This window comes from Exiguobacterium sp. CH10 (assembly GCF_018617635.1).
Taxonomy (GTDB): Bacteria; Bacillota; Bacilli; order Exiguobacteriales; family Exiguobacteriaceae; genus Exiguobacterium; species Exiguobacterium aestuarii_A.
On record NZ_JACSKO010000008.1, the window covers coordinates 1 to 43,917 of the forward strand.

Below are 43,917 nucleotides of genomic sequence, written 5' to 3' on the forward strand. Positions count from 1 at the left end.
TCGTCCTGAGCCAGGATCAAACTCTCCAAAGAATTTGATATAGCTCTTAAATTGACGAAGCTTGCGCTTCATTCAAAAATTGTAAAACTTATTTTTGCCTCATCGTTCAGTTTTCAAAGTTCGTCTGTCGCTCTTTGCGACTCTTAAAATAATACAAGTCATCGACACAGTTGTCAACCACTTTTTTTATTTCTTTCCGCTGCCATCAGCGGCAACGTTTATTACTTTACCGCACACCTTTAATTAACGCAAGGGTTTTTTATAAAGTTTTTTCAAAAAAGTTTTTCCGTTAGAGTTTACCCTTTATTCAACGGCTTGTTTCCAAGCGTTCATCCGGAAAAATAAAAAAAGAGAAGCTGGATTGCACCTACGTACAAACCGGCTTCTCTACTATTATTTACTGTTGATGACGCATTGTAGGGAAAAGAAGAACGTCGCGGATTGATGGTGCGTTCGTCAATAACATGACAAGACGGTCAATCCCGATTCCAAGTCCACCTGTTGGTGGCATACCGTACTCAAGCGCCTCAAGGAAATCGTTATCGAGTTCATGCGCCTCGTCGTTACCTGCTTCTTTTTCAAGCAATTGTGCTTCGAAACGCTCACGTTGATCGATTGGATCGTTCAACTCCGTGAAGGCATTCGCGTGTTCACGACGAACGATGAACAATTCAAAACGATCTGTGAAGCGTGGATCCGTTTCGTTTTTCTTCGCTAACGGCGACACTTCAACTGGGTGTCCTGTCACGAATGTTGGTTGAAGCAATGTCTCTTCGACCTTTTGCTCAAAGAACTCGTTGACGATATGACCGAACGTCATATGGTCCTGAACTTCCACACCATGCTCTTTCGCAAGGGCACGTGCTTCTTCGTCGGACATTTGTTGCCAGAAGTCTACACCTGTCTCTTCTTTAACAAGGTCGACCATGTGTGCACGTTTCCAACCGATGCCGAGGTGAATTGTATCTTCACCATATTGTACATCTGTTGTACCGAGTACTTCTTTCGCTACGTGCGCAACCAATTCTTCCGTCAAATCCATGATGTCGTTGTAATCGGCATACGCCTCATACAATTCGATCATTGTGAATTCAGGGTTGTGGCGTGTCGAGATTCCTTCGTTACGGAACACACGTCCGATTTCATAAACGCGCTCGAGTCCGCCAACGATCAAACGTTTCAAGTGAAGTTCGATGGCAATACGCATATAAAGTTCCATATCCAACGCATTATGATGCGTTAAGAACGGACGCGCCGCTGCTCCACCCGCAATCGTGTGTAACATCGGTGTTTCCACTTCTAAATATCCTTTTTGATTTAAGAAGTTGCGAATCTCAGAAATGATGCGGCTACGCAAAATGAATGTCTGGCGTGAATCTTGGTTTGTGATCAAATCAAGATAACGTTGGCGATAGCGCTGTTCCACATCTTTCAATCCATGATATTTGTCTGGAAGCGGGCGAAGCGCCTTCGTCAAGAGCTCAAACTCTTCCACATGAATCGAGAGTTCACCTACATTTGTTTTAAAGAGCTTTCCTTTGACACCAACGATATCACCGAGGTCTGATGATTTGAACAAATCAAACGGCTCATCCCCGACATCGTTTTTACGAACGTAAATTTGAATCTGGCCTGTCACATCTTGAATGTGGGCAAAAAACACTTTCCCTTTCCCGCGTTTCGTCATGATGCGACCCGCTAGCGTGACTTCTACGTCCTGCTCTGCTAAAGCTTCTTTTTCAACTGATTCATACTGCTCATGTAATTCACCTGCGTGCGCAGAACGATCAAAGCGTTGACCGAACGGGTCGAGACCGCGCTCGCGCATATCGGTCATCTTCTCAAAACGAACCTGCATTTGATCATTCATTTCTAACTCGTGGCTCACTATTCCATTCACTCCTCTATCCATATTGGGTTTATCCCTAACAAAAAACTGTCGACCCGATGGCCAACAGCACAGCCGAAGCCGTTCATTCGTTGTGGTGCACTTTTTCGCCAAACAAGCTTACCATAAATTAGTTCTTTTCTCTAGTTCACACTTCTGACAGTTGTCGTTCGAGTTGATCAACAAATCCATACAGGACCGCTGCGAAAGCCTCACGCGATTCCGTTTCATTGATTTGTTTGCGAATTGGACCACTGCCTTTCAATCCTTTCAAATACCAAGCCGCATGTTGACGCATTTCACGAACGGCCGTCAGCTCACCTTTAATTGCGCTCAATCGGTCGAGGTGCAACATGCAAATATCAATTTTTTCACGAGCTGCTGGTTCCGGTGGAAGTTCTCCCGTTTCGAGGTACTGAACCGTCTGATAGAGCATCCACGGGTTCCCAAGTGCAGCACGCCCAATCATGACGGCATCCACACCGTATTGATCAATGACACGCTTCGCGTCTTGTGGTGTGGCAATGTCCCCGTTCCCGATAATCGGCACGGTCGCGACTTTCTTCGCTTCACCGATCCAATCCCAGTTCGCAGTTCCTTCATATTGTTGGGCTCGCGTACGTCCATGAATGGCAATGGCTGCCGCCCCACCTGTCTGAGCCGCTTTGACGTTGTCCAAAATAAAGATGTGATCATCGTCCCAACCAAGGCGCATTTTCACCGTGACCGGTTTTTCGACCACATTCGTGACGGCATTGACCATCTCATACACTTTATCCGGATCAAGTAACCACTTTGCACCTGCGTCACATTTCGTTACTTTCGGCACAGGACAACCCATGTTGATATCAATGATGTCGGCATTCGTATTTTGATCGACGTACTGCGCCGCTTTGACGAGTGTATCTTTAGAACCACCAAAAATTTGCAAGCTGAGCGGTTTTTCTCGTTCATCGACATATAGCATGCGCATCGTCCGCGCGTTCTCCAGCAAAATCCCTTTATCACTGACCATTTCAGCACAGACGAGTCCTGCCCCAAATTCTTTTGCAATCAATCGGAATGCCGGGTTGGTCACGCCAGCCATCGGCGCAAGGACTGCACGGTTTTTAATATCTATATTTCCAATCTTAAAGCCTGTCAAGACAACACATCCTTCATTTCACCAAATTCGTTAGCAACTGTAACCGAACGACATCTTGGCGGTCTGCCATCGGTAAATCTGCTAGCCATGATGCGACCGTTCGTCCTCGGACGATGAGTTCTGGCGCAATCTCAGCTAATGGAGCGAGCACAAACGCACGTTCCTGCATCCGCGGATGTGGTACCGTCAAGTGTTCTGATTGTATATCTTCCCCATTATAATAGAGGATGTCAAGGTCGATGGTGCGCGGACCGTTCTTAAAGAGACGCTCTCGACCTAACTGCCGTTCAATTTGTTGAAGGGTGTCTAATAAGTCCGTTACAGATTGATGAGTCTCCACTTCGACCACCATATTATAAAATGATGGTTGATCGGTATAACCGACAGGAGCGGTCTCATAAACCGATGATTGTTTCGTGACCGTAACACCCATTTTTCCCATTTCATTAATCGCGTCAGACAATTGTGCGGCCCGCTCCCCGATGTTTGCTCCTAATGCGATAAAAATCATGACGTGCGTCTCCTTGTCATCTCAATCGCCACCGAGTCGTAATGTCCTGGGATTGGTGGGTCCGGCTTGATTACTTTTACTGTCACGCTTTGAATCAAATCATGATGTGCCAAAATGGCCGTCGTGATTCGTTCTCCGAGTGTTTCGAGTAAATTGACCGGTTCTCCCGTCACAATGTCTTCTGTGACTTGATATAATCCCGCGTAGCTGACTCCATCCTGTAAATCATCTGACTTCCCAGCAGGTGCAAGGTCTAACTCACACATTAAATCCACGTGAAACCGTTGACCGAGACGGTTCTCCTCTTCAAACACACCATGATATCCATAAAAGCGCATGCCGTTCACAAAAATCTTATCCATGTCCGTTCCCCCTCATCATCGCATCCATCATCTTCGCTGCACGCATATTCTCTTTCACGTCATGGACGCGTACCCAATCGCACCCTTTCATGATGCCTAAACACGTCGTCGCAATCGTCCCTTCCACGCGTTCTTCGGTTGGTAAATCGAGCGTTTGGCCGATAAACGATTTACGGGACGTACCTAGTAACACCGGATAGCCAAGACGCGTGATCACATCGAGGTGATTCATGAGCTCTAGATTTTGCTCCACGTCTTTTGCGAACCCGATTCCTGGGTCTAGCCAAATATGCTCATCTTTCACACCCGCTGCATGAGCAATCTCAATCGACTCCTGCAAATCACTCACCACATCTTCAATAAAATGATGGTAGTCTCGATTTTCTCGGTTATGCATCAAAATGATAGGGACGCCATATTCAAAGGCGACACGCACCATCGACCGATCTCCCCACTTCGAGCCCCACACGTCATTGATGATTGTCGCACCCGCTTCTAATGCCGCCCTCGCAACAGCAGGCTTATACGTATCAATCGAGATCGGAACATCTATTTCTTGTACCAATCGTTCGATGATCGGGACGACACGTTCAATTTCTTCTTCTGCAGAAACAAGCGCCGCACCGGGTCGCGTCGATTCACCACCGACATCAATCGCATCCGCACCTTCTCGTACGAGTTGCTTTGCGTGACGTACGGCTTCTTCGACCGCTGTATATCGTCCTCCGTCTGAAAACGAGTCCGGGGTCACGTTTAAAATACCCATGATTTTCGTCATGTTTCAGCCTCCTATCCAAGTGAACGAACGAGCTCCGCCCACACTTCGTTAAATCGTTCCCCGTCTTTACCGGGGTATTGCAGATTTCCATAATGCGTCACCGGAGCGACTTGCTGAATCGAGTTCGTCATCCAAATCTCTTTTGCTGCGGTTAATCCATCAAATGTCACCGATTTCTCCACCACAGGAAAGCAATCGATCACCCATTGTCGCGTCACGCCCGCGAGTGCTCCGCTCGAAAGTGGTGTCGTATACAACACATCATCAGACCCGATCCAAAAGATGTTCGACACGAGCCCTTCCACCACGTAGCCCCGTTCATCCGCAAACAATCCTTCAGCATTCTGGTCTTGCAAGGTGCGTTTTCCGAGGATATTGTTCATGTAATGATGCGACTTTAATCGAAAAGCCGCTTCAGGACGACTTCTCGGGAAAGGGATTGGTTCGACTCGTTTCTCCTGTGGCACAACTTCCGAGGAGAGCGGTTTGGCAATCAACGTGACGTTCGGATTTTCATATCGTCCGGCATACAGACCGAGCGGCGCGACTCCTGCCGATACATTCAATCGGATGTACAAGTCAGGAGCTTCATTTTGACGACACAGCTGCTGAATCGCCGTCTCGATTTCTTTCTTCGTGTACGGAAAATCGATCCACAGCTCATCTACACTCTTCATCAATCGTTCCCAATGCGCATCGAACAAGAACGGAATGAAATCATATGTTCGAAACGTCTCGAATAAACCCATCCCATATAAGAATCCATGATCCTCGACGGGAATCCATGCATCCTCTCGCTCAACAAGGTCTCCGTTATGCCAATACCACATGGCGGTACTCCTCGATAAAGTTTCGAATCATCTCTTTTCCATGCTCGGTCAAAATCGCTTCAGGGTGATACTGAACCCCTTCAATCGGAAGTGTCCGATGCCGGAGTGCCATGATTTCCTTCGTTTCTGTTTCCGCTGTGACCATCAAACATTCCGGCAAGGTAGAACGCTCCACAGATAACGAGTGATAACGGGTCACGACCGTCTGTTGAGGAATATCTTTGAAAATCGATTTCCCGTCATGTTGAATCTTCGACGTTTTCCCATGCATCAGCCGCTCCGCATGAACGACGTCTCCTCCAAACGCTTGCGCAATCGCTTGATGACCGAGACAAACACCTAAAATCGGAATACGCCCTGCGAACGCTTGAATCGCTTCGACGCTAATCCCGGCTTCGTTCGGTGTACAAGGTCCAGGGGAAATGACTAGGTAGCTCGGAGCGAGTTTCTCAATGTCTTGAATCGTCACTTCGTCGTTTCGATAAACGACCAGTTCTTCACCGAGCTCTCCAAAATACTGCACTAAGTTGTATGTGAATGAGTCATAGTTGTCGATTAGTACAATCATGTTGTCTCCTCCGTCATTTGCTTCGCCGCCCATAGCGCCTTCGCTTTGGACAGAGATTCTTCATATTCTGAGACCGGATCTGAATCGATGACGATGCCCGCTCCGGCTTGAACGTATGCAATCCCATCTTTCACGACCATCGTTCGAATGGTGATGTTAAAGACGAGATCATCGTCCCAACTTAACCATCCATATGACCCGGTGTATAATCCCCGGCGAACTGGTTCAAGTTCCTCGATAATTTCCATCGTCCGAATTTTCGGTGCACCGGTAATCGTACCACCAGGGAACATCGCTGCTAGCGCCTCCGCTCCTGATACTTCATCACGAATCGTACCCCGTACGTTCGAGACGATATGCTGAACATGTGAATACTTTTCAATCACCATCAATTCGTCCACATGAACACTACCGTATGCCGCGACTTTCCCGAGGTCGTTCCGTTCCAAATCGACGAGCATGACGTGTTCCGCTCGCTCCTTCTCATTTTCAAGTAGCGTGTTCGCCAATTCCAAGTCCTCAACATCGTCCTTCCCACGTGGACGCGTACCCGCGATCGGTCGCGTTGAAATGTCAGACCCGTGTTTTTCAAGCAATAGTTCCGGTGAAGCGGATACCATTGTCAGTGCGTCATCCACAAAGTATCCCATGTACGGAGATGGATTCATTTGACGAAGCGTATCGTAAACACGACGCGGGTCGGCGCGTAACGGTTCGGATTGACGAACGCTCAAATTCACTTGGAACACGTCACCTTCCACGATATAAGACTGAATTCGTTTGACCGCCTCCACAAATTCGTCCTGAGACATGGAGCGCGAACGCTCGACAGGCAATTGTTCAGTCGGCTTGAATGCGTAGTGTGATTCGACGTTCCACATGGCTGCTAAACGATCCGCTTTACGTTCGGCATTGCCCTCTGCTGTGACCATCAAATAGAGAGTAGAACTCTCTTCGTCGAACACAGCCACTTCATCAAACAACAGAAACGAGACATCCGGCGTCGCTAAATCATCTTCTGCCTGATGAGGGAGTCGCTCAATCGTTCGAGAAACGTCATAGCTGACATAACCAATCATGCCACCGAAGAAGGGAGGTGCCCCTACCGGACGCTCAGCTTCAAATCGTTTCCGCACTTCACTGACCATCTCGAGCGGTTTCCCATACATCGTTTCAGTCGTTTCCCCTATTTGCAAGAGACCGACACCGTCTTTTACATGGAAGCGACCGAACGGTTCGATTCCCGCAATCGTATACCGTCCCGCCCTTCCACTTTCTAGCCATGCATGGTACGGCTGGTCTGCTGTCAACGTCATGTATGCCTCATACATCTTTTCTTTCGTCATCCGCTTCGTTCTGAACGCTGTCGATCTCACTTGTCATTCCTCCGTCTATTCATTCATGCCTTTTATTGTACACAAGAAAAGGCAGCAACCGAAAGAGAATGTCTCTCGATTACTGCCTGAAATGTTATACGCGACTCTCGTTTGATTCTTCATCAAATTGATAAAGCGGTGTGCTCAAGTAACGTTCTCCGTTTGACGGGATAATCGCCAATACGTTTTTCCCTTTACCGAGGCGTTTCGCTGTATCAAGTGCCGCTGCAATGGCAGCCCCTGAAGAAATCCCACCGAGGACACCGTTCGTGCGTGCCGCTTGGCGCGCGTATTCAAACGCCTGGTCTGTCGTGATTTGAAGGACACCCTCATAAATCTCAGTATCCAGAATGGATGGGACAAAGCCGGCACCAATTCCTTGAATCTTATGAGGTCCTGGCTTCCCACCCGACAAGACTGGGGAATCAACCGGTTCAACCGCCAAAATTTTCACGTCTGGATATTTCGCTTTCACGACTTTTCCTGCACCGGTGATCGTACCACCTGTACCGACTCCCGCGATGAGAGCATCCACCGAAAGTCCTGACTCTTCGAACGCCTCGACAATTTCAGGCCCCGTCGTCATTTCATGCACGTTCGGGTTCGCTGCGTTGTTGAATTGTTGCGGAAGGAAGTAGCCGTTTTTCTCAGCTTCTTCAGTAGCACGACGAATCGCTCCACCCATTCCTTCTGGCCCTGGCGTCAAGATGAGCTCGGCCCCGTATCCACGAAGAAGGTTACGACGCTCCATGCTCATCGTCTCAGGCATGACGAGAATGGCTTTATATCCTTTCGCGGCACTGACCATCGCTAAACCGATTCCTGTGTTCCCGCTCGTTGGCTCGATGATTGTATCGCCCGGCTTCAAGATTCCGTCTTTTTCTGCCGCTTCGATCATGGCGAGAGCAATCCGGTCTTTAACACTTGACCCTGGGTTCATATATTCAAGCTTGAGATACACATCGGCATCTTCTGGTCCAGTCATTCCGTTCAATTTCACAATCGGAGTCTTACCAATCAAGTCTGTCACTGAGTTTACGATTCGCATTACATTTCCTCCTTCATAATTCCGACTATTCCGATATTGTTATCATACCCTATCGAATTGAAAATATGCAATTTGGAACGTTGCTTACGATTGTGCCTGTTCTTTCATCGTCTCCAACTGTTCAGCCGAGAAATGATACTTTTCACCACAGAAATGGCAAACTGCTTCGGCTCCACCGTCTTCTTCGATCATTTGGCGAATCTCTTCTTTTCCAAGACCGATAATGGCGCTTTCCATTCGTTCACGACTACATGTGCAATTGAACTGAATCGGGTTCGTATCGAGGACATCAAGGCTATCGCCGAGAAGTAATTGCAGCATTTCTTCTGGTGTTTTTTCTTCACCGATTAAAACAGATACCGGCGGGAACGTCTGCAGTGCTTTTTCAAGCGCTTGTACCGTCTCTTCGGAAGCGTTCGGCAGCAACTGAACGATGATACCACCTGCAGCAAGAATTGATTCATCTTCTGGTAAGACGAGAACACCTGCTCCGACGACTGATGGTACTTGTTCAGATGTCGCGAAGTAGTATGTGAAGTCTTCACTGATTTCACCTGTTTGAATCTCTGAAGAACCACCGACATAATCTTTCAAGCCTAAGTCTTTAATGACCGAGACCGTTCCTTTCCCGACCGCTTCGCCGACTTTCAACTTCGTCAATCCTTGGTCGTTGACGAACGTCCCACCATCGACACGAGGGTAAGATACGTATCCACGGACATCTCCTGCTGTATCTGCGTCTACGATGATTTTCCCGATTGGACCATCACCTTCAACTTTAAGTGTGACGCGTGCCGCACCTTTTTGCATGGCTCCAATCATCGAACCGATTGTCATCGTCCGTCCGAGGGCGGCTGAGGCAACCGGTGTCGTTTGATGACGAAGTTGTGTTTCGTATACTGTTTTTGTCGTACGGGCTGCAAATGCACGCACCTCTCCATTAAAGCCGAGGGCCCGAACGAGATAATCGTCTTTCATTTGATCGAGTAATACTTGTTGTTCTGAATGAATCATATGAGTTAACTCCTTTAGTTTACTTTTGATTACGCTCGTAAATGAGACGGAGGCCTTCGAGTGTCAGGAACGAATCCACATAGTCAATCGTTTCTGCATGTTCACTGATCAATCGTGCCAATCCTCCAGTCGCAATGACGGTCGCTTCACCAACTTCACGCTTCATCCGATTCACGATGCCATCTACTTGGGCGACATACCCATAATACGTCCCCGATTGCATCGCTTGAATCGTATTTTTCCCGATAACCGTTGGTGGTGTTGCCAGTTCAATCCGTGGTAATTTCGCAGCACGTTGATAAAGTGCTTCCACTGAAATCATGATCCCTGGTGAGATGATGCCGCCATGGTAGCGACGTTTCTCATCGATGTAACAATACGTGGTTGCCGTTCCAAAATCAACAATTATGAGCGGACCGTCATACTTGGCGATTCCTGCCACCGCGTTGACAATTCGGTCGGCCCCGACTTCGCGGGGATTCTCGACGTGAATATCTAATCCTGTCTTCACACCTGGGCCCACAACGATTGGACGTACATTGAAGTATCGTTGTGACATTTGTTCAAGTGGAAAAATAACAGGAGGTACGACAGAGGACAAAATGACACCATCGACTTGATCGAACGAGACGTTCGAATGGTCAAAGAGCGATTTCACTAGCATGCCATACTCATCCGTCGTTTTCGTCCGGTCCGTTGAAATTCGCCAATGGTGTACGAGATCGTCTCCATCGTACATCCCTAGAACAATATTTGTATTTCCAACATCAATCACTAAAATCATGATATAGTTCCTCACTTTGTTGTCAATTGCAGTTCGCTCGAATTATAACACGAAAAAAGACGAATGCCTCGTCAAGGGCATTCGTCTCATTCATTAACGTGATTCGTTATTCGGACGTTCCGTTGGAGTCGCCTCTGGCTTATCGCCTTCAGGTACGACATCCGGTTGGCTGTCTTGAACAACTTCAGGTTGATCGACGATTTGTCCGTGTTGTACGGCTGCATCATCTTTCTTCGCTGCGTCGTCCGAGTCCGTTGATGCATCCACGTCTTCTTCCGGCTCATGCGGGAGATATTCGCGTGTCTTGATCAAGTGACGAATCTGTTTCGAGTCGAGCGTTTCCACATCAAGCAATGTTTTCGCTACGAGCTCGAGGTCTTCGCGACGCTCTGTCAAAATCTGTTTCGCTTTCGCGTAACAACGGTTGATGATGTCACGAATCTCTAAATCGATCTCTTGAGCGATCGCATCCGAATAGTTCTGCTCTGTCTGGAAGTCACGGCCAAGGAAGACTTGTCCGCCATGGTTTGAACCGAGCTGGAGCGGCCCGAGCTTATCGCTCATCCCGTAATCCATGACCATCTTCCGCGCAATCCCAGTTGCACGTTGGAAGTCGTTGCTCGCTCCTGTTGACACTTCACCAAAGATGACATCTTCGGCGACGCGTCCACCAAGAAGTCCGACAATCTTATCTTCGAGTTCAGGTTTTGTCATGAAGTAACGATCTTCTTTTGGAAGCATGACGACGTATCCTCCAGCGTTACCGCGTGGGACAATCGTCACTTTGTGTACTTCATCCGCATTCTCAAGTTCGAGACCGATGATTGTGTGACCCGCTTCGTGATAAGCGACAATGTTACGTTCTTTTTCAGAAATAATTCGGCTCTTCTTCGAAGGTCCTGCAATGACACGGTCAATTGCTTCTTCGACATCGACAACCGATACTGCCGTACGGTTAGAACGTGCCGCAACGAGTGCTGCTTCGTTCAAGAGGTTTTCCAAGTCAGCCCCAGAGAAACCAGGTGTACGTTGTGCGATTGACTTCAAGTCTACAGTTGAGTCAAGTGGCTTGTTGCGTGCATGGACTTTCAACACTTCTTCGCGCCCTTTTACATCTGGACGATCGACCGTGATTTGACGGTCAAAACGACCTGGACGAAGGAGGGCTGGGTCAAGGATATCCGGACGGTTTGTCGCCGCAACCATGATAATCCCTTCATTGTCACTGAACCCATCCATTTCAACGAGCAATTGGTTCAATGTTTGTTCACGCTCATCGTGACCACCGCCGAGACCGGCACCACGTTGGCGTCCGACCGCATCGATTTCATCGATGAAGATGATACATGGAGCATTCTTTTTCGCATTTTCGAACAAGTCACGGACACGTGACGCACCGACCCCGACGAACATCTCAACGAAGTCAGAACCTGAGATCGAGAAGAATGGTACTCCGGCTTCTCCGGCTACTGCACGGGCCAAAAGTGTTTTACCTGTCCCTGGAGGACCAACGAGTAAGACCCCTTTCGGAATACGCGCACCGAGTTTCGAGAACTTACGAGGGTCTTTCAAGAATTCAACAACTTCGATGAGTTCTTGTTTCTCTTCGTCTGCTCCGGCCACGTCTTTGAATGTGACGCGACGTTTTTCTTGGTCGTATAGTTTCGCCTTCGATTTCCCGAAGTTCATCACACGACCACCACCGCCACCACCTTGCGCCTGGTTCAACAAGAAGAAGAACAAGATGAAGATGATAATGAACGGTAAAATCGCGAAGACGATGCTGAACCAGCTACTGTTCGATTCAGCCTCCTCGATTTGAATATCCGTATTCGCTCGAAGCTGCGTTAATACATCTGCATATTCAGCTTCGTTCGCTGGAATGTTTGTTTCGTAACGCTGGTCGTCATCTCCTGTAAGGTCGCCTGTAATCGAGATAGCCCCCGGGATTTCTTGTACGGTTGCCGTCTCAATCCGATCATCTTCCACATATTCTAGGAATTTCGAATACGAGAGCGTTTCACTCTGACTATTCGGATTCTGCAAATATTGAAGGAACAAGATCAAGGCTAGGAAAATCACACCAAAAACCAATGTGTTTTTCACTGCACGATTCATTCTCTGCCTCCTATTCCGAGAAACGATGTTCTCGCCCATTCAGTATATGCCTATACTTTGGGGATTTCTTTTATCTTACCACGTCACATTTTCAAAAGAAAAACGTTAGCCCCCGTAAACGCTCGGTTTGAGCACACCGACATAAGGAAGGTTACGATATTTCTCTTCATAATCGAGACCGTAACCGACAACGAATTCGTGTGGAATCACGAAACCGCTATAGTCTGCTGATAAACCATTTTTGCGTCCTGTCGGTTTGTCGAGAAGCGTGACAATCTTCACAGACTTCGCTTTACGGTATTTAAGAAGATCGACGAGATAGCCAAGCGTCAATCCACTATCAATAATATCTTCTACAATCAAGATGTCGCGTCCTTCTACAGATGTATTTAAATCTTTCTCGATTTTTACTTCACCTGTTGAAGAAGTACCTCCGTGATACGTCGACACGTCCATGAAATCCATTTCTAAATGGATATCCATTTCTTTGACGAGATCAGACATGAATGGCATCGCGCCTTTCAATACACACACGAGAAGCGGAAACTCTTCTTTATAGTCTTCGCTAAGTGTTCCAGCGAGTTCTTTCACCTTTTCTTGAATCTCTTCACGTGAGATTAAAATTTTCTCCATATCGTTCATTAATGACATCTTGAAATCCTCCTCTTTCTGTTTCGACACAATCATCATTTTACCATTAATCGTAGGCAAATCGCATCCGACTTGTCTAGAAATTCTGAAACTCGTACCCCAACAATCGCGAGAATTCGTCCTGAGGCATCTTCAAGTAGGGGTAGCGTCGGACGAATCGTCCGCTCAATCTTTTCATCGATCAGGATACGGGAGACTTTTTTTGTTCCCACGGCCAATCGCATCCGATCACCTGGTGCACTTGTCCGAATCGTAAGCGGACAAGTGATTTCATGTAACGGAATGCCCTCTCTCCCCTCCTCGACGGATAAAGAGATAGTTCGGTCTCCGAATTCAACAACGGTCGGCAACGAATCAATTTGAATGGGGTGAAGTGAATCTGGCGCAGAACGCTGTACAAGATTCAGTACCCTATTCTGCTTCGTCATGAACCACTCGCCTGTCAGATGATAGGTTCCTGTATCCTTTTGACTCTGGAGTAGCTTCTCCACCGCCTCGTTCACGTTCACCTCGTAACGAGAGGAAAGCAATCGACCGACCGTATACCGTTCAAGGAATGATAAGCGCTCGAAATTCTCGAGTTTCACATGAAACGCTTTCATTTCAAGTTCGACATATGCCTCCACCCATTGTTCGCACGATCGATACCTGCTATCCCAATCAGCACGGGCCACCTTTGCCGCTTCGCTGACTTCTCTCACAATCGATGGCCGCATCTGTTTCAGTCGCGGCACGATCTCATGGCGAATTTGATTCCTTAAGTAAGTACGTTCTTGGTTTGTTGCGTCTTCGCGCCACTCTAATTGATTCTGTCGTGCATACTCGATCAGTTGAGCTTTCGACTCATGTAACAACGGACGGATGAGCCTCCCTTTACCAAATTTCCGGCTTTCGGGAATCCCTTTTACTTCGATCACGTTTCGATGTAGTTGAATGAGCACTGTTTCTAACTCGTCATCCGCATGGTGCGCCGTGGCCAATGTGTCATATCCATATTTGTTCATGACGTCTTCAAAAAATCGATAGCGGGCTTCACGATAGCGGGCTTGTGATCCTCCATCTTGAAAGCAGAGATGCGTTCCATGAAACGGAATATGGTAGGTTGCCGCGACACGGGCGACGAACATATACTCTTCGTCTGAAGCTTCTCGTACGCCGTGATGGACATGCGCCACCGCAACATTCCAGCCCTTTTTGACGAGACGATCCAACAAGACAATGGAATCCACCCCACCAGACACTGCGACGAGCACTTTTTTCATGAATTCCCTCCTTGACATAACAAAAGAAGCCATCTCGATTGAGATGGCTTCTTTTCGCTTAGGCTAAGTGACCCGTACGGGATTCGAACCCGTGTTACCGCCGTGAAAGGGCGGTGTCTTAACCGCTTGACCAACGGGCCTAAATAAAATGGTAGCGGCGGAGGGAGTCGAACCCACGACCTCACGGGTATGAACCGTACGCTCTAGCCAGCTGAGCTACACCGCCATGTTATTGTTGTGTCCTAAGCACATTTTCTATAATAACCAGTCACCATTCGAGTGTCAATTCTTTTTTGAAATTTTTTTAATAAAAAAATCGTGCATAGTGTCATCTTCATCACTATACACGATTTCATTACGTTTTTACATCATGCTTCTGATACAACTTGACGATATTTTTTCTTCCACGCAATTCGGAAGTACGCCCACAGTAATGCAAAACATCCAACAGCCACAAATGCTAAATATGTTGTCGCCGTCTGCAAATACTGCGCACCGTCAGCTGACAAGATTTCTTTATATCCGGCAACCGTATACGTCATTGGAAGGAGCGCATTGAACGGTTGCAGCGCTCGTGGAATCAACTCGAGCGGGAACGTTCCAGCAGAAGTCGTCAATTGCAAGATTAACAAGACGATTGCTACAAAACGTCCTGGGTTCCCAAGTGTGGTTACGAGTAACTGCACAATAAAGAGGAATGTGATGCTCGTCAACCAACTGAATCCGAAGAACTTCAATGGTTCGCTCACTTCAAGTCCTAATAGTTGTACCATCGCCACGTCTAAAATGAGCGCTTGAAGGAACCCGACGACCATGAGAACACCAGACTTCGACAATACCCATGATAGACTACGTTTCGGACGTCCAGCCGGATCATACAATGGATAGACGATCGATAAGAGGAGCGCCCCTACAAAGAGTCCGAGTGACATGAAGTATGGAGCGAACCCTGTACCATAGTTCGGTACCTCGTGAATCGAGTTGTCGACGAGCGACACTGGTCCTGCCATCATCTCGACATTTTCATCGTTCAAGCCGATGTCTGCATCTTTCGCACCTTTTACTAAAGCGTCACGAAGTTCATCGCTACCTGATGCGAGATCTGTCATTCCATCTGCGAGTTCTCCGCTACCATCTGAAAGTTCTTGTCCGCCGTCCGCGAGCTGATTCGCGCCGTCCGTCAACTTGCTTGTTCCTGCCCCGGCAGTCTTCGCGCCATCTGCAAGTTCACGACTACCTTCTTGAAGTTTTTGTCCGCCGTCCGCTAATTGAGTAGCACCATTCGCCAACTCACTCGTTCCCGAACTTGCGCTTTTCGCACCATCGGCAAGCTTCACACTACCTTCAGACAACTGTTCAGTCGCGGCTACGAGTTTGTCACTGCCTGCCGTAAGTTCAGTTGTCCCGTCTTGAAGTTGTGTTGCACCTTGATTGAGTTTTGAACTCGCTGACACGAGTTCTTGTGAACGGTCGGCTGCAGTTTGTGTCCCTTGCTCGATTTGACTCGAACCACTTGCTAACGCCTGAGCACCTTCCGCTAACTTCGCTTGACCCGTGTTCAATTCAGAAAGTCCTGACGAAAGTTGTCCTGCACCTGTTTCCGCTTGTGCAAGACCTGCCGCCAATGAGGTCTGTCCCTCTTTCACTTGCGTCGCCCCTGCAGCTAATTGATCAAACCCAGCCGATGTCGCTTGTTTTCCTTCACTGAGTTGTGCTGCGATGGCTTGAAGCATTTCAGGTGACGCAGATTGACCGGACTCAGCAAGTGCCGTTAATTGTCCAATCAACTCATCCTGTTTCGCCGTCAATTCAGATTTCATTTGTCCGATTCCATTGACCACTTCAGTTTGACCCGCGATGAGAGCAGTGTTTCCTTCTTTCGCTTTCGTCAATGCACCTGCTAGTTGGTTTGCGCCGTCATTCAGTGCAGACGCCCCTTCTTTTGAACGCTCGATGCCAGCAGCAAGGTCTTGAACGCCTTGATTCAACGTTTTCGCACCCGTGTGAAGCTCATCTAATTTGGACGCGAATGCCCCTGTTCCTTCGACGAGCTGGCTCGTTCCGTCTTGTAAGGCGGATGCGCCATCATTCACGCGGTGCACCCCGTCTGACAAAGCAGTTGACCCGTCGTACACTTGCTGACTTCCATCCGCGAGTACCGATGAACCTTCTGCCAACTGAGTCACACCATCGTTTAACTGGCTTGCACCGTTAGCGAGCTCACGCTGTTTCGAGGCGAGTAGTTTCGTCCCGTCCGCGAGTTCAGATGAACCATCGGACAACTGAGCGATTCCGTCATTTAACTCACTTGCACCATCTGCAAGTTCGCGTTGTTTTGTGGCGAGAAGTTCTGTTCCATCCGCCAATTTGACGGCACCATCTTTCGCTGACGTAGAACCGTCGGCAAGTTTTGTCGCGCCATCCGCGGCTTCACCAAGTCCGTCCGCCACGTCATTTAATCCATCTTTCAATGCACTCACGTACTGTTTCGATACCTCGGTCGAAAGCTCTGCTTTCACTTGCTCCATTGCGGATCCCCCGATTTGTGCGGCTAAGAAGTTATACGATTCATTCGCAATATACTTCAATTCAAGCTGCTCGGGATGTTCATCTAGAGCGGTCGTCGCCTTCTCCGAAAAGTCTTCTGGAATCTCGATTGCCATGTAATAATCATGGTCTTTCAATCCAGATTCTGCTTCCTTCTTTGTCGTCTCGACAAACTCAAAGGCTTCCGAATCTAACAACTTATCAATCAGATCGTTCCCGATTTCAAGTGACTCCCCTTCAAATGATGCCCCTTTGTCTTCGTTGACGATGGCGACCGGTAAATCTTTCATCTGTCCATACGGATCCCAGAAAGCCCACAAAAACATACCGGCATACATTAACGGTACGAGTGCGACTGCGAGAATCGGAACCAACACACGTGGGTTCTTAAAGATACTCCGCCACTCCGCCGTCCATAGTTTCCATCCATTCATTTTTTCTCTCCACCTTCACTTATAAAACATAACTATTTTTTCATGTTCCCTATTTTGCTCTCTTCCTCGAAAAAAATCAACTATATTTAGTTATTTTTTATAAATTTTTTAAAACAAAAAAAGTCGTGAACAAAAATGTTCACGACTTGTCTTGTTACAAGACCTATATGGTTACGAGTAGAAGCTAATTGGTATCAAAGGATTACCCGCGTTTGGCTCCACGTCCACCGCGTTTCGAATCTGTTTGACGTTTCAACGTCGAAAGACGCTCGTCGCTGTCTTTCAAGAATTTGCTCATCAACGTATCGAATGTTTCTGGTTCACGACGTTGTTCACCACGACGACCGCCGCCACGTGGGCCGCCGCCACCGCGTGGACCGCCACCGCGCGGACCACCTTGACCTGGGCCACCTGGGCGTGGGCCACGAGAGAAACGCTCACCGGCTGGGCGCTCTGGACGTTCAGGGCGTTCACTTACAGGACGATCGACTGCTTTCTTGATGGATAACCCGATTTTCCCATCATTTTCGACGTTCAACACTTTTACCGTGACTTCTTGACCGACTGTCAACACTTCGTTAATGTCTTTGACGTAAGAGTCCGCCACTTCACTGATGTGTACTAATCCTGTCTTGCCGTTTGGGAGCTCGACGAACGCTCCGAAATGCGTAATCCCTGTAACCTTACCTTGTACCTTGCTTCCTACTTCAATTGACATAAAATAATGTACTCCTTTTTTGATTGATTCTTTTCAATTATACGAGTCGTTTCCTCAACGGTCAACGAACCGACTTATTCCTCTGGGGAGAAGTAGAAAATAATCTCTCCATCTTTGGAGAAGAGGAGCTCGTTTCGCGCTAAGTTCGCGATATAATCCTCATCCTGCAAACGTTCCACTTGTTCCTTCAACTCATCTTGCTCGGCTTTCTGCTCTTGCAACTCCACTTTCGCTTGTGCGTAAGCTTGTTGTTGGTCCGATACATAGCCTACCTTTGAAAAGTAACTCTGTCCAATCAATACCATGACGAATAAAAATAGGAGTGAGGCTGCCGCCAAACGACGTCGAAGATGAACTCTTCGGCGATGTGTGTCTTTTTCCAGCTGTTCTCTACGCTCATCTAGCGCTCGAATGCGCCGTTGTCGATCCATCGGATTACGTCCGTTCATCGCCTCATCCCCCTCCTCTTAATACATTAAGTATACTTTTTTTTACGAGTCGATACTACCGTCCATCTTCTCTTCTTTAAGTAAACGATACATTTCTTTCGCATCTTCTTTGCGCGCATGTTCCGCAATCGAGTCAATGACGACCGTAACGAGCTTGTTTCCGAATCGAATTTGCAGCTCGTCTCCGACTTTAACATCGGTACTCGCCTTCGCCACTTGCCCATTTAGCTGAATCCGCCCTTGATCTGCCACTTCTTTCGCGAGCGTGCGTCGCTTGATCAAGCGGGATACTTTCAAAAATTTATCTAATCTCATAACCCTTTCTCCTTTGCCTCGTTCCAAAGAGCATCCATCTGTTCGAGCGTCATCTGCTGAAGATCACCATTCGCTTCTATATACTCGAATCGACGTTTGAACTTTCGGTTCGTCTGTTCTAACGCTTGCTCGGCATTTAGCCCAACGTATCGCGCGATGTTGACGATGGAGAATAATACATCGCCAAGTTCTGATTCGTCACTCAATTCTTCACGCCACTCGTGCAGTTCTTCTTCCAATTTTCCGAAAGCACCCGACACGTCATCCCATTCGAATCCGATTTGGCCAGCTTTCTTTTGAAGTTGTTCAGCACGCATCAATGAAGGTTGGTCGACGAGTACACCATCGAGTTGCGATTGTTTCTTTTCCCCTTTTTCCGCTTGTTTAATCGTATTCCAATTTTTTACCACGTCGGAGGCATCTTCGACGGTGACATCCCCGAAGACGTGCGGATGACGGCGGACCATCTTTTCACTGATTGCCCCGATGACATCACGAATATCGAAATACCCTTCGTCTGCACCGATTTGGGCATGTAACATGACTTGAAGCAACACGTCACCGAGTTCCTCGATGATGGCATCGTCATCTTCTGCATTGATGGCTTCAATGAGTTCATACGCTTCTTCTAATAAATACTTCCGAAGCGACTCATGCGTTTGTTTGCGATCCCACGGGCAACCGTCCGGTCCACGAAGTGTGGCGATGATTTGTTTGAGCGTTGCAAAGTCTTTTGCCAAATAAGCTTCATCCGCGAGTGGCGGAACATAGAGCGTCGTCAAGTTGTTCACTTCCGCCATGCGGTCCATCTCGAACAACGGAATGTGTTCGATTCGTTCTTGTGTGGTACCCGCAGCTGTCACAAGTGTAACAGGGTGCTCATCCGGATAACGTTCCATCAGTTGCACTTTTACGTCTCCCGCTACAAATCCATCGTACACTTGACCAATCAACACATGTTGCGTCACTTGCAGGCGTTCAAGGTCGAGCGCCGTCGCATCCAACAACTGAAAGCCGTTGATTGGATCGATTTGCAAAGCTTGGAACATCGCATCTAAGAAGCTTTGCCCGCCGAGTACGTGAAGGTCCGCTCCACGTTCCACCAAAAGCTCGACAGTTCGCTCGGCGACGAACGGGTGACCGGGTACAGCATACGTGATAGCCATCTCTTCACTTTTGTTCATCAACGTCTCGACAATTTGATCGTACACCTCTTCAAACGTATCACTCGATTCATAAATTGAATCAAACGACTCGAATGCGAGCCCTTCTGACTCTAACTCACGTACGACAGGGTGTTCTTTCGTCCGTAGCCAAACGAGCGGTTGTTGCTTCAAATGACGGTACACTCCGAGTGGCAATTGATTCAGCTCACCAGATCCAAGACCGACCACCGTGATTGTATAACCCATACTAGTTCTCCTTTTTTTCGAGCACATCGAGTAAACGACCTCCGAACGGGATGAATTCCCATTCCTCAAGTGATAGCATTCGCGTGCTCCATAATCTCCATATATAAAGGACGGCTCCGCTACATACCATCCCGATTAACCATCCGAAGGCTGCGATTCGCGAATCGACCCACATCTGACCAACCCAGTTTAACACGGCAACGAGTAATAACATGGGCACCAGCGCTTTCGATAGCGATTTGTAATGCTTCGACCGAAACGACCCGAGTGGAATCGAACGGTCGAGCGCCCGAAAGTTATAGAACGCCATCGACAAAAAGCCGAGTGAGGTACCGATGGCCGCCCCTTCAATCCCATAGAAGGGGACAAGCCCCACGTTTACGACACCTTTTGCCAAAATCGCGACAATCATACTGCGAGCCGCAATCCATTCACGGTCGATTGCTTGAAGGCAAGTCATGCTTGCAATCGCTAACGATGCCGCAAACGTACTCGTTGCCAATAACACGAGCGCCCGCGTACCTGACCCATCTTCAAACAAGGCAACGTTTAAGAAAAACATCACCCCCATCAATCCGACGGTCGCAGCACCCGCAATGGCTGTTGTCACCCGAATCATCGAACGGAGCCCTTGCGTCGTTTTTTGCAGATGTCCCGCTCGATAATGTCGGACGAGTGTTGGCACATTGGCCATACCGATGGTCGTCGCAAACAGAATCGCAAATTGGACAAGTGGATATCCCCGGTCGAACACGCCTTTGCTCACTTTCGCCTCGTATGTCCCCCCCATTAAATTGACGATTGTAAAGGAGTCGACGAGTTGCATCCATAAGATTCCGAGCGAGGCAAATCCGACCGCGAGCCCTGTCGTCAACAATAGGCGCAATCCATGTTGAAACGTGACACGTCGTACTTTTACGATTCGTAAGCCGCGCGCCTGATAGATTAAAAAGGCAATCGCCACAACCCCACCGATAAGCGTCGCACCATACGCGTATTGACTGAGCGTGTATGCATCTTTTCCAAGACGCACGCCAATCCATAATAGCGAAAGCATGACCGTCACACGTACAAAATTCTCTAACACTTGCGACCATGCGCTCGGTCGTAAATCATCCCTCGATTGAAAGGCACCACGTAACACGGCGGACGCCGGCATGAGTAAGTAACTCAAACTGATCACGCGAAGCGCCGGGGCCAACTGTTCATCCCCGAGCCACATCGCGAGTGTCGGGGCGAATATCCACATTGTTACAACAAGTGTGATAGAAAGAAGAAGTAACGCATAAAAACTGCCCCATAACACTTCTAACTTCTGGTTCGCCCCCTTCGCGCCGACACCTATTTTCGCAATAACGACAGGCATCGCATAAATTCCGAGCGATGCGACAATCGCAGCGAACGGATAGACAGTTTGATAAGCATAGAGTCCAAAGTCACCCGCCAAATTTTGATACGGGACACGATACGCGAAGCTGATCAGTTTCGATACGTAACCGGCAAGGGCGAACAGGACGACACCTTGTGCAAACTTACTTGGCGACCGCATCGCCCACCAACCGCTTCGTCAGTTCTTCTAATACAGTATCGGCATCATTCAAGAGCTCTGTGAGTGGCATTCGACCGCTGAGTGACAATTTCAAGGCTCCGTCTTCTTGACCGATTCCTAGTTTACGGCCGAGCGGCATCGTCCATTCCATAAAGGATGGTACATCGAGGGCTGTCGTCGAATCTTTCGATAAGACAATTTCAATCCGTCCAGGCGTTTGTTTGATTCGGCTCACTTTCGCCAGTTCTCCGTAAATCCGTAGACGTGTCAGCTGAATGAGAAGAGCGACTGGTTCTGGGAATTCCCCAAATCGCTCAATCAATTCGTCTTGTAAGGCGAACAATGCGTTTGGTGTATCGACGTATTTGAAACGCTTATACATCTCAATCTTCAGTTCGCTATCCGACAAATAGTCGTCCGGGATGTAGGCATCCGCTTGGAAGGCGATTTCCGGCTTGAAGACGACTTGTTTCGCCTGTCCACGCATCCGGTCTTTCCGTTCCTCGATTGCTTCGGAGAGCATTTGAGAATAGAGGTCGAAACCGACTGAATCGATGAATCCAGATTGTTGTGCACCTAGCAAGTTACCAGCACCTCGAATCGACAAGTCGCGCATTGCGATCTTAAAGCCGCTTCCGAGTTCGGTGAATTCTTTAATGGCTTGAAGACGACTTTCTGCTACTTCGGTCAAGCGCTTATCTTTTCGATACGTGAAGTAAGCATATGCAATTCGATTCGAACGTCCGACTCGACCACGAAGTTGATACAGTTGGGAAAGTCCCATTTTGTCAGCATCATGGACAATGAGTGTATTGACGTTTGGAATGTCGATTCCCGTCTCGATAATCGTCGTCGAGACTAAAATATCCGCCTCTCCTTCGAGGAAACTGATCAATTGGCTCTCGAGTTCGCTCTCGGTCATTCGTCCGTGTGCCGTCGCAATACGCGCTTCAGGCAATAAGGCCCGAATCTCTTCCGCTTTCCGCTCGATGCCTTCGACACGGTTGTAGAGGAAGAACGCCTGTCCTCCACGCGCAAGTTCACGCTCTAACGCTTCACGTAAGACGATGCCGTCATATTCCATGACATACGTCTGAACCGGGTAGCGGTTCTCTGGCGGTGTTTCTAACACAGATAAGTCGCGGATTCCAATCATCGACATATGAAGCGTTCGCGGAATCGGTGTGGCCGTCAACGTGAGTACGTCGATGTTCGTCTTCAACTGTTTCAGACGTTCTTTATGTTTGACACCGAACCGTTGCTCTTCATCGATGATAACGAGACCGAGGTTCGCGAACGTCACGTCTTTTGACAACACTCGGTGTGTCCCGACGACGATATCAATCGTCCCTTCCTTCAAGCCCTTCTTCGTCGCAGCCATCTCACTCTTTGAGCGGAAACGACTCATGACAGAAACGTTAATCGGAAATTCACTGAATCGCTCGAGCATCGTTTCATAATGTTGTTGGGCGAGGACGGTCGTCGGGACGAGAAACGCGACTTGTTTTCCGGCGAGCACCGCCTTGAATGCCGCTCGGATTGCCACTTCTGTTTTGCCGTAGCCGACATCACCACATAAAAGACGATCCATCGGACGTGAACGTTCCATGTCTGCTTTAATCTCAGCAATCGAGCGGACCTGGTCCTCTGTCTCCGCATAAGGGAAGGAGGATTCAAATTGTCCCATCTCCTCATCATCCGGTGGAAACGCAAATCCGACCGAAGCTTCTCGTGCCGCATACAACTTAATGAGTTCATCGGCGATATCTTCAACCGACTTGGCGACTTTCGATTTAACTTTCTTCCACTCGGTGCCCCCGAGTTTATAAATCTTCGGTTCTTTTCCTTCCGCGCCGACATATTTTTGAACGAGATCAATTTGATCGACCGGCACATAGAGCGCATCATCACCGGCATACACGAGATGGAGATAGTCCTGATGAATCCCTCCGACCTCGATGGTTTTAATGCCTAAGTACTTCCCAATCCCATGATGCACATGGACGACATAGTCGTTCGGCTTCAACTCTTGATAGCTCTTAATCCGTTCTGCGTTCGTTAAGTTCTTCGTCTGACGCTTCCGCTTCGTCACACGTTTAAACAATTCCTCTTCTGATACGACGACGAGACGACTCGTCGACAATTCGAATCCACCTTCGATTTGACCGATGATGACGGATACGCGTCTCGGTTCTAATTCTCCATCGACATTCGTGAACGTCGAATGAATGCCGTAGTCCGAAAGGAGCGCTTCAATCTTGTCCGCGCGTGACTTGTCTCCCGCAAGCACGACAATGCGTTGATCCCCTTGTTGCCAGCGTTCTACTTCTTGCTTTAACAGGTGCATCTGTCCATGAAATGCCGGGAGTGGACGACAGCTCAAATGTACCGTCGCGGTTTCCGGAATCCCTGAGCGACGAGATGGAAGTAGCGAGAATGCCACTTGTTTCAAGTCACGAAACACTTTGTGCATCGGGACAGCAAGCGTGTAATTGCTGACCGCCTCTCCTTTTTCGATGAGTGAAGAGAACCATTCCGCCTCTTCCCGCTCCTGTACGTCCGCGGCATCATCGATTCGTGCCACTTCATCTAAAATGAGTACAGCGTCTTTGCCTACGTAGTCTAAGAGCGTGGACGTATAAAGGAGTGGCGAATACTTTCCAACTTTATCCGGGAAATCACCACGCTCTAAACGCTCGATGTCCGTTACGACTCCTTCCTCAAGCGCTTGACGAATCACTTCGTTCTCAATCAACTCGACGGTCCGGTCATATTGCTTCCGGAGTGAACGCCCGGCTTGTTTCAACTGATCGTCAGTAGCGATGAACTCGGTGGCAGGCGTGATACACACTTCCCCTACCACACCGAGCGAACGTTGCGTCTCGGCATCGAACGTGAAAATGGAATCGATTTCGGTATCAAATAAATCGATTCGATACGGACGCGCTTCCGTAAGCGGGTAGATATCCAAAATACTGCCTCGTACGGAAAATTCGCCAGGCGTCGTCACGGTCGCCGTTCGTTCATACCCCATACCTGTCAATTGCTTCGCAAAGGCTGCCAACTCAAGATCACTTCCCGGCTTTAGCATGACACGACTATGTTGCCACGCTTCCGGGCTCGGCATATAGCGTCGTAATCCACCGAGCGGCACGACAACGACGCCTCCTGTTTGGTCAAGGAGACGGGTACGGGCATCGATTCGAGCGGCCAACAGCTCAGGACTAGACGTCAGCGACAGTTCAGCGGCCAGCGTCTCATCAATCGGATAAAGCAATGTTTTTTCCGGTCCGATGAGTGATTCGAGTTGATCGAACATTTTTTGTGCTTGATACATGTTATGCGTCACGACGACGAGACGTCTCGATGACGATTTCACAAGTCCTGCGAGGACGAGAGCTTTCGCGCTTGTCGTCAGTCCCGTCACTAATTGACGGTCTACTTTTTGTAGCCGCTCACGAATCACGTTCGTCTCCGGGAGCGCCACCATAAATCTCTCTAAAGCATTCATTTGTTTTCCTCCAACTCATACGACAAAAAAGGGTGCTATGACCCTTTAGTTGTATCGATTCATCAGCGCTAGCCAATCTGTATCTACGAAATCAGTGGCTGCGGTTACGGCGTTGTCGAGTGTTTCGTTCAACTCTGGCAAGTCCTCTTTCCGATAGTTCATCAACACCCAGTCGACGACTTTGATCGGGTGAGGAGGACGTCCAATCCCAAGTTTCAATCGCTTGAATTCTGCAGTCCCTAAGTGTTGAATGAGCGATTTGATTCCGTTGTGACCACCTGCACTCCCTTTCGGACGGAAGCGCAGTTTTCCTGGCACCATATCCAAATCGTCATAGATGACAAGTAAATCGTCAATCTCAATCTTATAATAATCTAAAATTGGACGGACGGCTTCACCCGATAAGTTCATATACGTAAGGGGTTTAACAAGTACAACGCGTTCACCATTGATTCTTCCCGTTCCCATAAGGGCGTTAAACTTCGCTTCATTCAGCGAGATCCCATGCTTTTCAGCGAGGCGATCAATTGCCAAAAAACCGATGTTATGTCGGGTCATCTCAAACTTTTTACCAGGGTTTCCAAGACCGACGATGCATTTCATATCATTTCCTCCTGAACAAAAAAGCCCAAAGGCGAATGCCTCCGGGCCTCGTTTTTTAATCGAATAGGGTACTGACCGATTTGTGCTCGTGGACACGCATGATTGCTTCCCCAAGCAAATGGGCAACCGACATCTGTCTGATTTTGCTCGAGCATGGACGACCCGTCAAATCGATTGTATTTAAAACAACCAATTCTTTGATTGATGAGTTGTCGATACGCTCCATCGCTGGACCAGAAAGGACTGGGTGCGTACAAGACGCATACACTTCTTTCGCGCCAGCTTGGACGATTGCATCCGCTGCAAGCGTGATCGTTCCCGCTGTATCGATGATATCATCAATCAAAATTGCTGTTTTCCCTTCAACGCTTCCGACGATGTTCATCACTTCAGCGACGTTCGCTTTCGGACGACGCTTATCGATGATGGCGATCGGAGCTTTCAAACGTTCTGCCAATTTACGTGCACGCGTCACGCCACCGTGGTCTGGAGAGACAACCACGATATCTTTCGCTTGAAACTCTTCTGTTTCAAAGTACGTCGAGATGAGCGGCACACCGAGTAATTGGTCAACCGGAATATTGAAGAATCCTTGGATTTGCGCTGCATGCAAGTCCATTGTGATGACGCGTGTCGCACCTGCTACCGTCAGAAGGTCAGCGACAAGTTTCGCTGTGATTGGCTCACGCGAACGCGCTTTGCGGTCTTGACGTGCATACCCGTAATACGGCATCACGATGTTGATCGTACGGACAGAAGCACGTTTGAGTGCATCGATCATGACGAGCAATTCCATGAGCGTTTCGTTTACAGGTGAGCTTGTTGATTGGATGACATACACATCATCTCCACGAACACTTTCCTCGATGTTGATATAGAGTTCACCGTCGCTGAAACGTTTGACTTGGCAATCACTGAGCGGGACACCAATTTCTTTCGCGATTTCTTCAGCAAGCGGGCGGTTCGAGTTTAAGCTAAATAGACGAATTTCTCGTTCGTATACAGTAGACATGTTTAGGATTCTCCTCCATCGTTTTCCATAATGATTGGCAGCAAGTTATCGTTTTGTGTAACCTTCTTTATTCGTTTGGCGTTCACGTGCAATCGCGAGCGCCTCTTCCGGTACGTCATTCGTAATTGTCGAACCGGCTGCGACAATCGCACCTTTTCCGACTTTTACCGGGGCAATCAAGTTGACGTTACAGCCGACGAACGCATCGTCTTCTACCACTGTCTCGAACTTGTTCTTGCCGTCATAGTTTACCGTGATTGATCCACAACCTAAGTTGACACGTTCGCCGATTGACGCATCTCCGATGTAGCTCAAGTGCGAAGCTTTCGCACCGTCACCAAACGACGATTTTTTAATCTCGACGAAGTTTCCGACGCGTGTGTTCGCACCAAGTACAGCTTGTTGGCGCAAGTGAGCGAACGGTCCGACCTGAGCCGCTTCACCGATTTTGCTATCTGTCACGACAGACTGGCGCACGACAGCATGATCTTCAATCACACTGTTGCGGATATCTGAGTTCGGTCCGATGACACATTCCGAACCAATTGTCGTCTTCCCAAGAATGACCGTACCCGGATAGATGATTGTATCCGAACCAATCACCACATCTGGAGAAATGTACGTCGATGCCGGGTCCATGAACGTGACACCTTCACGCATGAGACGTTCGTTCGTGCGTTTGCGCATGATTGCTTCCGCCTGTGACAAGGCAACGCGGTCATTGACTCCGATTGTCTCATCAAACGTTGGTGCTGTATGTGCTGCGACGACTTCGCCAGCTTCTTTTGCAATCGAGATGACGTCAGGCAAGTAGTATTCGCCTTGCGCGTTATTGTTTCCGACTTGTTTGAGCGCGTCGAACAATAACTCGTTATCGAACACGTACGTTCCCGTATTGATTTCATTGATGGCAAGTTCTGTCTCAGAAGCATCTTTATGCTCAACGACTTTCGTCACGTTCCCATCTTCACCACGAACGACACGACCGTATCCTGTCGCATCGTCTGCAATCGCAGTCAACACAGTAACTTTCGCTTGTTGCGCCTCATGATGAGCGAGAAGGGCTTCCAACGTTTCTGCCGTTAGTAACGGTGTATCTCCGCAGACGACAAGTGTCGCCCCTGCTTTACCCGCAAGCTCTGCTTCTGCCATTTGAACAGCATGCCCTGTTCCAAGTTGTTCTTCTTGGACCGCATATTCCACTCGTGTGCCGAGCGTATCTTGTACCGCTTCCGCCCCATGGCCAACGATTACGATTTGACGACTGACACCGATTTGGTCTAACTGGTCGACAACGTGCTCGACCATCGGTTTTCCTAGAACCGGATGAAGTACTTTATAAAGCTTCGACTTCATTCGCGTCCCTTTTCCTGCTGCCAAAATGACTGCAAAACGCTCCATTCTTCATTCGCTCCTATCTCACAACAGCTGTGATTGGTCTGTATAGTTCGGCTTTTCTGCAACTAAATCCTATTTACACCGTTTCTACTATATCGAAACCATGCCTTCGTTTCAATAGTTGTACCATTCCTTAACCAATGAAACGCAAAAAAACAGCGGTAGGTAACCTAACCGCTGTTTGATATCATTCACTCGTTCCGTAAGACACGTGCTGGGGGTCCAGTACATCCACTTCCATTTTGGAATAGGTTTCCAATACAGCCGCTTCAACTTTCTGTCGCATCTCCCCGTTAATCGGATGCGCGATGTCCCGAAAAATACCTTCTGGTGTCCGTTTGCTCGGCATGGCGACAAATAGACCGCTACTCCCTTCGATGATTCGAAGGTCATGTACAACGAATTCATGGTCAAGTGTGATTGAGGCCAACGCTTTCATTCTGCCTTCTGTCGCGACTTTGCGAATTTTTACGTCTGTGATCTGCATGTTTCGCATCCCCTTTTTCATCGTTGTCTATGCCATGGTGTGGTCTTCTGTAAGGTTCAGTTGGTTTCGAACGAACGTCATGACTCGATATTGATAACTCTATACCCTCTAATCATAAATCGAAATCAAAATTTTGCCAATCATTTTAGGAACTGTTCCACATTCCCCCGTGAAATGGTGACAAGACCTTCATCTGGGTCGACGTTCGTCAATTTCATTAAGCTGACGTATTCGCTGACCATCTTCTTCTCGGCGCCCTCTGCTTCCATCAAGACACCAACACCCGCAAGGTTTGCTTCGAATTCGTTTAAGAGACTCATCATCCCACGAATCGTCCCCCCCGCTTTCATGAAGTCATCGATCAAGAGCACGTTCGCCCCACGCGGCAGGCTACGACGTGCAAGCGCCATTGTGCGAATCGCCTTCGAAGAACCTGATACATAATTGATACTGACGGTCGATCCTTCTGTTACACGACTATCTGAACGAACGATGACGAATGGTACACCTAATTGTTCTGCGACAGCATAAGCAAGAGGGATCCCTTTCGTCGCAATCGTCATGACCACGTCGACTTTACGATCGGCGAATACGGACGCAAAGACTTGTCCCATCGGTTTCACCTGACTCGGATTGCCAAGTACATCCGTGAGGTAGAGATAGCCTCCTGGTAAGAGCCGCTCAGGTTTTGATAATTGCTCACAGAGCGTATCAATCATCTCAAGGGATTTTTCTTTACTCCAGCCTGGGATAAACATGACGCCGCCCGCTGCACCAGGAACGGTCACAAGCTTTCCGATCCCGTCATGAGACAGCATTTCACTTACGATGACAAGGTCTTCACTGATCGACGACTTTGCGGCTTTATAGCGACTTGAAAACATCGACAACGAGACAAGCTGATGCGGATGGTCAAGCAAATAACGGGTCATATCGACGAGACGACCACTTCTACGAATTTTCATACGGATTCTCCTTCACATCTTCGATAATAAACGAATGTTCTATTGAGAATATATCACTTTCATTCGTTTTTGTTCAATGTCTTTTGCCGAGAATCCGAACGACGAACACTTCTGGGCAAAATCCTTTTAGACCGTTATAGATGCGATGCGCCTTTTGCTCATGCTCAATGAGCGCAAAGACAGTCGGTCCACTACCGCTCATGAGAACACCTTCTGCCCCACAATGCCGCATCGTTTCTTTGATTTGTTTTACTTCCGGATGAAGCTTAAGCGTCACACTCTCGAGTGAGTTTCCAAGATTTTCGCAAATCCCATGAAAATCTTTTTGACGAATCGCTTCTACCATGGCACCTGTGTTTGGATGATGAACTTCATCCATACGCACGGCGCGATACACATCTGCAGTCGATACTCCTAGCTTGGGCTTTCCGAGTACGACGTAGCATGGCGGCGGTGCCGGAATCATTTCTAACTGTTCACCACGACCTCGGGCAATGGCTGTCCCACCGATGACACAAAATGAAACGTCAGACCCGATCTCCGCACCGAGCTCTGCTAGCTCCTCTAATGACAAGTTTAACGAGAATAACTCGTTCATTCCACGAAGTGTCGCCGCTGCATCACTCGAGCCACCAGCAAGCCCAGCTGCCACTGGAATTTGTTTATCGAGTACAATCTCCACACCTTGTTGAATATTAAAACGCTCCCGCAACAACTCTGCTGCACGGTATGCCAAATTTCGATGATCATTTGGCACGTAGGCGTGCTCTGATTGAATCCGAATCTCATCCGAATCTAAAATCGTCAACTCTAAGCGGTCTGCTAAATCGACTGTCGTCATTACCATTTCTACTTCATGATAGCCGTCCGGACGCTTTCCGAGGACATCGAGCGTCAAATTAATTTTTGCCGGCGCTTTCACACTGATCGTGCGCATCACGTTCACCCTTCCCATTTGTCTCCTGTTCGACATTGTACCGTAAACAGGCGCACAAAAAAAGAAGCAGCTGCCAATGCATCCGCCCCTCATTTATAAATCAATTGCCGAATTCAATTTTAACTGTATCCGTTAGGACATCAGCGTAGCTATACGAGACACGTTCCACATTATGCAGGTCTTCATCCAATTTCACAACGAACACCGCAGGATATGTCTCAACGAGCGTTCCAAACCGAGTAACGACTTTCTTACGACCGCCGTTTGCTTTCAACGTCAATCGTTCACCAACATGCGATTCGAGTTTCTGTCTGATTTCTTGTAACGTCTTTGGCATACGCTTCACCTCACTGTTACAAGTATAGCATAATTGAATATGAAAATAAAGTTTAATATTATAACGACTCGTTTTAAGGTCGTCAACTATTTTTAAGTGGTAAAATTGTGTCAGACAATCGTGCGAATTCTTCTAGGCTTAACGTCTCTCCCCGACGTTTCGGATCGATTCCTGCCTGATGAAGCGCGCGTTCAAGTTCGACTTTGTGTTCTTTTCCAATATAGTTTGTTAAGTTGTTCAGAATGGTTTTACGGCGTTGTGCGAAGCTTGCGCGTGCGATATCAAAGAAAAAGGCTTCGTCTTTCACCTGCACCGCCGGCTCTTTGCGCATACGGAGTGTAATGACTGCCGAATCGACGTTCGGCGCCGGAATAAACACGTTCTTTGGAACGACAAAACTGACTTCTGCCTCTGCGTAATACTGAATCGCAATCGATAGCGAACCGTATGCCTTCGTCCCGGGTTTCGCCCCAATCCGCTCTGCCACTTCTTTTTGAATCATCATCACGAGCGCGCGGAATTTCACACCACTTTCAAGCAATCGCATGATAATCGGTGTGGTGACATAGTATGGTAAGTTGGCAACAACCGAGATGTCTTCAATGCCTTCTTTCAAAAATTCCTGTTCCACAATCTCGCGTAAATTTAATTCTAAAGCATCTCCATGGATGACTTTCACGTGAGGATACGGAGACATCGTATCATCCAGAATCGGTAAAAGACGCTGATCGATTTCAAGCGCCACGACTTTCTTGGCACGCTTGGCCGATTGCTCAGTCAACGAACCGATCCCTGGTCCGATTTCGAGGACACCACTCGACTCACTGAGTTCCGCCGCACCGACAATCTTACTTAAAATATTTAAATCGATTAAAAAGTTTTGACCGAGCGATTTTTTAAATGAAAAACCATGTCGCTCTAAAATGGCTTTCGTTCGTTGGATTGTTGCAATATCTTTCAACCCTGTTCCTCCTCTAATTGAGCAAGTGCTTGCTCCCACTCTTCGACTGTGACGCCGAGCGCCTCGACTCGTTTCACGAATTGTTTCGCATTCGGCTCACCGATTCGAAGCAATACACCGAGTCGCTTTCGACGTTTCGCTGCCGCTTCTCCACCGATCAAATCCGCGTCTAACACCATTTTCCGCGTGACAATCGGCTGGTTCGTTTCAACACGTGGTTCAAATACGGCGCGTAAGACACGACGAAGCGATTCCGGGGTCGCATGTTCCACTCCGATTTTCCCACGTTTCCCTTTTGCCTCAGCACGTGGCAGATGGGCATGCTTACACCCTTTGACCCGCTCTTCGACGATTGCTCGAATACGGTCTCCCGGATAATCCGGATCGGTCAAAATGATGACCCCACGCTTCTCTTGCGCACGGCGAATTCGTTCAATCGTCTGATCGGATACGGCAGAGCCATTCGTCTCAATCGTATCGACCTCAAACACTTCCTGAAGTCGTGCCGTGTCGTCACGCCCTTCTACGACGATAATTTCTTGTATTTTCTCACGCATTGTCTGTTCCTTCTTTCTCTTCTTCCTGCTTTGGAATGACCCAAATGGTAAGCGGCTTGCGACCAAACGTCACAGCCTCCTCCAACTCATCCATCATGATGTCGATTTTTTGACCTTTGATCGCACTTCCCGTATCTAGCGCAATCGCCATGCCAATCCCTTCCACATACACGCGGGTACCGAGAGGAATGATTGCCGGGTCGACGGCAATGATACGCATACCCTCGAAGAGAATCGTATCCGTCACATCATAACCACTTCTTGTCAGTACTCGTCCGTCATACGTCACCGTATCTTCTGGATTGTTCGTATAAGCTGTTGCTTCTACGAGTAACTGTTTCGCGGATGAGAAATCTAACACATCGTCCGTTTTCGGTGGCTCTGCTATCTCGACTTCAGCTTCCGGGATGAATGGGCTCGATTCGTCCGCTGTCGTAGGCTCTGTAACGGGCTCTGTGACCTTTTTCGTCCCGACTTTGATGATCTGCGGCATTGCTTTACGTAACGTCTCGACTTCCGTTTTCGTACGATTTGTAATTGTACCATTTTCCACAGTAAGTGCATACCTTGTCCGTTCGAGTCCAGGAACTCCGACCTGCACGGTTTGCTTCACACCTTCTTCTAGCGTGTCATCCTCTTCCTCGACCATATCGTACGGAATCAATTGACTCTCGTATTGAACGACGTCACGATTCGTATTGACCGTGATTGTCAGGCCATCCCGTATCGGTGTCGATGCGTCTGGTAGCACTGTGTCACGTTCTGTCACGTCAACATTCGCTTCTCTTAATAATTGCGCTACATCCGTTGCCATCGTATAGATGGTCGACGCATCTTGTCCGACGATTAAATTGACGGCAACAACCGGCTGGTAGCGAATTGTCATCCCATTCGTGACGGCAGTACGCACAGACGGATAAACCGTATCTCCGTCTCGTACAGTCACCCCGTACCGCAATAAGACGTCCTCTACGGTCCGCTCTCTCGTTTGAATGACTTCTGTTTGTCCGTATCCGATTTGAAGCGAAACCTCATGTGAACGTTCGATTCGAATGAGTCGATCTTCCGGAACGTCCTCACTCAATGCCGGAGTAACGTAATCCGTTTCGTCTAATGTGATATTCAATTCCTCGAGTACCTCGAGGACGGAATCAGCCCGTGTCTCATGCTCGATTACCACGCCATCATCGATGACCTTGATCGGTTCAGGTTGCAACATGACGTATGCGACAGACGCAGTCACAATCACGCCTATACTGGCGAATACACGCTTGATCATGGGAGGCGGAACAGTTTCTTCGCGTTGGCTGTCGTCGCTCCTGCCAATTCCTCATACGAGATGTCTCGAAGTGACGCGATTTCTTCCGCAACGTACTTCACATAGGCCGGTTCGTTTCGTTTTCCGCGGAACGGAGTCGGCGTCAAGTATGGGCAGTCCGTTTCGACAAGAAGACGATCTAACGGTACTTCTTGTGCGACTAACTTTGGAACTTTCGCATTTTTAAACGTGACCGGTCCTCCTAAAGAAATATAGAAGTTCAAGTCTAGGCAACGAGGGAGAAGTTCTACTGACATGCTGTAACTATGGAAGACCCCACCGACTTCCTCTGCATGTTCTTCTTCCAAAATATCGAGCACGTCTGCCGTTGCTTCGCGGTTATGGATGACGATTGGCATATTTGTCCGTTTCGCGATGGCAATCTGTTGACGGAGTAGGCGCTGTTGTACATCTTTCGGTGACTTATCCCAATGATAGTCGAGACCGACTTCACCGAGTGCCATCACTTTTGGGTGACTCATGAGTGTCTCGATCCGTTCTAAATCTGCATCCGTACAGTCGATCGCATCGACCGGGTGCCATCCGACGATGGCATAGATGTCTTCATATGTTTCGGCTAGCTCGATGGCTCGGTCGATGGTCGGCGTATCAAATCCGACGACGAGTAGCGGAGAAACGCCAGCTTCTCTTGCCCGCTCAATCGTCTCCTCCACATCTTCATTGAACTGCTCCGCATTAATGTGCGTGTGTGTATCAATCAACATCTTGGTTCCTCCTTAGAAAAAGAGAGGGAGACCGTGGTCTCCCCCATTTCATTATTTGACGATGGCACCGTTCGGCATTTGATCAGAGACTGTCGCAAGTTCTAACTTGCCGTCACGGTCCGCAGCTAAAATCATCCCTTGTGATAATTCTCCACGGAGCTTGACTGGTTTCAAGTTTGCGACAACGATCACTTTCTTGCCAACTAAATCTTCAGGGGCATACCATTCAGCAATACCTGACACGATTTGACGCGTCTCTTTCCCGAGATCGACTTGAAGTTTCAACAGTTTTTTCGCTTTTTTGATCTTATCGGCTTCCACGATTTGACCGACACGGAATTCGACCTGATCAAAGACATCGATTGTGATTTCAGGACGAACGTCTTCATCGACTTCTTCTGTCGCTGTCTCCGTTTCCTCAATCCGCGCTTTCGATGCTTGACGCATCATTTCTTGGATCGCATCCACTTCTTCCTTCACGTCACGACGTGGGAAGATTGGTGTCCCGTCTGTCACGACAGCGTTATTGAAGTCGGCAAACGTCTCTAACGCTTCCCAAGACATGTCTTCCCCTTCGAGTCCGAGTTGACGGAACATTTCTTTCGGTGCACGTGTCATGAACGGTTGAATCATGATGGCAACGTGACGAAGTACGCCCGCAAGGTGTGTCATGACAGAAGCGAGTTCTTCGCGTTTCGATTCGTCTTTCACGAGTACCCACGGCTGCGTCTCATCAATATATTTATTCGCACGGCTGACGAGCTGCCAGATGTTTGTGAGGGCGACCGAAAACTCCATGTGTTCCATGGCTTCTTCTGTTTTACGAGTCGTTTCTTTCACCATGCTCAATAACGCGTCATCAAACGCTGTGACATTTCCGTTGTACGCCGGAATATTCCCGTCGAAATACTTTTTAATCATCGCAATCGTACGATTCAATAAGTTCCCGAGATCGTTCGCTAAATCAAAGTTCAAGCGATCGACGAACGCTTCCGGTGTGAACGTACCGTCAGCTCCGAATGGTACTTCACGAAGAAGATAGTAACGAACAGAATCCAATCCGTAGCGGTCAATCAACGGAATCGGATCTACCACGTTTCCTTTTGATTTCGACATCTTCCCGTCCTTCATGAGCAACCAACCATGCGCAAACACCTGTTTTGGTAATGGAAGGTCAAGCGCCATTAAGAGGGCTGGCCAAATAATCGTGTGGAAACGAACGATTTCCTTTCCTACTAAATGGACATCTGCCGGCCAATAGCGATTGAAGAGCTCGTCGTTGTCTGTCCCGTACCCGAGTGACGAGATATAGTTCGTGAGCGCGTCGACCCATACGTAAACGACGTGTTTTGGGTTCGATGGGACTTGTACGCCCCAATCAAACGTTGTACGTGATACAGCTAAATCTTGAAGACCTGGCTTCAAGAAGTTATTGATCATCTCTGTCTTACGAGATTCTGGCAAGATGAAATCAGGATGTGACTCGAAATATTCAATCAAGCGATCCGCATATTTGCTGAGACGGAAGAAATAACACTCTTCGCGCACAAGCTCGACCGGATGTCCGCTGTCAGGACTTTTTCCATCGACAAGCTGAGACTCTGTATAGTACGTCTCATCTGGTACAGAATACCATCCTTCATATTCACCAAGATAAATGTCTCCATTTTTAAGTAACGTTTCAAAGACGTGTTCGACAACCTTCTTATGACGGTCTTCTGTCGTACGGATGTAATCATCGTATGAGATCTCAAGACGGTCCCATAAGACTTTGATTTCTTCGACAACTTCATCGACGAAGGCTTGTGGCGTCACACCTGCTTCTTTCGCCTTTTCTTGAATCTTTTGACCATGCTCATCCGTTCCCGTCAAATAGCGGACGTCAAATCCTTTTAAACGTTTGTAGCGAGCAACCGCATCACCTGCTACCGTGGTATATGCGTGTCCGATATGCAATTTTGCACTCGGATAATAAATTGGGGTTGTAATATAAAAAGTCGGCTTCGCCATGATTTATTCTCCATCCTTTCGACATATGCAATTCTCATTATACACGGTTCGACAAAAGAATTTCCAAACCTAATTGTTTGGAATTATTTTGCGTTTAATTCGTCATAAATGTTCCAAAAATACCCTTTCTTTGTTTCAAGTTCAAACTATCGGGGAAATTTAGGTATATATCGCTCTTGATTCGACAAATTTCGAAAAATTGCTTTTCCAGATAGTAAGCAGTTGACTGCAATTGGAAAGTTTAGTATGCTTTTTGCTGTAGTCACATTGTCGAATTTTGACGATTCATGTCACCACGAGATTTCGACACCATTGGAGGAGGAAACACAAATGAAATCTACAGGTATTGTACGTAAGGTTGATGAGCTTGGTCGTGTCGTTATTCCAATCGAATTGCGCCGTACACTTGGGATCGCAGAGAAAGATGCTCTCGAGATTTACGTCGACAACGATCAAATCGTTTTGAAAAAATATAAGCCAAACATGACTTGCCAAGTTACTGGTGAAGTATCAGACGATAACTTCAAATTGGCAGATGGCAAACTCATCTTGTCACCAGAAGGTGCACAACGTGTTCTCGTTGAATTGAAGAACATGCTCGAAAACTACTACAGCGAAGAGTAAGCAAGGATTTCCTTGCTTACTCTTTTTTGTGCAGTTGATGATACGCATCATAGACATCGCTTCGTGATTCACCACGGTCTTTTGCGGTCTGTTTAATGGCCGCGTTCGGCTTCAGTCCCTCTTCTATATAATGAACAACATGTTCATAGACAGAGAGCGCTTCCCACCACATTGTCGTAGGTGCCGCTTCTGTCGCACCGCTCACAAGAACGACGAACTCTCCGCGTACTTCACCTTCGCACCACTGTAACGCTTCATCGACCGACCCTCTTAAAAACTCTTCGAACGTTTTGGTTAACTCTCTACCCAATACGAGCTGACGGTTACCAAACACTTGTCGAATCGCCGTTAACATTTCCTTCAATCGATGAGGGGCTTCATAAAAAACAATCGTGCCCGGCTCATATTGAATCGATTCGAGGACATCGACGCGATCTTTCTTTTTACGTGGCAAAAAACCGTAATAGAGGAAACGTTCTGTCGGAAGACCTGAAGCAACCAACGCCGTAAGTGCTGCATTGGCACCTGGTAAGACGACCACCGGAATGTTTGCCTCGATGGCTAACCGTACGAGATCACTCCCCGGATCTGAAATACCAGGCATTCCAGCATCCGAAACAACCGCAACCGACTTTCCAGCCAACAGATCTTCAATCAGTCTCGGTCCACTTACTTCTTTATTGTGTTCATGGTAGCTAATCAGTTTTGTTGGAATTTCAAAGTGGCGACAAAGCTTCATCGTTTGGCGAGTGTCTTCCGCTGCGATTAAATCCACTTCTTGAAGCGTTCGCACCGCTCGATATGTCATATCTTCCAAATTGCCAATTGGCGTTGGCACGACATACAACGTTGGTTGTTCAGTTTGATAACTCTTCTGTGAATTCATTGGTCGTCCCCTCCATCAACTTCTCTTTTTGCGCGCGGGTCAATTGTTTAATGGACCATTCGTACTGCATGGCCTCCCGTTTCGTATCGAACGATTGCACATACCGAAGTCGTACGGGAAGGCGAGCTTTCGTATACTTCGCCCCTTTCCCGGAATTATGTGCAATGATTCTCTTTTCCACATTCGTTGTATAGCCTGTATAATACGTCCCGTCCTGACATTCCACGATATACGCATAATGTTTAGGCATCGAGAATGGCTCGCATCGCTTCCGTATACGTATCGTCTTCTTCATATACAACAAATGGTGGTAAAATTTTAAGACCTGCTTTTCCATCTTTCGATCCCTCGATTAATAACGTATTCGCTTCACGTCCAGCTTTCGGATATACGAGCTGCATTCGCTTCGGTTCAATTCGGTAGGTACGCATCAATGTCAGGATATCGAGTAAACGTTCTGGCCGATGCACGAACGCCACTTTCCCTCCTGGTTTGACGAGTTGGCTAGCCGTTTTAATACAATCTTCTAACGTGCACAACACCTCATGGCGCGCAATCGTATGATGTTCGTTTTGATTCCGCAATGACGTTTCATTTGCTAGAAAATATGGGGGGTTACACGTGACCACATCATAACGAGCATGACCGAGTTGTGCCGCTGCCGTTTTGACGTCACCTTCTACAACTTGAATTCGATTTTCGAGACGATTGACCTCCATGCTTCGATTCGCCATATCGACGAGTTTCGATTGAATCTCTACACCTGTAATCGTTCCTTTTGTACGATACGACAAGAAAAGTGGGATTGCTCCCGTACCGGCGCACAAATCGACCAATTGCCCTTTTTGAATCGGTACCCATACAAACTCCGCCAGTAGTACCGCATCTAATGAAAACGAGAACACATCGTCACTTTGAATAATCTTGCCAGGGCGTCCAAGCAAATCATCGAGGCGCTCTCCATTCTTTACCGTTACCATTGTTTCCTCCTTCTATAAAAGAAAGGCGACGGATAGGGAATCCCTATCTATCGCCCCGTATTAATGTTTATTGAGCATCGACAAACAGAAGAGACAATCCCCATCTTTTCGTACCTGTCCGTAATGGAGGTTACAAATATGGAATCCTTCTTGATACAGCGCAGCCAAATTGTTCTGCCCTTTTCCAGACAATGCGATTTGTGAATCACCATTTGTCGTATCAACTTCTGCCAATTGTTCGACTTTTTCGCGCAAGTGATGATTCTCTAGATACATATGCTGATTCTCTTCAAGCAAATAGGCGAGCTGTTCTTTTAATACGCCTAAGTGCTCCGTTAAGAGTTGCATCTGTTGCTCGATCGCATCTACACGCATCATCACTTCTTTTTTGTCCATTCTTTCCACTGCTCAGCACCCCATCACTGTTTTGACGGTTTTCGTTTAATCGCACCCACTTCAACAAGTTCATCAATCGTATATGTGACGACACGCGTCCGATCGTGGAGTTCAACTTGAATAAGTTGGTCCAAAATGTTGAGACCGATTACACGACCATCACCTTCTGGAATTTTGATTCGCTTGCCGACGTCTGGTAAATCGCGTTTTAATTCTTCGTATGTGTCATTCTCATATTTTAAACAGCACATCAAACGACCACACACTCCAGAAATTTTATTCGGATTTAACGAGAGATTCTGGTCTTTGGCCATTTTGATGGAGACTGGTTCAAACTCCCCAAGAAATGACGAACAACAAAGAACTCGACCACATGGTCCAATCCCACTTAATAGCTTCGCTTCGTCACGAACACCGATTTGTCGGAGTTCGATCCGTGTCCGAAACACGCTAGCCAAGTCCTTTACCAATTCTCGAAAGTCTACGCGACCCTCGGCAGTAAAATAAAAGATCACTTTATTGCGATCAAATGTATACTCAACATCGACTAACTTCATGTCTAATTGATGTTCTCGAATTTTTTCTTCACAGACGGCGTGAGCATCAACGGCTGCCAGTCGATTATCGCGTACGATATCCGCATCCTTTTGGTCCGCGACGCGAAGGATTGTCTTCAACGGCATGACGACTTCATCTTCGCCGAGCTTTTTATCGACTTGGACGACTTCGCCATACTCAATGCCACGTACCGTTTCAACGATGACATGTTCCCCACGTTTAAGCGTTGCATCGCCTGGTGAAAAGTAATAGATTTTTCCCGCTTCTTTAAAGCGGACTCCAACTACTTTAAGCACGCGCTTCTATCCTTTCTGCAAATCGAACGAAAGTCGTTCGAAAGTTAATTGAGGATTGACGTTTGCCTCGAGTCGTCGAATTGCCGCATGCACACTTTCAATTGCATGTGTGAGTTTAGAGACAGATCGATTCTGAATAAATGCGTTATATAAAGCAACCTCGTTCTTAAATAGCTTTGGAGTATACGTATCTCGCACTTTTAGATGAAGTGCCTCTTCTAGCCAATGTTCGAATAATTCGAGGCCAACTCGTAACTCATTTCGTCCTTTAAAATGTCCTAACCATTTTTCCTGGGCGAACAAGAGCAACTCTTGAGGTCGTTTCGTCAATACTTCAATTAATTGTACCACTAGCCCATACGCCTGTACAAACCACTCCTGCTCAACTGCTTCTTTCGCATCATCCCATTTTGGATAAACGGTTAAAGCAAGGTAAGCCAAATCGTACGTACACGACAATTCTTCTGACATCGTTTGTGCTAACTTCGCACGGTCAATCGGGCGAAAAGCAAGTTGTTGAGCTCGCGAACGAATCGTCGGAAGAAGTAACTGTGGTTGTGTCGTTACCAAAATAGCAAGTTTTCCCACACCTGGTTCTTCAAAGAACTTCAATAAACTATTTGCCGCTTGAGTCGTCATCTTATGAGCTTGATGGATGACATACACTTGGCGATCTCCTTCAGCACCTCGTAACGATAGGTCGCTGAGTAATTGTTGAATCTGTTCTTTTTTAATGCTAGCTCCATCCGGCTCCACTTCGATATAGTCAACAATGTTTTTTGAATCCATGCGTCGACAATTTCGACACACTCCACACGGTTCTGCTCCTTGTGGGGATTCACAAAACAAGGCTTTCGCAAACAATGTGGCTGTTTCAATTAAGTATGGTTCATAATCGCCCGAAAAGATGTACGCATGCCCAACTTTATTCGAAATGATTGAATTTTGAATGATTCGAGCAACAACTGTTTGCGACTCATTTAATTCCTGAAAACGCATATGCCCAACTCCCATTAAAACTGATGGAATCCTTCAATCGGCAAGACGAATACAGTCGCACCTCCAACTTGTACTTCAACTGGGTAAGGAATATACGAATCAGCATGTCCTCCCATTGGAGAGATTGGTGTAATCATTTGATCGCGACTCGAACAGTTCGATTGAATCACATCCATTAAATCATCGAGGCGTTCCTGTGGAATACCCATCATAAACGTTGTATTCCCCTCTTTTAAAAATCCGCCTGTTGTAGCTAATTTCGTTGCACGAAAATCTTGTTCGACCAATGCGTCAGACAAACGTGCGCTATCCTTATCATGTACAATTGCAATTACCATTTTCATCATTGTTGTACGCCTCCTTGTTGTAATCGTTCTATTGTATAATCGAGTACCTCATCTTGAATACATTCAATCGATTGATCGGCATCGATTCGGATGATTCGTTCTGGGTACTGTTTGAGTAACGTTTGAAATCCTTCGTAAACACGTTCGTGGAACGCTTGATCACGACTTTCAATCCGGTCGAGTTGCCCTCGATCTTTCATTCGTGCACTCGCTCTTTCAGGGCTTAAATCAAACAAAAAAGTCAAATCCGGTGTCAAACCGTTCGTTGCCCATTCATTCAGCGATTGGATTTGATCAAGGTCATATTGTAAACCGTATCCTTGATAAGCAATAGATGCATCGATGAATCGATCACACAGAACGATTGCCCCTCGCTCCAATGCCGGACGAATCACTTGTTCCACATTTTGTGCTCGTGAAGCAGCATAAAGCATCATTTCCACTCGTGGTGTCATCTCATGATGATCTGGGGATAATAAGACTTCGCGGATTTGATTGCCTACAGTTGTTCCTCCAGGTTCACGGGTTACAACGATGTCATATCCTTTTTGTTTTAGACTCTCGACTAATAGTTGAAGTTGCGTAGACTTACCTGATCCATCGGGTCCTTCAACCGTTATAAACATTCCGCTCACTTTTTAAAACTCCTCTACAATAACATCAATTTGCTCTATCATAACATGCTTACTTGCTTGAAGCTTCCTCCCTAAAGAAATCCATTCTATGAGCACTCGTATTTTTTCCTCAGTAATCCGCTCTCCTTTTAGAATCCATGGAATCCCTGGTGGATATGGAATCACCGTTTCTGCTGAAACAAATCCGATTGCTTGTTTGAAGGATAAACGTTGCACTTGTTCATTCCCAACTAACGTATAGAGTTCAGATACACGTTGTGTTTGAGGGAAAGGAAAAATCGTTTCATCCTCATCAATGATCGGGACATGTGTAGCTGCCTTTTTAATCAATTTAATCCAATGCTCAATTTCCTGCTTTGTTATTTCCCTTAATGGCAAACAGAATAACACATGATCCACTGCAGCTAATTCAATATCGATTCCGATTGATGCAAGATGTTCACTAAAGACTAATCCATTTTTCGGATACGTCATGACAGTTACTTTCGTAAAATCGTCCCCCACTTTGACAGTAAAACCTGCACGCTTCAGCTCAAGTACAAAATGAGCATGACTCTTTTGAATAGAAGACCATGCTTCGTCAGTTAGACTTTCTAAATAGGACCGTGCATAGTCTAATGAAGCCATAATAAGATAAGAAGGACTTGATGTCTGAAATGAAGATAATGCATGCTTTAACCGAATTTCATCGATGTCTTCTTTATAATGAATCCAAGCTCCCATCGTCAATGCAGGTAGCGTTTTATGTGCAGACTGTACAACTGCACTCGCTCCCTCAAAAATCGCAGAACGCTGAAGCAATTTAGGATGAATTAAATGGGCACCATGTGCTTCATCGACGAGTAATGGAATCTCAAGTGAAGACAAATAATTTGAAATCGCACGAATATCGGCCATGTCTCCATAGTACGTAGGAGACGTTAACATGACGGCTCGTCCTCCCGGGAATTCTTGAACAGCCTGTTCAATCGTTTCTAATGTCACCACGGTTGGAATTCCTGTCCCACGTTCAATTGTAGGTGTTAATAGGATTGGTTCTAACCCTAGCCATTCAATTGCGTTCCAGACCGACTTATGTGAGTTTCGTTGAACGTATACTCGCTCACCACGTTTTACAGTTGCCGCAAGCATGCTCCAATTTCCAACAGTTGAACCATTGACGAGCCACTTACTTTTACTTTCATACAGTTTACCCAATGCTTTTTCAGCTTGATCGATAATCCCAGAAGCGTCATGCAAATCATCTAAATGTGCCAGTTCCGTCAGGTCATATGGCATCACCTTGGCAAATGCACTCGGTAACGTATGATCAGTCACGGTACCATTATGATGCCCCGGGACGTGAAAAGATACGCGATGTTCACTCACATGCTGTTCTAGAGTCTCTAGAAATGTAAAAGGATTTTTCCGAGAAGGAGCCATCTGTTATTCCTCCTTAACTATTGACTATGAAAAAAAGACGATCAAGCATATGCTTGATCGTCTACTGCGTTGTTGCCTGGCAACGTCCTATCCTCACAGGGGGAGATCCCCCAACTACTTTCGGCGCTGAGACGCTTAACTTCCGTGTTCGGCATGGGAACGGGTGTGGCCGTCTCGCTATCGCCACCAGACTTT

General features: G+C 47.4%; 43 protein-coding genes, 2 tRNA genes and 1 rRNA gene. 1 reads left to right on the top strand and 45 read right to left on the bottom strand.

From position 1 onward, the window contains the following. Positions 1–397 precede the first annotated feature (397 nt). The 35 genes from lysS to metG form a co-directional block, all read right to left on the bottom strand. Positions 398–1,888: a lysine--tRNA ligase gene (gene lysS / locus KNP04_RS14675; RefSeq protein WP_214786226.1), complete on the bottom strand. Its 1,491-nt coding sequence runs from the start codon at positions 1,886–1,888 to the stop codon at positions 398–400. A gap of 148 nt (positions 1,889–2,036) precedes the next feature. After that, positions 2,037–2,975, bottom strand: coding sequence for a tRNA dihydrouridine synthase DusB (dusB, locus tag KNP04_RS14680; protein WP_243834802.1), 939 nt, complete (start codon positions 2,973–2,975; stop codon positions 2,037–2,039). Between the two features lie 70 nt (positions 2,976–3,045). Next, a complete protein-coding gene (gene folK, locus KNP04_RS14685; RefSeq protein WP_214876992.1) occupies positions 3,046–3,543 on the bottom strand; it encodes a 2-amino-4-hydroxy-6-hydroxymethyldihydropteridine diphosphokinase in 498 nt (165 codons plus the stop codon). Next, positions 3,540–3,905 (bottom strand): dihydroneopterin aldolase, encoded by a 366-nt coding sequence (gene folB, locus KNP04_RS14690; RefSeq protein WP_074036649.1) that lies wholly within the window; start codon positions 3,903–3,905, stop codon positions 3,540–3,542. Before folB ends, folK begins: the two co-directional genes overlap by 4 nt. Continuing rightward, positions 3,898–4,683: a dihydropteroate synthase gene (folP, locus tag KNP04_RS14695; protein ID WP_214876994.1), complete on the bottom strand. Its 786-nt coding sequence runs from the start codon at positions 4,681–4,683 to the stop codon at positions 3,898–3,900. Before folP ends, folB begins: the two co-directional genes overlap by 8 nt. A gap of 11 nt (positions 4,684–4,694) precedes the next feature. Beyond that, positions 4,695–5,513 carry an aminotransferase class IV gene (locus KNP04_RS14700; RefSeq protein ID WP_214876996.1) on the bottom strand — a complete coding sequence of 273 codons (819 nt, stop codon included), beginning with the start codon at positions 5,511–5,513 and terminating at the stop codon, positions 4,695–4,697. Then, on the bottom strand, positions 5,497–6,081 hold the full coding sequence (pabA, locus tag KNP04_RS14705; protein WP_214697212.1) for an aminodeoxychorismate/anthranilate synthase component II: 585 nt from the start codon (positions 6,079–6,081) through the stop codon (positions 5,497–5,499). The genes KNP04_RS14700 and pabA overlap by 17 nt, the downstream gene beginning before the upstream one ends. Then, entirely contained in the window at positions 6,078–7,457 is a 1,380-nt protein-coding gene (locus tag KNP04_RS14710; protein ID WP_353047929.1) for an anthranilate synthase component I family protein, read from the bottom strand. The genes pabA and KNP04_RS14710 overlap by 4 nt, the downstream gene beginning before the upstream one ends. A gap of 94 nt (positions 7,458–7,551) precedes the next feature. After that, positions 7,552–8,505, bottom strand: a complete 954-nt coding sequence (gene cysK / locus KNP04_RS14715; protein ID WP_074036641.1) for a cysteine synthase A — start codon at positions 8,503–8,505, stop codon at positions 7,552–7,554. Positions 8,506–8,589: 84 nt separating this feature from the next. Beyond that, positions 8,590–9,519 (bottom strand): Hsp33 family molecular chaperone HslO, encoded by a 930-nt coding sequence (gene hslO, locus KNP04_RS14720; RefSeq protein ID WP_285801239.1) that lies wholly within the window; start codon positions 9,517–9,519, stop codon positions 8,590–8,592. 19 nt (positions 9,520–9,538) lie between these two features. Next, complete coding sequence (locus tag KNP04_RS14725) at positions 9,539–10,303, bottom strand: type III pantothenate kinase (RefSeq protein WP_214876998.1); 765 nt, start codon at positions 10,301–10,303, stop codon at positions 9,539–9,541. 93 nt (positions 10,304–10,396) lie between these two features. Further along, complete coding sequence (gene ftsH, locus KNP04_RS14730; RefSeq protein WP_074036633.1) at positions 10,397–12,421, bottom strand: ATP-dependent zinc metalloprotease FtsH; 2,025 nt, start codon at positions 12,419–12,421, stop codon at positions 10,397–10,399. A 105-nt stretch (positions 12,422–12,526) separates the two neighbouring features. Then, the gene (gene hpt / locus KNP04_RS14735) at positions 12,527–13,072 is read right to left on the bottom strand and encodes a hypoxanthine phosphoribosyltransferase (protein WP_012727721.1); all 546 of its coding nucleotides are present in this window, start codon (positions 13,070–13,072) and stop codon (positions 12,527–12,529) included. 35 nt (positions 13,073–13,107) lie between these two features. Beyond that, positions 13,108–14,334 carry a tRNA lysidine(34) synthetase TilS gene (gene tilS / locus KNP04_RS14740; protein WP_214877000.1) on the bottom strand — a complete coding sequence of 409 codons (1,227 nt, stop codon included), beginning with the start codon at positions 14,332–14,334 and terminating at the stop codon, positions 13,108–13,110. Positions 14,335–14,402: 68 nt separating this feature from the next. After that, positions 14,403–14,474: transfer RNA gene (locus KNP04_RS14745), tRNA-Glu, on the bottom strand. Positions 14,475–14,483: 9 nt separating this feature from the next. Continuing rightward, positions 14,484–14,560 (bottom strand) — tRNA-Met (locus KNP04_RS14750). A gap of 142 nt (positions 14,561–14,702) precedes the next feature. Next, positions 14,703–17,315: a YhgE/Pip domain-containing protein gene (locus tag KNP04_RS14755; protein ID WP_214877002.1), complete on the bottom strand. Its 2,613-nt coding sequence runs from the start codon at positions 17,313–17,315 to the stop codon at positions 14,703–14,705. Between the two features lie 202 nt (positions 17,316–17,517). After that, positions 17,518–18,033, bottom strand: a complete 516-nt coding sequence (locus KNP04_RS14760; protein WP_214697200.1) for a S1 domain-containing RNA-binding protein — start codon at positions 18,031–18,033, stop codon at positions 17,518–17,520. A gap of 74 nt (positions 18,034–18,107) precedes the next feature. After that, positions 18,108–18,482 carry an FtsB family cell division protein gene (locus KNP04_RS14765; RefSeq protein ID WP_074036621.1) on the bottom strand — a complete coding sequence of 125 codons (375 nt, stop codon included), beginning with the start codon at positions 18,480–18,482 and terminating at the stop codon, positions 18,108–18,110. 42 nt (positions 18,483–18,524) lie between these two features. Then, on the bottom strand, positions 18,525–18,797 hold the full coding sequence (locus tag KNP04_RS14770) for an RNA-binding S4 domain-containing protein (protein ID WP_214697198.1): 273 nt from the start codon (positions 18,795–18,797) through the stop codon (positions 18,525–18,527). Next, positions 18,794–20,209, bottom strand: coding sequence for a bifunctional methyltransferase/pyrophosphohydrolase YabN (yabN, locus tag KNP04_RS14775; RefSeq protein WP_214877004.1), 1,416 nt, complete (start codon positions 20,207–20,209; stop codon positions 18,794–18,796). Before yabN ends, KNP04_RS14770 begins: the two co-directional genes overlap by 4 nt. Position 20,210: 1 nt before the next feature. Then, entirely contained in the window at positions 20,211–21,758 is a 1,548-nt protein-coding gene (locus KNP04_RS14780) for a polysaccharide biosynthesis protein (protein ID WP_214877006.1), read from the bottom strand. Further along, positions 21,742–25,269, bottom strand: a complete 3,528-nt coding sequence (mfd, locus tag KNP04_RS14785) for a transcription-repair coupling factor (RefSeq protein ID WP_214877008.1) — start codon at positions 25,267–25,269, stop codon at positions 21,742–21,744. Before mfd ends, KNP04_RS14780 begins: the two co-directional genes overlap by 17 nt. Before the next feature lie 45 nt (positions 25,270–25,314). After that, the gene (pth, locus tag KNP04_RS14790) at positions 25,315–25,872 is read right to left on the bottom strand and encodes an aminoacyl-tRNA hydrolase (RefSeq protein ID WP_214697190.1); all 558 of its coding nucleotides are present in this window, start codon (positions 25,870–25,872) and stop codon (positions 25,315–25,317) included. 55 nt (positions 25,873–25,927) lie between these two features. Next, the gene (locus tag KNP04_RS14795; protein ID WP_214697188.1) at positions 25,928–26,884 is read right to left on the bottom strand and encodes a ribose-phosphate diphosphokinase; all 957 of its coding nucleotides are present in this window, start codon (positions 26,882–26,884) and stop codon (positions 25,928–25,930) included. A 45-nt stretch (positions 26,885–26,929) separates the two neighbouring features. After that, the gene (glmU, locus tag KNP04_RS14800) at positions 26,930–28,285 is read right to left on the bottom strand and encodes a bifunctional UDP-N-acetylglucosamine diphosphorylase/glucosamine-1-phosphate N-acetyltransferase GlmU (protein ID WP_214761674.1); all 1,356 of its coding nucleotides are present in this window, start codon (positions 28,283–28,285) and stop codon (positions 26,930–26,932) included. A 184-nt stretch (positions 28,286–28,469) separates the two neighbouring features. Next, positions 28,470–28,769, bottom strand: coding sequence for a septation regulator SpoVG (gene spoVG, locus KNP04_RS14805; RefSeq protein WP_214697184.1), 300 nt, complete (start codon positions 28,767–28,769; stop codon positions 28,470–28,472). 140 nt (positions 28,770–28,909) lie between these two features. Further along, positions 28,910–29,734, bottom strand: coding sequence for a pur operon repressor (gene purR, locus KNP04_RS14810; protein ID WP_012727734.1), 825 nt, complete (start codon positions 29,732–29,734; stop codon positions 28,910–28,912). Between the two features lie 73 nt (positions 29,735–29,807). Then, the gene (ispE, locus tag KNP04_RS14815; protein WP_214761693.1) at positions 29,808–30,671 is read right to left on the bottom strand and encodes a 4-(cytidine 5'-diphospho)-2-C-methyl-D-erythritol kinase; all 864 of its coding nucleotides are present in this window, start codon (positions 30,669–30,671) and stop codon (positions 29,808–29,810) included. A gap of 100 nt (positions 30,672–30,771) precedes the next feature. Next, positions 30,772–31,008 carry a Veg family protein gene (locus KNP04_RS14820; protein WP_012727736.1) on the bottom strand — a complete coding sequence of 79 codons (237 nt, stop codon included), beginning with the start codon at positions 31,006–31,008 and terminating at the stop codon, positions 30,772–30,774. A gap of 82 nt (positions 31,009–31,090) precedes the next feature. After that, positions 31,091–31,969, bottom strand: a complete 879-nt coding sequence (gene rsmA / locus KNP04_RS14825; protein ID WP_214877010.1) for a 16S rRNA (adenine(1518)-N(6)/adenine(1519)-N(6))-dimethyltransferase RsmA — start codon at positions 31,967–31,969, stop codon at positions 31,091–31,093. Continuing rightward, positions 31,966–32,526, bottom strand: coding sequence for a ribonuclease M5 (gene rnmV / locus KNP04_RS14830; RefSeq protein WP_214697173.1), 561 nt, complete (start codon positions 32,524–32,526; stop codon positions 31,966–31,968). The genes rsmA and rnmV overlap by 4 nt, the downstream gene beginning before the upstream one ends. Then, positions 32,519–33,805, bottom strand: coding sequence for a 3D domain-containing protein (locus tag KNP04_RS14835; protein ID WP_214697171.1), 1,287 nt, complete (start codon positions 33,803–33,805; stop codon positions 32,519–32,521). The genes rnmV and KNP04_RS14835 overlap by 8 nt, the downstream gene beginning before the upstream one ends. Next, on the bottom strand, positions 33,802–34,569 hold the full coding sequence (locus KNP04_RS14840; protein ID WP_214697169.1) for a TatD family hydrolase: 768 nt from the start codon (positions 34,567–34,569) through the stop codon (positions 33,802–33,804). The genes KNP04_RS14835 and KNP04_RS14840 overlap by 4 nt, the downstream gene beginning before the upstream one ends. 51 nt (positions 34,570–34,620) lie before the next feature. Then, a complete protein-coding gene (gene metG, locus KNP04_RS14845) occupies positions 34,621–36,579 on the bottom strand; it encodes a methionine--tRNA ligase (protein ID WP_074036582.1) in 1,959 nt (652 codons plus the stop codon). A gap of 330 nt (positions 36,580–36,909) precedes the next feature. On the opposite strand from metG, the gene KNP04_RS14850 reads away from it, so the two are divergent. After that, a complete protein-coding gene (locus tag KNP04_RS14850; RefSeq protein WP_012727742.1) occupies positions 36,910–37,203 on the top strand; it encodes a transition state genes transcriptional regulator AbrB in 294 nt (97 codons plus the stop codon). Between the two features lie 16 nt (positions 37,204–37,219). Here the strand turns inward: KNP04_RS14850 and rsmI are convergent, their stop codons facing one another. The 10 genes from rsmI to rrf all read right to left on the bottom strand — a co-directional run bounded on the left by rsmI (position 37,220) and on the right by rrf (position 43,913). After that, complete coding sequence (rsmI, locus tag KNP04_RS14855; protein WP_214877012.1) at positions 37,220–38,089, bottom strand: 16S rRNA (cytidine(1402)-2'-O)-methyltransferase; 870 nt, start codon at positions 38,087–38,089, stop codon at positions 37,220–37,222. Next, the gene (locus tag KNP04_RS14860; protein WP_214877022.1) at positions 38,061–38,339 is read right to left on the bottom strand and encodes a GIY-YIG nuclease family protein; all 279 of its coding nucleotides are present in this window, start codon (positions 38,337–38,339) and stop codon (positions 38,061–38,063) included. The genes rsmI and KNP04_RS14860 overlap by 29 nt, the downstream gene beginning before the upstream one ends. Further along, the gene (locus KNP04_RS14865; RefSeq protein WP_214877024.1) at positions 38,332–39,069 is read right to left on the bottom strand and encodes a tRNA1(Val) (adenine(37)-N6)-methyltransferase; all 738 of its coding nucleotides are present in this window, start codon (positions 39,067–39,069) and stop codon (positions 38,332–38,334) included. Before KNP04_RS14865 ends, KNP04_RS14860 begins: the two co-directional genes overlap by 8 nt. A 60-nt stretch (positions 39,070–39,129) precedes the next feature. Beyond that, positions 39,130–39,465, bottom strand: coding sequence for a DNA replication initiation control protein YabA (gene yabA / locus KNP04_RS14870; RefSeq protein WP_012727746.1), 336 nt, complete (start codon positions 39,463–39,465; stop codon positions 39,130–39,132). 23 nt (positions 39,466–39,488) lie between these two features. Next, positions 39,489–40,319 (bottom strand): PSP1 domain-containing protein, encoded by an 831-nt coding sequence (locus KNP04_RS14875; protein ID WP_214877026.1) that lies wholly within the window; start codon positions 40,317–40,319, stop codon positions 39,489–39,491. Positions 40,320–40,325: 6 nt separating this feature from the next. Next, positions 40,326–41,318: a DNA polymerase III subunit delta' gene (locus tag KNP04_RS14880; protein WP_214877028.1), complete on the bottom strand. Its 993-nt coding sequence runs from the start codon at positions 41,316–41,318 to the stop codon at positions 40,326–40,328. Positions 41,319–41,332: 14 nt separating this feature from the next. Beyond that, positions 41,333–41,662, bottom strand: coding sequence for a cyclic-di-AMP receptor (locus tag KNP04_RS14885; RefSeq protein WP_031421800.1), 330 nt, complete (start codon positions 41,660–41,662; stop codon positions 41,333–41,335). Continuing rightward, positions 41,662–42,300 (bottom strand): dTMP kinase, encoded by a 639-nt coding sequence (gene tmk / locus KNP04_RS14890; protein WP_214761660.1) that lies wholly within the window; start codon positions 42,298–42,300, stop codon positions 41,662–41,664. Before tmk ends, KNP04_RS14885 begins: the two co-directional genes overlap by 1 nt. A 3-nt stretch (positions 42,301–42,303) precedes the next feature. Next, on the bottom strand, positions 42,304–43,722 hold the full coding sequence (locus KNP04_RS14895) for an aminotransferase class I/II-fold pyridoxal phosphate-dependent enzyme (protein ID WP_214877030.1): 1,419 nt from the start codon (positions 43,720–43,722) through the stop codon (positions 42,304–42,306). Positions 43,723–43,796: 74 nt separating this feature from the next. Then, positions 43,797–43,913, bottom strand: a 5S ribosomal RNA gene (gene rrf, locus KNP04_RS14900). Positions 43,914–43,917: the final 4 nt, after the last annotated feature.

What these genes read in the sequence shown, in the direction of transcription:
- dusB (WP_243834802.1), bottom strand. Translation starts at nt 2,975, where the DNA reads ATGGCTGGCGTGACCAACCCGGCATTCCGATTGATTGCAAAAGAATTT.
- folK (WP_214876992.1), bottom strand. Translation starts at nt 3,543, where the DNA reads ATGATTTTTATCGCATTAGGAGCAAACATCGGGGAGCGGGCCGCACAA.
- folB (WP_074036649.1), bottom strand. Translation starts at nt 3,905, where the DNA reads ATGGATAAGATTTTTGTGAACGGCATGCGCTTTTATGGATATCATGGT.
- folP (WP_214876994.1), bottom strand. Translation starts at nt 4,683, where the DNA reads ATGACGAAAATCATGGGTATTTTAAACGTGACCCCGGACTCGTTTTCA.
- KNP04_RS14700 (WP_214876996.1), bottom strand. Translation starts at nt 5,513, where the DNA reads ATGTGGTATTGGCATAACGGAGACCTTGTTGAGCGAGAGGATGCATGG.
- pabA (WP_214697212.1), bottom strand. Translation starts at nt 6,081, where the DNA reads ATGATTGTACTAATCGACAACTATGACTCATTCACATACAACTTAGTG.
- cysK (WP_074036641.1), bottom strand. Translation starts at nt 8,505, where the DNA reads ATGCGAATCGTAAACTCAGTGACAGACTTGATTGGTAAGACTCCGATT.
- hslO (WP_285801239.1), bottom strand. Translation starts at nt 9,519, where the DNA reads ATGATTCATTCAGAACAACAAGTATTACTCGATCAAATGAAAGACGAT.
- KNP04_RS14725 (WP_214876998.1), bottom strand. Translation starts at nt 10,303, where the DNA reads ATGATTTTAGTGATTGATGTTGGAAATACAAATATTGTTCTAGGGATG.
- ftsH (WP_074036633.1), bottom strand. Translation starts at nt 12,421, where the DNA reads ATGAATCGTGCAGTGAAAAACACATTGGTTTTTGGTGTGATTTTCCTA.
- hpt (WP_012727721.1), bottom strand. Translation starts at nt 13,072, where the DNA reads ATGTCATTAATGAACGATATGGAGAAAATTTTAATCTCACGTGAAGAG.
- tilS (WP_214877000.1), bottom strand. Translation starts at nt 14,334, where the DNA reads ATGAAAAAAGTGCTCGTCGCAGTGTCTGGTGGGGTGGATTCCATTGTC.
- KNP04_RS14755 (WP_214877002.1), bottom strand. Translation starts at nt 17,315, where the DNA reads ATGAATGGATGGAAACTATGGACGGCGGAGTGGCGGAGTATCTTTAAG.
- KNP04_RS14760 (WP_214697200.1), bottom strand. Translation starts at nt 18,033, where the DNA reads ATGTCAATTGAAGTAGGAAGCAAGGTACAAGGTAAGGTTACAGGGATT.
- KNP04_RS14765 (WP_074036621.1), bottom strand. Translation starts at nt 18,482, where the DNA reads ATGAACGGACGTAATCCGATGGATCGACAACGGCGCATTCGAGCGCTA.
- KNP04_RS14770 (WP_214697198.1), bottom strand. Translation starts at nt 18,797, where the DNA reads ATGAGATTAGATAAATTTTTGAAAGTATCCCGCTTGATCAAGCGACGC.
- yabN (WP_214877004.1), bottom strand. Translation starts at nt 20,209, where the DNA reads ATGGGTTATACAATCACGGTGGTCGGTCTTGGATCTGGTGAGCTGAAT.
- KNP04_RS14780 (WP_214877006.1), bottom strand. Translation starts at nt 21,758, where the DNA reads ATGCGGTCGCCAAGTAAGTTTGCACAAGGTGTCGTCCTGTTCGCCCTT.
- mfd (WP_214877008.1), bottom strand. Translation starts at nt 25,269, where the DNA reads ATGAATGCTTTAGAGAGATTTATGGTGGCGCTCCCGGAGACGAACGTG.
- pth (WP_214697190.1), bottom strand. Translation starts at nt 25,872, where the DNA reads ATGAAATGCATCGTCGGTCTTGGAAACCCTGGTAAAAAGTTTGAGATG.
- KNP04_RS14795 (WP_214697188.1), bottom strand. Translation starts at nt 26,884, where the DNA reads ATGTCTACTGTATACGAACGAGAAATTCGTCTATTTAGCTTAAACTCG.
- glmU (WP_214761674.1), bottom strand. Translation starts at nt 28,285, where the DNA reads ATGGAGCGTTTTGCAGTCATTTTGGCAGCAGGAAAAGGGACGCGAATG.
- spoVG (WP_214697184.1), bottom strand. Translation starts at nt 28,769, where the DNA reads ATGCAGATCACAGACGTAAAAATTCGCAAAGTCGCGACAGAAGGCAGA.
- purR (WP_012727734.1), bottom strand. Translation starts at nt 29,734, where the DNA reads ATGAAAATTCGTAGAAGTGGTCGTCTCGTCGATATGACCCGTTATTTG.
- ispE (WP_214761693.1), bottom strand. Translation starts at nt 30,671, where the DNA reads ATGCGCACGATCAGTGTGAAAGCGCCGGCAAAAATTAATTTGACGCTC.
- KNP04_RS14820 (WP_012727736.1), bottom strand. Translation starts at nt 31,008, where the DNA reads ATGCCAAAGACGTTACAAGAAATCAGACAGAAACTCGAATCGCATGTT.
- rnmV (WP_214697173.1), bottom strand. Translation starts at nt 32,526, where the DNA reads ATGCGTGAGAAAATACAAGAAATTATCGTCGTAGAAGGGCGTGACGAC.
- KNP04_RS14835 (WP_214697171.1), bottom strand. Translation starts at nt 33,805, where the DNA reads ATGATCAAGCGTGTATTCGCCAGTATAGGCGTGATTGTGACTGCGTCT.
- KNP04_RS14840 (WP_214697169.1), bottom strand. Translation starts at nt 34,569, where the DNA reads ATGTTGATTGATACACACACGCACATTAATGCGGAGCAGTTCAATGAA.
- metG (WP_074036582.1), bottom strand. Translation starts at nt 36,579, where the DNA reads ATGGCGAAGCCGACTTTTTATATTACAACCCCAATTTATTATCCGAGT.
- KNP04_RS14850 (WP_012727742.1), top strand. Translation starts at nt 36,910, where the DNA reads ATGAAATCTACAGGTATTGTACGTAAGGTTGATGAGCTTGGTCGTGTC.
- rsmI (WP_214877012.1), bottom strand. Translation starts at nt 38,089, where the DNA reads ATGAATTCACAGAAGAGTTATCAAACTGAACAACCAACGTTGTATGTC.
- KNP04_RS14860 (WP_214877022.1), bottom strand. Translation starts at nt 38,339, where the DNA reads ATGCCTAAACATTATGCGTATATCGTGGAATGTCAGGACGGGACGTAT.
- KNP04_RS14865 (WP_214877024.1), bottom strand. Translation starts at nt 39,069, where the DNA reads ATGGTAACGGTAAAGAATGGAGAGCGCCTCGATGATTTGCTTGGACGC.
- yabA (WP_012727746.1), bottom strand. Translation starts at nt 39,465, where the DNA reads ATGGACAAAAAAGAAGTGATGATGCGTGTAGATGCGATCGAGCAACAG.
- KNP04_RS14880 (WP_214877028.1), bottom strand. Translation starts at nt 41,318, where the DNA reads ATGCGTTTTCAGGAATTAAATGAGTCGCAAACAGTTGTTGCTCGAATC.
- KNP04_RS14885 (WP_031421800.1), bottom strand. Translation starts at nt 41,662, where the DNA reads ATGAAAATGGTAATTGCAATTGTACATGATAAGGATAGCGCACGTTTG.
- KNP04_RS14895 (WP_214877030.1), bottom strand. Translation starts at nt 43,722, where the DNA reads ATGGCTCCTTCTCGGAAAAATCCTTTTACATTTCTAGAGACTCTAGAA.